Genomic DNA, 57,234 nt, shown 5'->3' on the forward strand with positions numbered 1-57,234 from the left:
GATCCTGGCGGTGGCGTTCATGGCCGAACGTGGACTCGAACGGGTCGTCACACCGTCGACACGTCGAGCGTCGCCGACGGGTCGAAGTTCCTCGATACGAGCACGATTCAGTGACGGACCGGGTGCGGCCGCGCAGACGACCCTCGACGGTGCCAACGCCGACATGTTCACCCCGTCGGGGGCGAGCGAACCCAACTCCGACGACGAGTTCGACGCCACCCGCGCGGGCGGGGTCACCACCGAGGTGTTCCCGCTGACCCTGCTCGCGGTCGGCGGAATGATGCTCTTCGTCGCCTGCGGTGACCTGCTGACCATGTTCATCGCGCTCGAGGTGTTCTCCCTGCCGCTGTATCTGCTGTGTGCGCTGGCGCGCCGACGGCGACTGCTCTCGCAGGAGGCGTCCCTCAAGTACTTTCTGCTGGGGGCGTTCTCGTCGGCGTTCTTCCTGTTCGGCGCGGCCTTCGTCTACGGCGGCACCGGCTCCCTGCACCTTGATGCCATCGGGTTGGCTGTCACCGACGCCGCGAACAACGACGCCGTCGGCCTACCACTGATCGGTCTCGCACTGCTCTCGGTGGGATTGCTGTTCAAGGTGGGGGCCATGCCATTTCACTCCTGGGTGCCCGACGTCTATCAGGGTGCGCCCACGCCGGTGACCGCATTTATGGCCGCGGCCACCAAGATCGCCGCATTCGGTGCGCTGCTGCGCGTGTTCTATGTCGGCTTCGGCGGGGTTGCCGACGATTGGAGGCCGGTGCTGTGGGTGATCGCCATCCTCACCATGCTCGGCGGCGCGGTGATGGCGGTGACACAGTCCGATATCAAACGGCTGCTGGCATATTCGGCGGTGACGCACACCGGTTTCATCCTGCTGGGTCTGATCGCCTACGACGAGGCAGGTCTGAGTGCGACATTGTTCTACCTTGCGGCCTATGCATTCTCGACGTTCGGAGCCTTCGCCACGGTGGCGGTGGTGCGCGAACCCACCACCTTCGCCGAGTCACGCACCGGGCCATCCGGCCCACACCTGTCCGGCCGGGAGGCCACCGGACTGGATCAGTGGGCGGGCCTGGGACGCCGCTATCCGCTTGTCGGAGCGATGTTCTCGATGTTCCTGCTGGCGTTCGCCGGTATACCGCTGACGAGTGGTTTCATCGCCAAGTTCGATGTGTTCGCCGCGGTCGCCGGCAGTGGCGGCGCGGTCCTGGTGGTGATCGGCGTGATCAGCAGCGCCATCGCCGCGTACTTCTACATCCGCATCATCGTCGCCATGTTCTTCGCCGACGTCCCCGTCGACGCGCCACATGTGGTGCGGCCCAGTCCCTTGACGACGGTGCCGATCGCGTTGTGCACGGCCGTCACTATCGTGCTGGGATTCTTCCCGCAGCCCCTGCTGGATCTGGTCGGGGCGGCGGGCAACTTCCTCTAGGCGAACAGCGGCACAGTGGTGCCGAGTTCGGCGCCGTAACGATCGACCACCTTGTTCAGCTCACCCTGCATGTACCAGGTGTGCAGTCCGAAAGCGAACATCAGCAGCCAGCACAGCAGCGGATTGCACGTCTCGGCGAGGCCGGCGCTGCGTTGCGCGTCGCGAATCCGCTTGCCCGCGTTGTTGAAGCTGATGATCGGTGCGATGACGGTCCAGCCGAGGAACAGGATGACCAGCATCGGACCGGCCACCGGGATCTCCTTGCGGCGGTCGAAGGCGGCCATCTCCTTGTGGATCTTGTAGTACCAGACGAATGTGTAGATACCGAGGGTGATGATCGGCAATACGAGCCACACCGCAATGGTGTTGCGCCGCTTCATCTGTTGACCGTCGGCCACCGGTACCGAACCGGGCTGCGCGAGCGCTGACGACCCCGTCATCGCCGGCAACGGAGCCGACTGTGATTGCGCGGCAGCAGGATTGGCCTGCCCCGGTGGCGGACCGAACGGCGCCGGGGCATCCGGGACCGCGCTCGACGGCGCACCGGGCGGAGCGAACGGGGCGGCCTGGGGTGGCGGCGGTCCGTAACCGACGGGCACCTGCCCGGCCTGTTGCCCCACCGTCGGCGCCTGCCCCGGTCCGCCGGCATCGGGTGCCTGATGACGGGGCGGCGCCAGGGGGATCGACTGGACGGGCGGCGGCGCCTGACGCGAACGCTGCCCCGGCGGCGGATAGCCGGCCTGCCCGGGGGCCTGCGGTGGCGGTCCGGACGGTGGTGATGTGCGGGTGTGCACCTTGGTCGGTGCCGCGGTCGGTGACGGCGTCGGCGGACGCAGGTACTGGGTGGTCTGCGCGGACGGTCCGGGCGTCGGCGGTGGGGGCGTCGGCGATGGGGGCGACGTCGGAGCGGTGCTCGGTGGTGCGCCGGGCGGGGTCGGCACCCGGTACTGCGTGGTGGGGCCATCGAGCGGGCCCGAGGTCGGCGCGTCGTCCGGGTTCTGTGGAGAGCTCACCTCTACGATGATCAGCCATCACCGGTGGTCGGTCCACCGGGTTCGCTCAATTGGTGGACACCCCGTCGCGCGGGCTGCTGAAAATGGGGGAAGACAGTTCGTCCGCGGGGAATCGCTTCGTCCCGTGGAAATTCCTCGCCGACGACGCGGCTTCTGGGGGAGGAACGTTCTTCCCCCACATTTCGCCGACGAAACTCTCCCGCATTCGCGCCGAAAACCAAAATGGCCTCCCACCTGTACAGATGGGAGGCCATTTCTGGCGGTGGCGGAGGGATTTGAACCCTCGGTACGGGGTTACCGTACACAGCATTTCGAGTGCTGCACCTTCGGCCGCTCGGACACGCCACCGCCGAAGACTGTACCGCAGGAGCCCGTCCAGCCTTAAATCTGCTGGTCAGGCCCGTAAAGGCGCTGTCAGTGGCCGGTCAGCTTGTCCTTGAGGTCGTCCACCTTGCCCTTGACGGCATCGGCGACGTCGCTGATCTTCTGTTTGCCCTCGGCGACGGCCTGATCGCCCTGACCTTCGGCTTTGAGGTCATCGTCGCCGGTCAGACTCCCGGCTGCTTCCTTGCCACGACCCTTGAGGTCTTCGGCCTTGTTCTTCGCGTCATCGGAAAGTGCCATGTGGTGCCTCCTGTACCTGGGCGTCACGCGCGAATGCGTTCCGCCTCGGCGGGAAGATGCAGGTGGGCCGCGTCTCGACCCCCGCATCGATGGCGCGTACGTCACGCGTGGTGCGTACGCGGGGGATGTTCCCGTCTCCACCGTACCGACGGTCGGCCGACGACGTCGGGCGCCGATACTCAGCTGCCGAACTTGCCCTTCAACTCGTCGAACTTCCCCTTGGCCGAACCGATCGCACCCTGAACCTTCTCGCTGCCGGCGAACTCGGTGATCTTGTCCTTCGCGGTACCGACGGCGTCCTGCACCTACTCGTTCTCGACGACCTCGGTGAGTTTCTCCTTGGCCGAACCGATCGCACCCTGGACCTTCTCGCTGCCGGCCACCTCGGTGATCTTGTCCTTCGCGGTGCCGATGACCTCGTTGACCTTGTCTGCTGCGTCTGACATGACGTTCTCCTGCTCGGTGGGTGACGGTGAGTGGTGCTGCTGTTCGTCCAATGTGCCACAGCACGAGCCGGGCCGAGCGGTATCACCCCGGCCTGCACGGATGTCCGCCGACAACCGCACCGACGCGTCAGGAGTCGCGTCGCGATGCAAAGAAACCCACCATCAGATCGCGACACTCGTCCTCGAGAATCCCGCCGCGGACCTGCGGCCGATGCGTCAACCGTGGGTCCCGGACGACATCCCACAGTGAGCCCACCGCACCGGTTTTCGGTTCCCAGGCCCCGAACACGAGGGCACCGATCCGGGACAGGGTGATGGCGCCGGCGCACATGGTGCAGGGTTCGACGGTGACGGCGATGGTGCACCCGGATAGCCGCCAACCGTCACCGAAGGCGGCGGCCGCAGCGCGCAGCGCCAGGATCTCGGCGTGGGCCGTCGGATCGGCGTCGACCTCTCGCCGGTTGGCGGCGCGGGCGAGTTCCACCCCGTCAGGGTCGAAGACGACGGCGCCGATCGGGATGTCGTCGGCACCGGACTCGCCGGCCGCCGACAGCGCGGACCGCATCATCGCCTCCCACGCGGCGAGTTGCGCTGCGCCCGAGACGGTCAATGCCCCAGCGAGTCCAGGACGTGCGAGAGTTCGTCGGCGAACCCGAGGCGGGCGGCGATCATGCCGATCTGTTCGTCGGCGTAGAGATCGGTGTCACCGACGATGACACCCATCACCGCGTCGGGGAGCCCGAGGTCGGCGAGGATTCCGAGATCGCCTTCCTCCCACGGATCCACGTCGTCGAGGTCGTCGGGGTCGATGTCGGGGACATCGATGTTCAGCGCGTCGAGGACGTCGGCGGCGATGTCGTAGTCGACGCCGGCGGTCGCATCGGAGAGCAGCAATCGGGCCCCACCGGGAGCCGGGCGGATCACGATGAAGAACTCCTCGTCGATGTCGAGCAGACCGAACACCGCACCCGCCACCCGCAGATCACGCAGCTGACGTTCGGCGGACTCGATGTCGGTCAGGGCCGTCGACTTGAGTGGTGTCACGCGCCATGCGGCGTCCTCGCGTACGACTGCGACCGCGAAGCCCTCGACTCCGTCGACGGCATCCTTGCTGTTGGAACCCGATACGTCCGCTCCGGCACCTGCCATGCAGGTCACGGTAGCCCGAAGGTGCCGCCCTCCCCAAGTCCCGAATGACCCACATCGAGGATTCCCCGCCCCGCCGACGATCTCGGTGTCCGATCTCCGTGTCCCCGCCCACCGGCGATGTGGAAATCTGGAGTCGTGACGGAGCGCGGCAATCGACCGGTGTGCATTCTCGGACTCGGACTGATCGGCGGATCGATGATGCAGGCGCTGGCCGCGTCGGGCCGCGCGACGTTCGGCTACAACCGATCCGCCGCCGGCGCCGCCACCGCGTCCGGACATGACGCGACGGTCGACCTTGCCGCCACCCTGCGCCGCGCCGCCACCGAGGACGCGGTGATCGTGCTGGCCACACCGGTGACGACGATCGAACCGATCGTCACCGCGATCGCCGAGCATGCGCCTGCGTGTCTGCTGACCGACGTCATCAGCGTCAAACAGCCCGTCGCCGAGATCCTGCGCCGGGCGTTTCCGCAGGCCCGATATGTTGGCGGGCACCCGATGGCCGGGACGAGCCGGTCCGGCTGGGAGGCGGCCGACCCGGACCTGTTCGGTGACGCAATGTGGATGGTGACCACCGAGGACGACACCGACGCCGCCGACTGGACCGTGGTCGCCGACCTTGCCCTGTCGCTCGGTGCCGCGGTGGTCCCGGCGGCCGCCGACGCTCACGATCGCGCGGTCGCCGCCATCTCACATCTGCCCCACCTCACCGCCGCGGCCACGGCGGCCGTGGGTGCCGGCGAAAGCGACCTCGCGCTGCGCCTGGCGGCCGGGAGTTTCCGTGACGGAACACGAGTCGCCGGGTCGGCCCCGGAATTGCAGCGGGCGATGATCGAGGCGAACTCGGTGGCCGTGCTCAACGTGCTCAGCGAGACCATCGACCGGCTCATCGCCGCCCGCGACGAACTGCGCGACCACGGCACGACCGCCGTCCTCATCGACGACGGGCATCGCGCACGGATGGCGTATGAGGCGATGAACGATCGACCGCGCGTCGCCATCACCGGTGTCGAGGTGGGTGCGCCGGGCTGGCAGAAGACGATGCGTGGCGCGGCCCACCGTGGTCACGTCTGGTTGGGCTGACCATCTCGGCGGGAACGCGTCGGCACACCGCGGGGCGACCGATCAGGCTCGGGCCGGTGATGTTCGGCCCCGGTGTGGTGTCCACTGCCGGCGGCCACCACGGCGTTCGCCGCACTGGTGTGTGGACCCACGACCCGATCGACAATGCCGAACGCCCGGGTGGTGCACCTCGGTGGTGGCCGTCGCGGCTACCGTTGGGCCGCTGAGCAGGACTGGCGCACTGAGCAGGACTGACGCACTGCGCGAACCCGCCTCAGACCCGGGTCGCCAGACCCGGATAGTCGATGACGAAACCGTTGTCGTCGACGCCGAGCGTCGACTGGGCGACAGGGGACACCACGGCGATGCCGTCCGAGGTGGCCGAGTATTGCAGGGTCGCGGCTTCCACCACACCGGTCGGCAGGTACACGTACACCACCGGCACATCGACCACACCCGTGGTCTGAGCCAGACCCAAGCGGCGGATCGGCAGGGCGTTGAACATCGGTGACAGGGCCAGATCGACATCCTGGGCGCCATTGAAGTCACCGCGGACGGTGTCGCCGTCGGAGTGGATCAGCCACTTGTTCTCCTCGTCGCGGGAGATACCGATCTGGGTTTCGCCACCCACCTGGACGAGGTGGATCGACAGGCGTTTGGTGACACCCGCATCGTTGGTGACCAGCTCGTACGACGCGGAGAACGCGTCGTACTCGTCGGTCGCTGCGGCAATGATCCTGCCGTAGGCCTTGATGCGCGAACCGTGGACGTTGACGCGGACCTGCTCCAGACGATTCGTGTCGACACCGCGCCACGTGATCATCGTCTTGAACTCGGCGACCTCGGTGTCCGAGGGTGCCTGGCCAGGGGCTGCTTGCGAAGAACTCACAGGACTACGGTAGCGACCCCCGGTCGCGCCCACACGTCGAGTACCGGAAACTGACCCGCCGGTCAGGCGAGACAGGACGCTGTTCGTCTCGTCGACTGGGCGTCGACGCTATCGGTCACCACCTGCTCACCGTCGACGGTGATCGAGCATTGTGCCGACGACCCACGCCCGGCCACCACCAGTAGCCGCAGCGGATTACGGCCCGCCTCGAAGCTCACGGTCCACGTCGGCGGCGGCGCGAACTCGGTCCGCACACCGACGTCGTCGACGTAGAGAATCGTTCCCGAGCCGTCGATGGTCACGGTGTAGGTGACCGCAGCACCGACGGGCACGGTCCCGCCACCCCGCGGAACGCTCGGCTCGGCGGTCCCCGGAAGCGACGGCTCGGTGGGCAGGGTGGGGATGGTCTGGTCGTCGGTGATGGTCGCCGGCGGGAGCGTGACCGTGGGTGTGGGCTGACGCAACGATCCGATACCCACGATGACCAGGCCGATGAGCACGACGCCGACCACCACCACGGCACCGACGGTGATGCCCACGCCGGGTTCCATTCCCAGGAATCGTCGGGGCCTGCCCGGCGTGCCACCCGCCGGGCGTGACGACGTGGCGTCGGGCGCCCCAACCGCGGCCCGACCGCCGTAACCGGCCGCCGGCGTGCCCGTCGCCGCGGTGGTCGACAATGCGGCCGGCGGGGCCGTGGCCAGTCCGACACCGCCGATGCCGGATCGACGGCCATCGGCCGCGGTGGGGTGCAGGTCGGCGGGGGTGTAGCGGGGCATCCCGTTCGCCGAATATCCCAGCGGCGGGTAATTGCCGGGCAACAAGGGCGTGCGGTAGTCGTCACGGGGTCCATTGGGGCGGGGCCCCTCGGGGACCGCGGCGTCACCGTCGGCTCGTGGTCCGCCCGGTGATCCCATGGCTCCTCCGCCCGATGTGTCCGCCCGATGTGTGTCGTCGCGCCCGGCGTCGCTGCGCCGTGACCTATGCCCTCGACCTTACGGCGCCCCACGGACACGTCGCCGACGGTGCCGTCACCCTCCGCGTCAGAGGCGACTCTCCAGACGTGCGGTGAGCCCCGCCTCCTGCAGGTCTAGGCGCTCGAGCATGGCGCGCACCGCCTCGTCTTCCACCAGACCGCGATCGCGGTCGGCGACCAGGGCATCGCGTTGGGCGGCCAGCACCGTGCGGTAGAGCGCGGCGAAGGCGTCGGTGCGCGCGGTGTGGGCCTCGGGGTCGGGCATCTCCTCGGCGTCGCGGGACTGGCGGGCGACGGTCTCCTCGATGAAGGCCACCGTCGCGGCGTCGAGGCCGGGCGGCGGATTGGTGACGAAGTCCGCGATGACCCCGTCGGCGGCGGCGTGCACGATCGCCTCGGCGCGTGCGGTCTGCTCGATGTCGTAGCGTTCCTCGTCGTCGTTGTGCAGGTGCAGACGATTGATCAGCCATGGCAGCGTCGGCCCCTGGATGAGGATGGTGCCGACCGCGACGACGAAAGCGATCGCCTGGATCGCCGAGCGCTCCGGGAACTCCCCACCGTCGGCGATGGTCAGCGGGATACCGGAGGCCGCCGCCAGGGTGACCACCCCGCGCATCCCGGTCCAGGCCACCACCGTCGACTCCTGCCAGGTGAGCGGTCGGTTGTCGATGCGGCGGCAGAATCGTTGCAAAGCGGAGTCGTTGTCCCGCTTGACTTTTCCCGCAGCCGCACGACGCGGATTGGACGGCACCTGGACGTCGGCCGCGCTCTCGAGTCTCCGCGAGACGACACCGCGACCGAACATGGCGAACACGCACAGCGGGCGGATCACCAGGACGACAGCCAGCACCAGGATCGAGGCGATGGCGATCTGCAGCAGCGATTCCCGCGCCTCCCGCAGGTCTTCGACGATCCAGCGCATCTGCAGACCGATGTAGGCGAAGACGAACGCCTCGAGGAGCACGTCTACCGAGTTCCACACGTAGCGTTCCTGCAGCCGTGTCTGGTAGCCGGCATGCACCGACCCGGAGCCCACCACGAATCCGGCGATCACCACGGCGAGAACACCGGAGGCGTGCAGGTGTTCGGCGGCCAGGAAGGCGGCGAACGGCACCACGAACCCCTGCACGGTCTCCAGTGCCGGGTTGCGCAGATGCCGGCGAATCCAGAGCGTCACATATCCGAGGACGGCGCCGACGATGGGGCCGAGGATCGCGTTGTACCCGAAGAGCAGCAACGGATTCTCGATGAATGCGTGGGTGCTCGCGATCTGGGAGATGGCGATCGCGAAGAGCGACAGCGCGGCCGCGTCGTTGACGAGGCTCTCACCCGTCAGGATCGCCATCAGCCGTTTGGGCAGTCCGAGCTTGCGGCCGATGGCCACCGCGGTCACCGCGTCCGGAGGGGCGACTATGGCACCGAGCAGCAGCGCGAGGATGAACGTGAACTCGGGAATGAGCAGGGAGGCAATGGCTCCCACCGCAAAGGCGGTGACGACGACCATCGCGACGCCGAGGCCGAGGATCGGCTTGATGTTGCGGACGAAGCTGGGCACCGAGAAGCCCAGCGCCGCGGAGTACAGCAGCGGCGGCAGCACGACGGTGAGTAGGACCTCGGATTCGAGTTCGACGTGCGGCATGCCCGGGATGAACGACACGGCCAGCGCGACCACGACGATGATCAGGGCCGGCTGCATACCTCGACGGTCGGCGACCGCGGTGATGATGACGGCACCGACGAGCACCAAGATCAGCAGTTCCATGGGCAGAGATTCTGCCGGTAGATGTCCGAATCCGCCGGTTGTGGTGATGCGATGACCGGCCGCCCGGACCACGCGGGGTCCGGGCGGCCGGTCGGTTCAGAAACGCAGGAGTCAGGCCGCAGCGGTCTCGTCGGCAGGAGACGACGATCCGTACTTGAACTTTCCGTCTTCGAAGAGCAGCGGATAGATCAGGCCGCCGATCGCTCCACCGATCAGTGGCGCCAGCCAGAACACCCACAGCTGGCCCGGGGCTCCGTCGCCGTTGAAGAAGGCGACTCCGGTCGAGCGCGCCGGATTGACCGAGGTGTTACTGATCGGGATCGAGATCAGGTGGATCAGGATCAGAGTGAAACCGATGGCCAGGGGTCCGAACCCGCCGGGTGCACGGCCATCGGTGGCACCGAGCACCACGATGAGGAAGAAGGCCGTCAGCAGGATCTCGGCGATGATGACCGAGGCGAGGGTGCAATGGCCGGGACTGTGGTCACCGTACCCGTTCGCCGCCATGCTGCCCGTCGCCGTCCATCCCGGTTGGCCCGAGGCGATGACGAACAGCATGAGTCCGGCGAGCAGGCCACCGGCGACCTGCGCGATCCAGTAGCCCGGCAGGTCCTTCAAGGCCAACCGTCCGCTGACCGCCGCGCCGAGGGAGATGGCCGGGTTGAAGTGCGCTCCGGAAATATGGGCGAGCGCGTACGCCATGGTCACGACCGTCAACCCGAAGGCTGTGGCGACACCGAGGTAGCCGACGCCGACCTGGATGAGCGTGCCCTTGTCGTCGCCCTCGGCGACCTGTTTGGCGGCGTAGATCGCGGTGCCGCAACCGCCGAAGACGAGCCAGAAGGTGCCGAATAGTTCGGCGAGGTATTTGGTGATGGGAGCGGGAATCATGGGCGACCTCCCAGAGCAGACGGACGAGAATGATCATGGTCACATCAGTAACATCAGCACCACAAGTGGACAGCAATCACCGAGTAGGGTCTACCTTTGCGGCCGAACGGTGACCGTCACGAGACCCGGCGGAGACCGGCCGGCGAGAATCACGCCGTGGGTCGCACATCGTCGGCCGGAGCAAGAAAAACCCGCCCCCGGTATGAACCGAGGGCGGGATGTGGTGCGCCCGTAGGGATTCGAACCCCAAACCTTCTGATCCGTAGTCAGATGCTCTATCCGTTGAGCTACGGGCGCGTAGCTATTCAGTTGTCACAGTCTACGAGAGACTGTCACCGCGGTCGGCGCGACTGCGGTCGGCGGAGGCGAGAGGATTTGAACCTCCGGTCCCGTTTTAGCGAGACAACTCATTAGCAGTGAGTCCCATTCGGCCGCTCTGGCACGCCTCCTGACGGAGTCCTTTCGAACTGCCGGATCGAAAGATTACACACCGGTTGCCCACAGAAGCAAACCGCGCGGTCAGCGGGCTGCGGGCACCGTTTCCGGCCCGACGGGCCGGGACGCCCCGAACGTGGTCACGCACCGTCGGACACCTACAGTGGAGCGGTGAGCCTGCGCATCCGAGAAGACCTCGACGACCTGCCGGTCTACGTTCCCGGCAAGACGTTTCCGGACGCGGTCAAACTTGCCAGCAACGAGGTCACCCAGGGACCGCTCCCGTCGGTCCTCGCCGCGATCACAACGGCCGCGTCGAATGCGAACCGCTATCCCGACAACGCGATGGTCGATCTCACCGAGGCCCTGTCGAAGAATCTCGACGTGAGTCCCGAGGAGATCCAGGTCGGCTGCGGGTCGGTCATCCTGTGCCAGAACCTCATCCTGGTGACGTGCCGGCCGGGTGACGAGGTGGTGTTCGGGTGGCGGTCCTTCGAGACGTATCCGCTGGCCACCCGTCTCGTCGGCGCCACACCGGTGCAGGTGCCGCTGACCGGCGACGACGTCTACGACCTGGCCGCGATGGCGCGGGCGATCACCGACCGCACCCGGCTGATCTTCGTGTGCAATCCCAACAACCCGACGGGCACCGTCGTGACCGCCGACGACCTGCGTACGTTCCTGCGCTCGGTGCCCGACGACGTGATCGTCGCCCTCGACGAGGCGTACTTCGAATACATGCGCCTGGACGTCGAGCACCGGTACGACGCCCTTGAGTTGCATCGCGAGTTCACCAATCTGGTTGTGTTGCGTACCTTTTCGAAGGCTTACGGACTGGCCGGCCTGCGCGTCGGCTACGCCGTAGCCGATCCCGCGGTGATCACCGCGCTGGGCAAGGCCCATGTCCCGTTCTCGGTGAACAGCGTCGCTCAGGCAGCCGCCATCGCGTGTCTACAGGCCGGTGACGAACTGCTCGCCCGCACCGACGACGTCGTCGCCGAACGGACCCGGGTGACCGACCGGCTTCGCGTCGCGGGCTATCGGGTGCCCGATTCGCAGGCGAATTTCGTCTGGCTCGACCTCGGCGAACGCGCCATCGACTTCGCCACCGCCGCCGTGGGTGGCGGCGTGGTCGTGCGCCCCTTCGCCGGCGACGGAGTGCGGGTGACGGTCACCCACGCCGAGGAGAACGACCGTTTCCTGACCTTCGCCGAGGGCTGGATCCGCAAGGGCCGCTGACGACATCGGGAGGCGTCGACGTCGTCGGCATCAGGCCGGACGCGCGATCGCGGCCGAGGTGCCCTGCCCGACCAGCGCCGGTATCGTGCGCCTCACCTCGGTCGCACCGCCGATGCGAATTCGATTGTCCCTGAGCATGGTTGCCCAATTCGCATCTCCGCGCCACAACTCGGTGAGGGTTCGCAGATCGGTGCGGATCGAGGCATCCACGTCGAAGCCCGGATCGAAGTCGCACACCTCGACGTCGTCGTCGACCACCAGCCACCACGACGACGCCTTACCGACGAGGTCCCTGAAGCTGATGACGACCGTGGTCCGTCGACGTGGCCACCGCTCCGGTGAGATCGTGCGACGCATGTCCCACAGCAGCAGATGCGGATCGAGATCGGCGTCGCCGAGTTCGCCGATCCAGCGGATTCCCCACGCGCTCAGCGCATTCACAACCCCGGAGAGTTCTTCGTCCATCTCGGTGAGCGTGTAGACACTGCGGCCACCGACCTCGGCTCGATGCACCACCCCGACCCGCTCGAGTCCCCGAAGCCGTTTGGTCAGCAATGCCGGCGACATCTTCGGCACGCCCCGTCTCAACTCATTGAAATGTCTGCTGCCCAAGAGGAGTTCGCGGATGACGAGTATCGTCCATCGCTCGTCGAGCAACCGGCGAGCGCGTCATCGACGTCGCCGCGGGCGCCGGGAATGTCGCGATCCCGGCAGCGACGACAGGTGCGCGAGTCGTCGCCACCGATCTGACGCCGGAACTGCTCACGGTCGGCGAGGCACTCGCCACCGGAGACGACATCGTCTGGCGCACCGCCGACGCCGAGGACCTCCCCTTCGCCGACGACGCCTTTGATGTCGCGGCGTCCTGCGTGGGTGTGATGTTCGCCCCGCACCACCAGCGCTGCGCCGACGAACTCGTCCGGGTCACCCGGCCCGGCGGCCGCATCGGGCTCATCAACTGGACCCCGTCCGGATTCATCGGGCAACTGTTCGCACAACTGAAGCCCTACGCGCCGACGCCACCGCCCGGCACCCAACCGGGTATCCGCTGGGGCGACGCCGACCACGTGCGCGCACTGTTCGGCACATCCGTCGCCGACCTCGAGACGCACACCGCGTCCGTCGACATCACGCAGTTCACCGACGGTGCGACGTTCCGTGACTTCTTCAAGGCCCGCTACGGCCCGACCATCGCGGCGTACCGGACGGTCGCCGACGACGCCACCCGGACCGCGGAACTCGACGATGCACTCGCGGCACTGGCCGACAGGTCCATCACCGGCCGTCCATGAGCTGGGAGTATCTGCTGGTGACGGCAACCGTCGCGTGAGAGCCGGACCGGCCGCCGGGCTCAGCAGTGGAACGGGTCAGTAGTACAGCCCGCGCGACACCGTGTTCCAGGCGGCCGGCAGGTCCCGCTCCCAGTAGGCCCAGGTGTGGGTGCCGATGAGCCGGAAGCCGTCGGTGTAGGCGACGCCGTGGGTACGCATATCCAGGGCGAACTCGAGTGAACAGCGGTAGGCGCCGACCTCGAGCGCCGACGACGACGCGGTCACCGCCTCGGGCGGGCCCTCGTCGGGTTCGATCCGGCGCTGCAGGTCGAGCGGCCCGATCGCTCCGGACCCGGCGGAGATGAAGATGTTCTTGCCGCGCAGGGCATCGAGATGCAGCGACGGGTCGTGGGCCTGCCACCCCGCCGAGCCGAACGGCCCCCACATGTTGGTGGCGTCCCCGCCGTCGCGGCCGACGGTGGTGCGGACGTAGGCCTCATTCGCCGCCCCCGACACCGGCGGGCAACCGCTGAGCGAGGCCAGCCCGGAGTAGAGGTCGGGATGACGGATGGCGAGCGCGAAGGCGGCCTGACCACCCATCGACAGACCGATCACGGCGTTGCGGCCGCTGCCGTTGAAGGTCGAATCGATCAGCGGGGGCAATTCCTTGGTGAGGAAGGTCTCCCACATCGGCTTGCCGAGTTTCGGGTCGGTCCGCTGCCAGTCGGTGTAGAAGGTTCCGGCTCCACCGACGGGAAGCACGACGTTGACGTTCTTGTCGGCGAAGAATCGTCCGGCATGACCCTTGGTGATCCAGTCGCTGACGCCACCCTCGGCACCGGCGCCGTCGAGCATGTACACGGTGGGACGCGGACCCGACGCCCCCTCGGGGGTCAGCACCGACACCTTCACGCGCTCGTTCATCGACGGCGAGTCGACCCAGATGTCGGTGCGCAGGACGCTCACCGGGGTGGTGGTGACGATGCGGGCCACCTGTCGAGGGGCCGCGTCGGCGACGGGCGCGGCAACACCCATGCCGAGGGCGACGACGCCGAACACCGACGCCGCCAGCACAGCCATACGCCTTGCCATCATCACCATTCCGCTCCACTTGATCCGGCGAATTCCGGACGATGAACCACCGACGCGGGGTGTTGACGTCTCCCCCAGACTCATCACCAACAGTCTCAGCCTGAAAGGATACGCACGGGTGACCATCACGTGAACCCTCGACGAGTACTTCACAGATTGCATTCAGGAGCACACCACGCGTGAGTACCACAAAGCCCACCCGCAGGGCAGCAAACACCGCAGGTGAGAGCGGCAACACGGACCCTGCCGGCGCCGCTCCCGGCGGCCGCCTCACCGCAAGCGAATTCGCATTTCTGGCAACGATTCCGGTGCGCTGGTCGGATATGGATGCCTTCGGTCACATCAACCACGCGCGGATGGTCACCCTCATGGAGGAGGCCCGCATCCAGTGGTTGCTGTCCGCGGGTGAGGAGTACACCCCGCTGATCAAGAGCGCGATGATCGTGCACGTCGAGATCCGCTATCAGAGCCAACTCCGCCACGACGATTCGCCGCTGGCAATCGGGATGTGGATCAAGGGTTTTCGCTCCGTCGACTTCACCATCGGCTACGAGATCCGGGGCGCCGACGCCGATCCGGCGTCGAAACCGGCCTGCGTCGCGAGCACCCAGATGGCCGTGGTGGACATCGAGAAGCACAGCCTGCGCCGACTCACCACCACCGAAAAGGGGTACCTCACGGCCTGGTCACGCTGAGGCACCCGAGGCGACTACGGTTCGTACCGCGCCGGCAGTTCCTGACCCACCGACAGCCGAGCAATGTTGCCCGCCAACACGTCTCGGTAGATGCGCAGTTGTTCCTCGCCGCTGCGTACCTGTTCGGAGAGCCGTTTGGCATTGTCCATCGAGATCTCCCGATCACCCGAGCGGGCAACGAGTTCATCGATCCGGTCGTCGAGGGTGGCGGCCCGGTCGTACTCGGCGAGGATACGCAGTTCGACGGCGGCCGACTCCACGACGTGGGCCACCTCGGACAATGCCTGCACGCGGCCGATCAATTCGGTCCACACCGGGCGCAGCGTCGTCTCCCGACGATCGAGTTGCTCGGCGAACGCCGCATCGAATCCGCCACTGCGTTTGGCCCGATCGAGCTCGACCCGGACGGCGCGCAGCGCGATGATGTCGGCGGCGATCTCGACGAGCTCGGCGTGCAGATTCACCTGGGTGCGTTGCACCGCAAAGTGATCCGAGCGCCACGCCGGATTCATCATGATGCGGTCGTAGTAGTGCCCGGCAATGAACAGCAGCGCCTCGTATCCGTCGACGAAGTTCGACGACCCGGGTGCGGCCGGCACCTGATTCTGTGCCCCGGGTGCCGTTCGGGGCATCGACGCGGTGACCTGATCGGCCCACTGCTCCACCTGCCGCTTACCCGAGCGGGCCGCGACCTGTCCGACGACACCGGCAATGAGGTCGACCGCGGCCGTCCCGGCCCGCCGCACCGCCCGCAGTGTCCCCACGTTGGGGGTCGGCGTACACAACAACCCGGCGAACAGGCGCTCCCGCTCCTCGATCTCGAGGTAGATGTTCTCTCGGCGTTCCCGGCGGATCGCCCGGGTGCTCCCCGCGAACACACCCTTGCCGGTGACGATGGCCTTGTGGGCCTCATCGCGGCGACGCACCAGCCCCGACAATCGGTTGCGGAACACCGCGGCCACCACACTGGGCATCATCGCCCCGGACAACTGCTGCTCGGTCTGCACGATCGTGCGTTGCAACCGGCGCAGCTCCCCGAAACCGCCGGGCAGCGTGGGCATCGGCAGACCCGTGGAGACACGGCGGATGACGATCGCGCGACCGGCGGGGGTGAGGTATCCGGACGCGACGAGGACCGCGGCCACGTCGGAGAGCTCCGGTCGGTCCCCGGGCATGGCCGCGCGATCGCACCACTCGCGGATCTCGGCGCCGGTCGGTCCGTTGAGGTGGCGGGCACCGGGGCGTTGAGCAGGTCGATGGGCGTCGTCGATCATCGTTCCCGGCTCCTTTCCTGACGTGGTCGAATGCGCCGGCGGAAACGGCGGCGACCGTACGCATCCATGCTACCGGCGGGTTGCGACACGACCGGGCGTTCGCGCTCGCCACAGCGGCCGGGTCACCCGATGCAACACCCACGCGAGCAGCGTGCTGACCGCCACGGTGATCAGCAGTGCGATCACCAGATTCCCGGTGAACACCCGATACCCCAGCACCGCCATCACCACCTCGAGCACGATGACGTGCACGCAGAACAGTTCGTAGGAGATCTCGCCGAGGAACACCATCGGGCTGCTCGCACACACCCGCGCCCACCAGGACCGCTGATCGACACAGGTCAACGGCGCGATCAGGCCGACCGCGACGATCAGATACAGCACGTGTTTGACGATCGTCGCCGACGCGGTGGTCGGCGTGATGGTCGGCTCCCCGGCGATCTCACCCCACGACGCCACGAAGGCCACCACCGCCGCGAGCACCCAGCCGGTGGCGTGGGACCGCCGGATCATCGGCGCGCACACCGCCAGGATCATCCCCGCCACGAACCATCCGAAGAACGACGGCGCCCACAGCCGGGCCGTCGGACTCAGCCCAGTACTGCCTGCGACGATGACGATCCAGACCGGACTGACCAGCAGCAACGCCGACAGCCCGGCCAGCAGCAGATCGGGCCGCCACCGGCCCGGCGCCCCGGTCAGCCATCCGACGCCGACCACCAGCACCCAGCCGATCAGCGGCAGCACCAGGTAGTAGACGACCTCGGCGGCCAGACTCCACATTTGGGTGAGCCCCGAATGCAGGTGCCCGAGACCGTAGACCTGCGTCAGCGTCATGTTGCGCAGGAACCCCGACCAGCCGGTGCCGGTCTGCGACGGCTCACCGGCCGGCGGCGCGACGGCGTAGAGCACGTACACGCCGATGACGGTGATCCAGTACGCGGGCAGGATGCGTCGTGCCCGATGCCAGAAGTACCGTCCGAGCGCCGGTGTCTCCGTCGATGAGCGGGCCGCGCGCACCCACGGGGAGAACAGCAGGAATCCGGACAGCACGAAGAAGATCGCCACCCCGACCTCGAAGCGGGCGAACAGCCGTCCCACCACGTCGTCGGTGTAGTGACCGGTCCAGAACGCCGCGTGGGTCACCAGGACCGAGAGCGCGGCCACGGTGCGCACACCGGTGAGCGAGGGGACACGCGAGGCCATGGGCCCGATCCTGCCAGGGCGAAACGTTCGGCCGCATCGCTGTGGGGCCGGCACCGGGAGATGGCACGATGTCACCATGTCGGCCACGCCGGGCTCCGGCCATCACGAGGTGATCCGCGGTCAGATCTGGCGCGACGGGCACAAGGTCGACGGCTTCGACCTCGCGAGTATTTCCGAGCACCTCCGCTGCGCGAACACCCTCATCTGGGCCGACCTGGACTGTCCCGCACACGAGACGCTGACCGCACTCGCCGACGAACTCGATCTCAACAAGTTCGCCATCGAGGACACCATCGCCGCCGCGGAACGCGTCAAGACCGTCAACTACCGCAACTACACCTTCATGACCGTCTACGCGATCTCCGAACGCGAGCCGGGCACCACACCTCCGCCGCGCGACGCGGTCGCCGGCTCCCCCGACCACCACTCACCCTTCGCGTGGCGCGCCAAAACGTTCACCCTGCAACGGATTTCAATCTTTCTCAAGGAGAATGCGCTGATCACCGTCCGGCTCTCACCGGGCTTCGACATGGGCCAGGTGGCCACCCGGTGGGAGGAGGTCGGCGGTGAGCAATACGGGATCGGCGCGTTGCTGCACGGCCTGCTCGACGTCGTCGTCGACGGCCATTTCGACGCGGTGCAGCGACTCGACTCCGACATCGAAGACCTCGAGGAGACCCTGTTCGACGACACGATGCGTTCCCACGATCTGCAACGACGGACCTTCGATCTGCGCAAGGATCTCGTCCTGCTGCGGCGCGTGGTGGTGCCGATGCGTGAGGTGATCGCCGGCATCCAACGTCGACGATTCGAGAATCAGGCCCCACCGGAACTCGATCCGCACTTCTCCGACCTCTATGACCACGCCCTGCGCGCGGCGGAGTGGACCGAGTCGTTGCGTGACATGGTGACCACCATCTTCGAGACCAATCTGTCGCTGGCCGACGCGCGTCTGAACACGGTGATGAAGAAGCTCACCGCGTGGGCCGGGATCGTGGCGGTGCCGACGGCCATCACCGGGTATTACGGCCAGAATCTGGATTTCCCGTTGTTCCAGACATTCACCGGATTCCTGGTGAGCACGCTGGTGATCCTCGTCGTGGTCGTCGCGCTCTACGTGGGTTTCCGGCGACGCGACTGGCTGTAGCGCTCCGGCCACATCCGCGGTCGACGACCCCGGCCCCGGTTGGCACCACAGTCCCTCGGGCCGGCCCGGGGATACGAGGTGACTTGGGTAAAGTTGAATGCGGATTGGAGGCCGCGCAATGTCGCTTTTTTCCGTTCCGATCAAGGCGGTTCAGATCGCTGTCGGTGCCGCCCTCGTCGGCGGTGAGTCGGCGGTGCGAGCCGGACGCTGGGCCGAGGACACCACCCGGGCAACGCTGTCCGCGATCGCGGCCGACGTCACCTCGATGGCGCAGACCACGGCGTCCGCATCCGCGGGGATGATCGCCGAGGCCTTCGGGGGCACCCCCGCACGCCGGATCACCAGCAACGGTGACGTGCATTGGATCGAGGTCCGCGGCCTCGACACCGATTTCGACACCCTCGCCGAGGCCGTCGCCATCGCACTCGACGCCACCCCCGGCGTCACCGACGTCCACGTCAACGGGCCGCTGTCACGGGTGATGGTCACCGTCGCCGCCGGCGGGCCGTCGGCGGCGGACCTGGCGGCGGTGATCGCCGACGCCGAACGCCGGGCCCCACGCGACACCACGCCCCCCGCCTTGGCACCGCTGCCGGGCGACGACAATGTCATCGCGGCCGATCTGATCGGGTTGGGTGTCGCGGGCACCGCGCTCGTCTCGGCGGCCGTGTACCGCTTCCTGCCACTGCCGGTGGTCTCCGATGTCGCCGCCGTCCCGGCAACCCTGCTCAACAATCACCCCCGCCTGCGCGGCATGGTCGAGGACCGCCTCGGCGCCGAGGGCGCGGACCTGCTCCTCTCGTCATTCCAATCGGTGACCGGCATCGTCACCGCGGCCCCGATGTCCGTCCTGGTCACCACGACCGCCCGCGCGGTGCAGAGTGCCGAGGCATTCAACGCGCGCCGCGCCTGGCAACAACATGCCGCCGTTCTCGCCGGACAGGCACGCAAGGTCGATGCGGTGGCACCGCTGCGGGCGGACCCGGCGGGTCGGCGCACACGCCACGGGTCACGGTTCGACGAGATCTCGATGAATGTCGGCCTGGGCGGCTCCGGGATCCTCGCCATCGCCGACGGCCTGCGCACCGCCGCCGACGCCACCCTGGTCTCCGCCCCGAAAGCCGCTCGGGCCGTGCGCGAGTCGTTCGCCGCTGCCCTGTCGCGGGGGCTGCACCTTCGCCACGGCGCACTGGTGATGAATCCGCGCGTCCTGCGTCGCCTCGAGGACATCGACACCCTCGTGGTCGATCCGCGGGTGCTGTTCACCGACGAACTCGCCGTCACGCAGATCACCGGGGTCAATCACGACGACCGTTCCCGCGTCTGGAAGGCCGCCACCAAGGCCTTCGACGAGGGCCTACTCGAGCCCGGCTGGAATCCGTTGGCGCCCCACGTCGACGGCGCCTCCGATGCGTCGGCGCTCGTCAGCCCGATCCGCCAGCCGATGGCCTCGGCGCTGCTGATGGAGGCCCGCCGGGCCGAAGTGCGCGTGATCACCTTCGCCAATGACGGATTGCATTCGCTGCGACAGGGATTCGATGAACTCCTGCCCGACGGCAAGGACCCCGATCAGGATCTGTTCGACGCGGTCGTGCGGCTACGCACCGACGGCGCCCGTATCGCCGTGATCTGTCGGGGTGCCGACGACGCGGCGCATGCCGCCCACCTCTCGGTCGGTCTGATGGACCGGGTGGACGCACCGAGTTGGTCGGCCGACATCCTGGTCCCCGACCTCGGCGCGGCCTGGCGCGTGCTGCACGCCCTGCCCGCGGCCCGTGCGGCCGCGCAGCAGGGAAAGGCGTTGTCGACGGGCGCATCGCTGCTCGGCACGCTCATGCTGATCCCCAGCGTTCCCGGATACGGGCCCGATTCGGTCAACGTCTCGGCGATGTACGCGTTCTGGTCCGGATTCTCGGTGGGGCGGGAGGTCTTCGACGAGCAACTGCCGCAACCGGATTCGGGACATGACTGGCATGCGATGCCCGTCGACGAGGTGCGTCGGCTACTGCCGATGCCGGCTCCCGAACCCGTGGACACTTCCGTGGCGCACCGGGTCGCATCATCCCCACCCCTCCGGATTCCCCGGACCGCGATCAGCGGGGCGTGGCGACAGGTCCGCGACTTCAGCGACACGATGCAGGACGATCTCGCCGATCCGATCACCCCGATCCTGACCACCGGTGCGGCCGCCAGCGCGCTGCTCGGCTCTCCGCTGGACGCGGCGATGGTCACGGGGGTGTTGCTGCTGAACACCGCGATCTCGGCGCAACAATCGCTGCACGCCGAGCGGCTGCTGCGGTCGATGCTGGCGGTCCAGGAGCCCCTCGCCCGACGCCTGACGTCGGCCGAGCATGCCGGCGTCCTCGTCGCCACCGATTACGACGAGGTGCGCGCCGGACGGCTGCGGCCCGGTGATCTGATCGAGGTCCGGTCCGGTGAGGTGGTCCCGGCCGACGCCCGCATCATCGACGCCGACGCCGTCGAGGTCGACGAGTCGGCGCTGACCGGCGAGTCGTTGCCGGTGGCCAAGAACACCGCCGACACCCCGGGAGCACCGCTGGCCGAGCGGACCGGAATGCTGTTCGCCGGCACCACCATGGTGGCCGGCAAGGCCCACGCGGTGGTGACCGCCGCCGACGGGGCGACGCAGGTCGACCGCGCGTTGGCGCTCTCGCCCGCGCAGTCCAAGTCCGTCGGACTGGCCGCCCAACTCGGCGAAATCACCAAACGCGCCCTGCCGTGGAGTCTGGCCGGCGGCGCCCTCGTCGGCGCCCTCAGTCTGTTGCGTGGCACCCCCGTCCACGAGGCCGCCTCCGGCACCGTGTCGGTGGGTGTGGCCGCAGTGCCCGAAGGCCTCCCGCTCGTCGTCACCCTGGCCCAATCGGCATCGGCGCGACGGCTCACCGGGTCGTCGGTGCTCGTGCGCAACCCGCGCGCCATCGAGGCGTTCGCCCGCCTGGACGTGGTCTGCTTCGACAAGACCGGCACGCTGAGCGAGAACCGTCTGCGGGTGACGTCGGTGCGGGCCCTCGACGGCGCCACCGAACGTGATGTCCTCGAGGTGGCCGGGGCCACCATGCTGGTCAACCGCGCAGGCAAGGTGGAGCACGCCACCGACGCGGCGATCCACCGCGCGGCCACCGAGGCCGGGATCGGGTTGGCGACCCTCGACGGATTCCTGCCCTTCCAATCCGACCGACCACTGGCGGCCGCCGTGATCGGCCGCCGCCTGATGGTCAAGGGCGCACCCGAGGCGCTGGTGAGCGCACTCGATCCGGCCGACCGCGACATCCTGCACGACACCGTCGCCGACATGGCACTGCAGGGTTTACGCGTGCTCACCGTCGCCGAACGCACCCTGACCGCAGCGCAGGCCAGCGCGGCCGCCGATCCCGCCGTCCTGGCCGAGTTGTGCTCGTCGGAGCTGCGGTTGATCGGCACGATCGGTCTCAGTGACACACCCCGAGCGGGCGCCCGCGAACTGCTCACCGACCTGCAGGCCCGGGACATCGGAGTCCGGCTGATCACCGGTGATCATCCGGTGACCGCGCGGGTCGTCGCCGGCGAACTCGGTCTCGACGTCGACGACGGCCACGTGATGACCGGGGCGGACTGGGATGTGCTCGACGCCACCGCACGCGTCGAGGCCGCCCGCACCCACCAGGTCTTCGCGCGGATGTCACCCGAACACAAAGTGCAGGTGGTCGCGGCACTGGAATCGGCCGGCCTGATCACCGGCATGGTCGGCGACGGGGCCAACGACGCCGCCGCCATCCGCGCCGCGTCGGTCGGTATCGGGGTGGCGTCGAAGGGCAGCGACCCGGCCCGGATGGCCGCCGACGTGATGCTCCTCGACGGCGACATCGGCGCCATCATCGACGCCCTCGACGAGGGTGAGCAGCTGTGGCGGCGTGTGCAGTCGGCGGTGTCGGTCCTACTCGGGCACAACGTCGGTGAGGTCAGCTTCGGTCTCATCACGACAGTGCTGACCGGATCGCCTGCTCTCAACGCCCGTCAGATGCTGCTGGTGAACATGCTCACCGACGCGTTGCCGGCGGCAGCGCTGGCGATGAGCCCGCAGAACGAACCCGATGTGGTCGGGCGCCACGACGAGGCCACCATCTGGCGTGCGGTGGCGGTCCGTGGTGTCTTCACCACCACCGGCGCGACGCTCGCCTGGACGCTGGGGCGTCTCACGGGCACACCCGAACGGGCGGCCACCATCGGATTGGTGGGATTGGTGCTAACCCAGATGATGGAGACATTGGGCGACTCGCACGGGCCGCTGGTGGTGGCGACGAACGTCGGCACCTTCGCGGTGATGGCGGGGATCATCAGCATTCCGGGCGTCAGTCAGATATTCGGCTGTACTCCGGTGGGACCCATCGGGTGGGGCGAGGCATTCGCTGCGGCCTTCGCGGCTGCTGCCATTGCCAAGACAATGCCGGGCGTCATGGACCGGCTGGCAGAGGAACTGCCTAAACTACTCGTCAATGCTCAGCACGCCGACACGGACGAGGACGGCGTAGACGTGCTCGAGAGCAGGGGTGAGCAGACGAACGCCGGAGTCGACCAGGGCATCGTGCCCGAGAGAGCGAGTGATCTCCGTCATGACAGGTGAGCCTACCCCAAGTCGCGCCGAAACGGATAGGGGCAAACCGGAAGAAGGGACTTCGGTCCTCGACGATGTTCGGCACTTCGTCGCGTCCCACAACGACGTCTCCAAAATGGTGCGTGACGCACGTCGCTTCTCGATCAATCTGCCACTGGTCGGCAAGGTCGCGGTGCCGCAACCCAAGCAGCTGGCGTTCTACGGGGTGCTCGGTGCGCTGGCCGCGACCGGGGCCATCGAGTGGCCGGTTGCCGTGGCCCTCGGCCTCGGGGTTGCGGTGACCGCCAAGGCCGTCAGCGCCTCACCCGCCGCGCCGCAACCCGCGCTCGTCGCGGCCCAGCCGGTCATCGTCGAGCAGATGATCGTCGAGCGGGTGACCACCGAGCCGGTGGCCGACGAGGTGGCCGACGAGGTGGCCGACGTCCTCGGGACCGAGCCCGCGACACCGGCTGCGACCCGCACGACCGCCGCCACGAAGGCTGCGGCGACAACGGCACCGGCCAAGAAGGCACCTGCCGAAAAGTCCACGGCGCGGAAAGCTCCCGCGAAGAAGACCACCGCGGCAAAGGCACCGGCCAAGAAAACCCCGGCGCGAAAGACTGCGGCAAAGAAGACTGCCGCCAAGAAGACTGCAGCGACGAAGACCACCGCGGCGAAGACTGCCGCCAAGAAGTCCACCGCAAAGAAGTCGGCCGCAAAGAAGTCCGCGCCGCCCGCTCCCGCGCCTGTCACCGAGTCCACCGACTGAGGTTCATCGGTCCGGGAAGATGACCTCGAGGTAGTGGGCGTAGGCGTCGGCGACCTCGTCGTCGGTGAGGCCGAACTCCGCGAGGGAGTACCGGTGCACGCCGTGGGAGTGCTGACGGTGTGACTCGCGGTGCCGCGTCATCTCGGTCCGGGTGCCGGCACCGAGGTCGATGCCCGCTGCGGCGTAGATGCGTTCGACCTGCCTCAGCGGATCGTCGATGAGGTCGTCGTAGTAGACGTCGATGAATCGGTCCGGGTGGCGTTCCCGCACGGCGAGGGACCGTTCGGCCATGTCGACGTTGCGTCGTAGCCAGTGCCGCGCAACCGCTTGTGCGTCAACGTGATCGGAGAACATCGAATGTCCGTGGGCGAGCATGCTGGAGAACGACGCGGTCGTGCGGACCGGATCCCGATGGGTGCCGACGATGACCGCATCGGGAAAGACGTCGAGCAGCGTGTCGAGATGTTCGAGGTGAGCCGGCGTCTTGAGGACCCAGTGCGGTCGCCGATCCTGCTGGGCCAGTACCTGCAGCAACAACTTGAGGTAGTCGTAGGACGGCCGCGGATCCTGATCGGCCAGCCAGCGAGCATACGACGGCACGTTCAGCATCGCCTCGGGCACCTGCGACATCAGTGAATACTCCTGCAGCAGAACATCTTCCTCGGGACCCTCGGCCTCCACCGCGTGAATCGCGAAGAACTGCGGATTGAGGTAGCGCAGCGACCACTCGGCCGCCTTGGTCTGTGTGATCCGCATCCACGGACGCCGGCCCGGGCGTTCGGACCGGTGCGGCAAGAGGTGCACCACCTCCCACGACTGCACCGCACGCATCCGGGAGTCCGATCCGATCAGCCTGTGCAGCATGGTTGTTCCGCTGCGTTGGAGTCCGGCGATGACGATCGGCGGGGTGATCGGTTCGTCGGCGATCTCCGGACGGCTCGTGATCAGTTCCGCCACCCGCAGTCGGGTGGCGAGCAAACCGGTCAGACGCGCCCGGATCACCAGGGCACCAAAGGACGAAAGGTCGGCCTCGTCGACAATCGATCGGGTCAGCACCTCGAGGGCTTCCTCGGTGAGAGGATCGGCCCGCCACGGCAGTCCGGTGGCCCGGGATGCCCGCGCGCGCAACGTATCCGCCGTCAGGTCGGGGCCGTGGCCGCGGTCGGCCAGACGTCGTCCGATCGCGTTGAGTGCGGTGATCGGCCGGCGTTGAACGGGAACGAAACCGTCGGTCACGGAAGAGCTCTCACCTGCGAGACCGGAACGACGCGGGTGCGCGGCTGGGGATGATCGGTCGCCCGAATCCATCGGAACGTCATGCCGCCACTCGAATGTCCGGTGGTGTGAATCCAATTGGCCACGCCCGGATCGGTGTGGGCGACGACGACGCGCACGCTGCCGTCCGGACGGTAGGTGGCGGTGTGCTTGTTGACGTGGATCGTGGAGTACCGGTAGTCCAACGACTCCAGCCAGTGGTTGTCGAGTTGGAAGTTCCACGCCTCGCAGTCGGGGATCTCGGCGTCGATGACCAGCGCCTCGTCGGGCCCCAGGCGCCAATAGCTGTGGTAGTAGATGATGTTCGGATCACCACCGGCCTTGGTGGAACGATCCGGGTCGAACATCGGGAGTTCGTTGGTGTGCTTTGCGAAGTCGTGTGCCCACTTGGCGAACAGCATCGACGCACCGGCCACCAGCAGACTCGCCTTGCCCAGCCCGGCGTCGAGGTGCGCGGCCGTCAGCGGTGCCGGTGCCGGCGGACTCGCGTCGGTGCTGTCGGCGGCGTCATCGATCAGGTCGATGCGTAGGTCCGCGGGCGTTTCGGTACTACGGTCGGCGAAGGTCTGCCGCACGATCAGCAGCCCGGAAGCGGCCGTCATCGGCAACCAATTACCCTCGTGCTCAACGGCACTCACGATCAGCTCGAACCGACCGTCGGCGCCGATGGCCAGGTCCGAGGCCTCCACGTATCCGGTGGTCGGCATCTGGCCGCCCTGCCCGTAGTTGCCCTCCTGGGTGCCGAAGCCGAGGTAGTCGACGGTGCCGCGGGTGCCGGAGATCCGGTAGGTGAGCGTGCCGTCGATGGTGGCGTTCTGGTAGTGGTTGTCGGGATTGTCCGAGCCCATCTTGGCTGTCTCGTGAATCATCCGGCGCAGCACCGGGGCTCGCGGATCGGCGTACTCGACGAAGGCCTCGAGTCCGGCGCGGGTGAGCCGCGACAGGTATCGGTAGCCCTCCGCCTGGGTCAGCGGATCGGTCGGCGTGCCCGGATACATGATCGACGCCCCCGCCGATTTCAGCGTGTCGCAGAACTCCTCCCACGCCTGCCCGGACGCGACCCGCGCCTCGGCGACGTCGTCGGGCGTCGTGCCACGAAATCGGAGCCACGCGATGCGGGCGCGGCGGAATCCATCGAGGGCGGAGGTTGCCAGGGTGCGGCCGTTCATGGGCCCACCCTACGGCGAGGCCGGTCGGCTCAGAACGACTTTCGGGCTGTCTTCGGGTCCCCGTAGGTGATCGCGCGTTCGCGTCGGGTGTCGGTGAGCAGGGTGGCCGCCCACGTCACGACGGTTCCGGTGCGGTTGCGCACACCCGCGAGGAAGGCGATGTGGATCGCACCCCATGCCAACCAGCCGAGGCTCCCGGACAGCTTCAGCGGCCCGGTCTGCAGGATCGCATTCTTGCGGGAAATGTATGCGGCGGTGCCGAAGTCGCGGTACTTGAAGGGTGGCCGGTCGGTGTCGCCGGCCACCACTCCGGCGATCACCGCACCCGCGTGCCGCCCGCCCTGCATGGCGACCTCGGCGACCCCGGGCAACTTCTGGTATGAACTCATGTCGCCGACGACGAAGACCTCCGGATGCCCCGGCACCGACAGGTCGTCGCCCACCGGGATGGTGCCGCCCCGGTCGGTGGTGACGCCGAGTGCGCCGGCCAGAGCCCCGGCAAATGGCACGGCCTCCACGCCGGTGGTCCACAGTGTGGTGCGCGCGTCGTATCGGCACACCTTCTTCGTGGCCTTCTCGGTGATCTCGACGGAATCGGCATCCACATCGGTGACGTGCACGCCGAGGTGTGTCTCGACGCCGAGGCGGTCAAGGGTGCGCTGCGCCTTCGCCGACAGAGTCTGACTGAACGAGGGCAGGACCCGATCACCACCGTGGAAGAGCATCACCCGGGCCTCGTCGGGGTCGATGCTGCGGAACTCGCTTTCGAGTGCGACATGCGCCAATTCCCGTATCTGCCCGGCCAATTCGACACCGGTCGGCCCGCCTCCGGCGACGGCGAAACTCAGCCACGGACGACGCTGCTCGGCGTCGGGCAGGGATTCGGCCATCTCGAAGGCGGCCATGATGCGTCGGCGGATGGCCAGGGCGTCGTCAAGCGTCTTCATCCCGATGGCGTGCTCGATGAGATCCTCGTTGCCGTGATACGACGTCCGCATCCCGGCCGCCACCACCAGGTAGTCGTAGGTGATCTCGGTGACCGTCGAATCCATCCGGGTGACGGTGACGGTGCGCGCCGCCGGGTCCACCGCGGTCGCCTCGGCGCAGAACACCTCGGCGTTGCGTTGCCGGCGCAGCAGATGCCGGATCGGGCTGCTGATGGAGCCCTCCGACAGTAGTCCGGTCGCGCATTGATAGAGCAGCGGCTGGAACAGATGGCTGGTGCCGCGATCGATCACCGTGACCCAGACGTCAGCTCGGCGCAGACGCCGGGCAGCGTTCATGCCGCCGAAACCCGCTCCGATGATGACCACATGCGGCCGGCCGCGTCGGCCGGAGTCCGATACACCCACCCCGCCGATTGTGGCAGAAACCCGGCGAGGCGGTGGCTGTCTGCGGTCGGACTCAGTGGGAGGTGGGGACCGCGCTGGTCACTGCAAGGGCGGCCGCGCTGGTCGCGGCGGTCACCGCGAACACCGACGGCCAGGCACCGAACTTCTTGGCCAGCGGGTGCGACGCCCCGAACGCCGCGAGGTAGGTGCCGAGCAGTCCGGCGGCGACCGCCGGCCCGCGGGAGCGCCATTCGTTGGTGCAGTACGCGCCGACGGCCGCGAGCACCACGCCGCCCAATTCGCGGCGGCCGGTGTAGCGGGCGGCGGCGTACCCGCCGACGAGGCCGACAGCGACAGCGGGAACCGTGGGATCGAGAGCCATGGCCGAAAGCCTACGCAAGGGCGGGCGACACCGGCCGGCAGGACTCATCCGGTGATCAGATAGTCCTGCTGCATCCGCTTCCAGAGCGTGAGGTGCGGATCGGTGGTGGGATCGCGCCGATCGATGAGGGTAGGTGGTGGCCGCTCCCCTCATGCTGGCGAACAGGATCGGATAGAGCTCCGGATAGCGTGGCGCCGAGGTCAGGGTGGGGCCGAGGAAGTCGGCGACGACGGCGGCCACGGTCCGGCCGATCTCCCGCTCGGCCGGCAGCAGGACCGTGCGCAGCGACTCGTTGGTGCGTGCGGCCACCCACAACTCCATCGACGCCACGAAGTACGGCTGCCTTTCGCGTCAACTCCGGGCATGGCGAGGCCCCCCGACCTCGGAACAGTCAATCCTGACTCTTTTGATGTAATTTGTAACCACTGCCCAGAGGCCTGTGGGACGGAATCGGCGAAGTATCTCGCACCGGATGGGTCGGCCCGGGCGATGTCACACTAGACCCATGGCAGATTCGTACCTGCACCCCATCCGCGGCGCAGCCCGGTGACCGGCCCGGCTGCTCCCGACCCCGCGTCCCATCCCGATCCGGCCACCGGTGACACCGAACCGATCCCCGGCACCGCGGCACCAGCCGACGCCGCAACCCCCACGATCCTGCTGGTGTCGGGCACCCACGCCGACGCCCTCGCCGACGAGTTCGGCCGATACCGCCGCGACTACCACGTGCGTTGCGTGGCGTCGGCGATCGAGGCGATCGTGGCACTTGGTCAGCTGGCCGGCCGTGGTGATCCAGTGGCTCTCATCGTCGCCGATTCCGAGTTGCCCGACATGCCACTCATGGAGGCGCTGCACACCTTTCGCTCCATTACACCGACCGCACGCCGCGTCGTCGCCATCGCCTGGGAGACCTTCGCGGTGACCTCGGCGGCACTGCGTCCGGCGCTACGCAAGGGCAAGTTCGACACCTTCCTGCTGATGCCGCGCGGCGCCCGCGACGAGGAGTTCCACTACGCGATCACCGAGATGCTGTCCGACTGGGGCTCGACCATCGCCGCCCCGGTCGTCGAGGCCGTCCGGATCATCACCGACGAGCCAACCGCACTGACCCTCGAGATCCGGGACATGCTCGACCGGTCGGGCATGCCGCATCGCACCTATCCCCCCGACAGTCCGGCCGGGCGTGAGGCCCTCGCCGCGTACGTGCCCGACCCCGACGATCCCGACGCCGCACCGTCGTTTCCGCTGCTCCAGTCGATGGTCAGTCTCAACCACGGGATGGTGATCGCACCGTCGTCGGCCCGCGAGGTGTCGGCCATGCTCTACGGGCGGCCCTCGGATGTGGACGAGGAGGCGGTGGTGGACCTGGCCATCGTGGGCGCCGGCCCGGCCGGTCTGGCGGCCGCGGTCTACGCGGCCAGCGAAGGACTCTCGACGGTGGTGATCGAATCGTCGGTGATCGGCGGGCAGGCCGGCACGAGTTCGATGATCCGCAACTACCTCGGTTTCCCGCGCGGGATCTCCGGGATGCGGCTGGCCCAGCGGGCCCGGGTGCAGGCGGTGCGATTCGGTGCGCGGTTCTACTCCGGGTGGCCGGTCCACCGACTCGAACTCGGCGGTCTCGAGCCCGGCAGCCTCGAATCCGGCGCCGGCCACACCACCCCACACCGCCTCGTCACCGACGGCGGCGACGTCCGCTCGCATGCCGTCCTGATCAGCAGCGGCGTCGACTACCGACGGGTAGGCGTCGACTCACTGGAGTCGCTGGTCGGCGTCGGCGTCTTCTATGGCGCGGCGATGTCGGCGGCCCGCGAGATGGAGGGCCGCGACGTGATCGTCGTCGGCGGTGGCAACTCGGCCGGGCAGGCGGCCATCCATCTGGCCCGATTCGCGCGGTCGGTGACAATCGTAGTCCGCCGCGATGATCTGTCGGCCACCATGTCGCAGTACCTGATCGGCGAGATCACCTTCCATCCCCGCATCAACGTGTGCGGCCGATGCGAGGTCGTCGACGGCGGCGGCGACGGTGCGCTGGACTGGGTGACGCTGCGTCACCGCGACACCGGCGAGGACGAGCGACGCGCCGTCGGCGGGCTGTTCCTGCTGATCGGTGCCGAGCCGCACTGCGAATGGGTCTCCGGGGAGATCGCGCGCGACGATCACGGCTTTGTCCTCACCGGCCGCGACGTCCCCAAGAACCGATGGGCCGACGGTCTGCCCCCGGCGAACCTCGCGACCAGCGCCGCCGGGGTGTTCGCCGCCGGCGACATCCGTGCCGGTTCGATGAAGCGGGTCGCCTCGGCATCGGGTGAAGGCGCCAGCGTGGTGCCCCTCGTCCACGAGTGGGTGGAGACCTGCGTGCGGGCATGACCGACGACGCTGCGGTCACCGGTGAACAGGCGTATCTCACCGACCTCGGGTGGGAGCCGCTGCTCGGCCAGTGCCGGCAGCCGGCTTCCCAGACCCTGTCTCTGGACATCAGGAGCGACGACGAGCCGGCCGAGTTCGGCGATCTTCGTCGCGGGATCGACGGTCACCCGGACGGCGCCGACGAGACGCCCGCCGGCGTCCCGAAGCCCCAGCGCCTGGAGACCGGGCGCGATCGACTCAGTCGAGCGAGGCGAGGAATTCCCGGACCCGGGGCCAGGTCTCGCGGGTCGCGGCATCGCCGGCGATGAGACCGAGGTGACTGGTCTCCACGGTCGCGAAATGAACCTGCTCGGAGTCGGCAAACAGGTCGACTCCGTGCCGGGCGGCCGCCCAGCTGACAATCGCGTCGCGGTGGCTGCCGAACAGCTGGATGGGGACGGTGATCGACGTCAGGTCGACGAGCCTGCCGTCGAAATTGACGACACCGGACGCAAGTTCGTCGCGGTAGATGAAGTTCTCCCACATCTGCAGCGATACCTTGCCCGCATACCCCGGCATCGTCGTCTGGAAACGGTCGATCACCTGCATCCGCGCCAGCGCGTCGGTGTCGTGGGCGTTGCGCATGATGTAGGCGGGTTTCTTCAGTTCCCGTTCCCACGCCGTCGCCCGGTAGGCGAGCCGCACCAGCGGTGCCGGGATGCCGCCGAGTGCCCGCAGCGCGCCGGAGATCAGGGTGCCGCCGGTTGGCTTCATCAGCGTCTTGACCAGCGGATACGGCGGAACCTTCGCGTAGTCGAGCGGCGTGCCGATGGCGGTGATCGACCGGATCGGAAGCTCCGGATGCGCGGCCGCGGTAAGGAAGGTGATCGTCCCGCCGATACTCCACGCCATGAGATCGACGAGGTCGCCCGTCGACGACGCGGAGGCTTCGTCGCCGCCGTGATAATCGGCGAGTACCCGGCCGACGGCCTGGGGCACGATGTCGTCGAAGTAGTCGGAAAAGCCCATGCCCCGATCGGCGCGCCCGACGTCACCGAAGTCGACGACGTAGGGCACCCGTCCGGCCTCGAGCAGTTCCGCCACCACCGACTGCCCCGGACCGAGGTCGTAGCAGCGGGCCGACACCGCCAGCGGGGGTATCAGCAGCACGGGCGGACGCCCGGCGGCGCGCGCCGCGACACGATCGGCGTCACTGCCGTATCTGCGCAGTTCCCGATGCTCACCGGTGTGCAGGACGGTGTGCTCGGTCTGCACGTCGGGGGCGACCTGGTGCCCCGCCAGCATCCGGAGGACGAGGAGCGCACCTTCGGCGGTGGACGGCACCTGGTTTCCGCTCGGCGCGATTGCGGGGCTCAACATCCTGGCGAATCTACGCGACGTGCCCATCGACGAGGCGGCAGCCCGCCCTCTAGGACGCGTGCTCGCGGGACTCGTCGTCGTCCCAGAAGTTGACGGCGTCGAGACTGCGGATCAGCCGATCGCGGGCGTCGGCAAACCGGGCGTGGATCTCAGTCCGGATCGAGGCCTCGTCGCCGTCGTGCAGAAATCCGATGAGTCGGCGGTGGCTGGCGACGGCTTGGCGGCCCCACTCCGGGTCGTGCGCATAGAGCTGATGCGGTGAGTACTTGTTGGCCTCGAACAAGAACCAGGCGAGTTTCTTGCTGTGCGCCATCAGATTCACGTGACGGTGAAAGGCGAACTCGCGATCCAGGACCCGATCGGCATTGCCGGCGGCGACGGCCGCCTCGAGTTCGTCGACGATGGTCGCTAACCCCGTGAGGCTGCGCGCCAACTCCGGATCGGCGATGGCGTGGGTCGCCAGCCGCGCCGACAACTCGGCCTGCATCCAGAAGAGGTCGACGATGTCGCCACGTTCGAGATTCTCGACGATGAACCCGCGATGTGGAGAAGACCGGACCAGACCTTCACCCCGCAGCGTGACCAACGCCTCGCGGACCGGCGTGACGCTGCATCCGAGCGCGGATGCTGTCTCGTCGAGCCGGATGAACTGACCGGGACGGATGTCTCCGGTCATGATCCGGGTACGCAAGTGATCGGCGACCTCATCGGTGAGCTGCTTACGACCGAGCCGCACAGCTGCCATCGCCTTGTCTCCTCTCGTCATCCCCGACCGCACTTCCCCTACCGAACCTTATTGTCTCGTGCCCGAATTCGTCGATGCGTTCCCCGTTCGGGATAACCGACCGGGGATTGCGCGTCACACGATCGCCCTGTCGTGACGGAGTCGTGTGCCGGCCGATGGCGTACCGCCTGCGCCGCGGGATCGCGATGCGCGTCTGCGCGTTGGTGAGGACCGCGGTCGCCTCGTCGAGATCGGGCAGGTAGGTGGTGGCCATGGACGTCTTCTTTCTCGCGAGGCCGGACCACGAGCGCGTCCGCCCGGGTGACCGACCGAGTCGCCGGGTGCCCGCCAAGCGGGTGCCGTGGACGACGGCGACTCCTGTGCCGTAGTGGTGCTCCGACGATCATCCCGCAGAGGAGTGTCCGCTTGTGACTGATATCTCAGGTTCTGCCGGTCAGGCTAACATACTTAAAATATTAAATGTAGAGTCGCGCTCAGCGGCCGGTTCTGGCGACCGGGCATACTCATCGTCGATGACCACTCACGACCCGAGCGCAGCGCCATCCGAGGACACCGGCGCCGTCGCCGTGGTGGGCACCCTCAATCTCGACCAGGTGGTCCGCGTGGATCGACTTCCGGCCGACTCCGAAACCGTCCTCGGCCTGACGCAGACCGAACGGCCCGGCGGCAAGGGCGCCAACCAGGCCCTCGCCGCCGCCGGACGCGCCCGGGTGGCGTTGGTCGGCGCCGTCGGCGACGACGCCGCGGCCGAGACGATGCTGACTCACCAGCGATCCGCCGGCGTCGACGTCGACCACATCCACCGCGCCGAGGGCATCAGCGGACGGGCCGTCATCGAGGTCGACGCGCACGGCACCAACCGCATCATCGTCCTGTCCGGCGCCAACGCCGACCTGCCCATCGATCACACGCTCACCGCGCTGGATGGACTCGATCCCGACGTCGTCCTGACCCAACTCGAGTGCCCCATGGCGATCACCGAGGCGGTGGCCGACTGGTGCCGCGGCCACCGGCGACGATTCATTCTCAATCCCAGTCCGGTTGCGCCGCTGAATGATTCCATTCTCGCCATCGCGGATCCGGTGATCGTCAACGAGGTCGAGGACGCCTACTACGGCGGTCCGGAGAAGCTGGGCTCGACGTGTCGCAGCGTGGTGATCACCCGCGGCGGCGACGGGGTCGTCGTGATCGACGACGCGGGTGAACATCACATCGAGGTCCGCGCCGTGACGGCCACCGACACCACCGGTGCCGGCGACGTCTTCGCCGGAGTCCTGGCCGCCCATCTCGCCGGTGGCCTCGACCTCCTGGCCGCTGCCCGGCACGCGGCAAGCGCGGCAACCGAATTCGTCGAGCGCGGTCCGACGGCACACTGAGCCAACCCGACCGCCTCGTTCATACACGCACCCGTTGACAGCGCTCACCTCAACGCTGACAGCGCCCTCTCCAACGCTGACAGCGCCCAGGTTCGAGGAAGACGGGACACAAGAGCCACCTGACGAACATGCGTCCACAGCCAATCCCTCGTAACCTCGGCCCCATGACGTCCGACCACACCCGCCACCTGATTCGGTACGGCGGGACCTTCTCACCCGAGCTGATAGCCCGCGCGGAGGGCAGCTTCGTCTACACCGCCGACGGCCGACGCATCCTCGACTTCACCTCGGGGCAGATGTCGGCGATCCTCGGGCATGCGCACCCGGAGATCGTCGCGACCATCTCCCGGCAGGCCGCCACCCTCGATCATCTCTTCAGCGGCATGCTGTCCGAGCCTGTGCTGGAACTGGCTGCACGTCTGTCGGATTCGTTGCCCGATCCGCTTGACAAGGTGCTGCTGCTGACCACTGGTGCCGAATCCAACGAGGCCGCGATCCGCCTGGCGAAACTCGTCACCGGCAAGCACGAGATCGTCTCGTTCGCCCGCTCCTGGCACGGCATGACGCACGCGGCGGCCGCCGCCACCTACAGCGCGGGACGCGGCGGCTACGGTCCGGTCGCCGCCGGCAATTATGCTCTGCCGACACCGGATTCGTTCCGTCCCGACTTCACCCACGCCGACGGCACCCTCGACTGGGAACGGCAACTCGACTTCGGATTCGGTCTCATCGACGCGCAGTCGGTGGGTTCGCTGGCCGCCTGCATCGTCGAACCCATCCTGTCCTCCGGCGGGGTCATCGACCTTCCGCCGGGTTATCTGGCTGCGCTGCAACGCAAATGCCGGGAACGGGACATGCTGCTGATCCTCGACGAGGCGCAGACCGGGCTGTGCCGGACCGGCACCTGGTACGCCTTCGAACGTGACGGTGTCGTCCCCGACATCATCACCCTCTCCAAGACCCTGGGCGCCGGCCTGCCCCTCGCGGCCACCATCACCAGCACCGAGATCGAACAGGCCGCCCACGACCGCGGCTTCCTGTTCTTCACCACCCATGTCTCCGACCCGCTCGTCGCCGCCGTCGGCAACACCGTGCTCGACGTCCTCGAACGCGATCACCTCGATACCCGTGCGACACACGCCGGAAAACTGTTGCGCGACGGCCTGCTTCGTATCCAAGACCGCCACAGTGTGGTGGGTGACGTCCGCGGCCGCGGGCTGCTGCAGGGACTCGAGCTCGTCGATTCTGACGCCGACCGCCTCGGCGCCCAGGTCACCCGCCGCTGTTACGACCTCGGATTGCACATGAACGTCGTCCAGTTACCCGGCATGGGCGGCACCTTCCGAATCGCGCCGCCGCTGACCGCCTCCGACGACGAGCTGGAACTGGGTCTGTCGATCCTGGAGCAGGCCATCGCCGAACTCGACGCGTGACCCGGCAGGTCAGCCGTCCTTCGCGTCGAGAGCCGCGGCCACCTCGGCGGGGAATCCGCCGGTGGCCACCGGTCCCCACGACGTCGGGGTGATGCGGATGACCGATTTGTTCTGCACCCGCATCGCCTCGCGGTACTCGTCCCAGTCCGGGTGCTCACCGGAGATGCACCGGAAGTAGTCGACCAGCGCGTCCTCGGCCTCGGGCATGTCGAGGACCTCGGCGGTGCCGTCGACCTGCACCCACGGGCCATTCCATTCATCGGAGATCACGCACACGCTGACCTGCGGTCGCCGTGCGGCATTGACCGTCTTGGCACGAGCGGGATAGGTCGCGATGACGATGCGGCCCTGCGCGTCCACACCACCGCTGACCGGCGAGAGTTGCGGCGCGCCGGCCACGGGTGGTGAGCAGGAGCATCTTGTGGCGAGGCGTGACGAAGTCGATGAGTTCGGCCTTCTCGACGTCGGTGGCGGTGGCGATGGTTCTGGGCATACCGCCACCCTAACCATGGGCACGGCCCCGATGGACCGGAGAACACCGATGGACCCGAGACCACAGCACAGCGCATTGGCGGCCGTCATCGCCGCGGTATCGAGGACCGTGGCGTTCGGCGACATCCGCACCAACCCGGGCTTATGGTGTGACAAACCCATCTACGAAGGAGAGCCCGCTATGTCTGAATCTCCTGTCGCCACCCCTCCCGCCGCGTCACCGACCCTGCGGGAGTTGACCGTTCGGGGCATCATTCTCGGCGGCCTGATCACCCTCGTGTTCACCGCCGCGAACGTATACCTCGGCCTCAAGGTCGGTCTCACCTTCGCCACAGCCATTCCCGCAGCGGTGATCTCGATGGCCGTTCTGCGGTTCTTTGCCCATCACTCGATCATCGAGAACAACATCGTCCAGACGATCGCCTCGGCCGCGGGCACGCTGTCGGCGATCATCTTCGTCATCCCGGGCCTGGTGATGATCGGCTGGTGGACCGGATTCCCCTACTGGATCACGATGGCGGTCTGCGCCGTCGGCGGCATCCTCGGCGTGATGTACTCGATCCCGCTACGCCGCGCACTCGTCACCGGCTTTGACCTCCCATATCCGGAAGGTGTTGCCGCAGCAGAGGTTCTCAAGGTCGGCGAGACCGAGGCGGGCGCGGAGAGCAACCGCGCCGGCCTCATCGCGATCATCGCCGGATCGCTCGGATCGGCGCTGTTCGCGTTGCTGGCCAAGATGCGGATCGTCACCGACTCGTTGGGTGCATACCTCAAAATCGGTTCCGGTGGAACTATTTTCGGCGCGAGCCTATCGCTGGCCCTGATCGGTGTCGGACACCTCGTCGGCCTGACCGTCGGCATCGCCATGCTCGTGGGTCTGATCATCTCCTACTTCATCCTGATGCCGATCTACTCGTGGGGTGACTTCACCGCATCCACCGGCGCCATCGGCGACGTCCTCGACACCGTCTTCTCCGACGACGTCCGGCTCATCGGTGCGGGCGCCATCGCCGTGGCGGCGGTGTGGACCCTCATCAAGATCCTGCGGCCGATCATCACCGGCATCTCCAACGCCCTGACCTCGTCGCGCTCACGACGCGAGGGGATCACCGTCGACATCACCGAACGCGACATCCCGATCACCTACGTCGGGGCCACCGTCGTGGCGATGCTCATCCCGATCGGATTGTTGCTCTGGGACTTCGTGCACACCCCCGCGTCGGGGCAGTCCACCAACCCGATCGACGGGTCGTCGGGCGGCATCATCTCCGTCACCATCCTGTTCGTGGTGATCATCGGCCTGGTCATCGCCGCCGTGTGCGGCTACATGGCCGGCCTGATCGGTTCGTCCAACAGCCCCATCTCGGGTGTCGGCATCCTCGTCGTCATCATCGCCGCGGTCCTGGTGAAGATCGTCTACGGGACGGCGTCGGGCAGCGAGACCGACGCGCTCATCGCCTACACGCTGTTCGCCGCCGCGATCGTCTTCGGTGTCGCCACCATCTCCAACGACAATCTCCAGGACCTCAAGACCGGCCAACTTGTCGGTGCCACACCGTGGAAGCAGCAGGTCGCGTTGATCATCGGCGTCCTCTTCGGGTCGATCATCATCCCGCCGATCCTGGAACTGATGAACAACTCCTTCGGCTTCGCCGGGATGCCCGGCGCCGGCGACGACGCCCTGTCGGCACCACAGGCCCAGTTGCTGTCCACCCTGGCCACCGGCGTCCTCGGCGGTTCGCTCAACTGGAGCCTCCTCGGGATCGGCGCTCTCATCGGGATCGGCGTCATCATCGTCGACGAGGTGCTCGGCCTCACGACCCGCCGGCTGCGGGTTCCGCCGCTCGCCGTCGGCATGGGGATGTACCTGCCGATGTCGTTGACGTTGGTCATCCCGATCGGCGCGATCCTCGGTGTCTTCTACAACAAGTGGGCCGACCGTTCCGGCGGCGACGCCGAGCAGAAGAAGCGGATCGGCGTGCTGATGGCCACCGGCCTGATCGTCGGTGAAAGCCTCTTCGGTGTCATCTTCGCCGGCATCGTTGCGGCCACCGGCGACGATTCTGCACTCGCCGTCGTCGGCGACGGCTTCGAGAATTACGCGATCTGGCTCGGCGTCGTCTTCTTCGTTCTGCTCGTCGGCGGACTGTACAAGTACGCGCAGCGCCTCGCGAGCGCCGGCGGCACGCCCGGCCCGAAGGCGGACATGACCAAGCGGCTCTGAGCCACTGCGTCCAACCGGTCCACGGTAACTGCACGCTCGACTCCCGTTTGCGCGCAATGCATTCCGCGCAAACGGGAGTTGCGCGCGCAGCTACCCCGACGACGCCGGCGCCAGGATCGCGGCGACCATGCGCTTCATCTGCATCCCCCAGTAGTCGTCGAGCGGCGCCTCGGGCCGCATCAGGGTGTGCAGAATGGCCGCGCCACCGAGCATCTCGATGAGCAGAGTGGCGTCGACGTCCGCACCGATGGCACCGGCGTCGCGCGCGGCCTCGAGCCGCACGCCGACGGCCCCGAAAACCCCGCCGAAGCCTTCGAGGACCTGCCGATGCAGTGCCGGGTCGGCGGCCATGTCGGCGATCAGGCCGGGTAACGCGGCGCGGGTAACCGGGCTGCCGAACACCTCGCGCACCTCGGCGATCATCGAGGCGAGGTCGGCGTCGAGGTCGCCGGTTTGTGACACCAGCGTGGTGAATCGGCGCAGGGTCGCGTCGTGCACGAGATCGGGTTTACCCGTCCACCGACGATAGATGGCCGTCTTGGTGGTCCCGGCGCGTTCGGCCACCGCCGACATCGTCAACCGGGCGTATCCGACATCGACGAGGAGCTCACGGGTCGCGCCGATGACTGCCCCGTCGATCGCCTCATCGCGAGGTCTCCCGGCGGATTTCCGGATTTCGCTGCGCGGGGACACCTGGTCTGCTGTCATAACGCAACCGAGCGTAGCGGAATCGGGGCGAATGGAGCATCATGACCGAATCGGCATCCTCGACGGGCACTCCCACCGTCGACACCCATGTGGATCCTCTCCAGCGCTCGGCGCGCGACACCTCGTCGCTCGCCGACACTCTCGCGGACTGGATCGCCGTCCGGGCACCCGATCGTGGTCGCCCGGACCTGCACATCGACGCCGGCGGCGACGCGAACGGCATGTCGTCGGAGACCATCATGGTCGACGCCCGTTGGCCCGGTGAGCAATCTCCGGAGCGTTGGGTGATGCGGATGGCGCCACGGGCAGAGGACATCCCGGTCTTCGACACCTACCGCCTCGATCATCAATACGAGGCGATGCGCCGCGCGGCCGCGGCCACCGCCGTGCCGATTCCGCAAGTGCACTGGCTCGAACCGACCGGCGACGTGGCCGGCTCTCCGTTCTTCCTGATGGACCGCGTCGACGGTCTGGTACCGCCGGATGTCATGCCATACACCTTCGGCGACAACTGGCTCTTCGACGCGTCGACGGAAGAGCAACGAGTCCTGCAGGATTCGACGGTGCGCCTGATCGCCGAGCTGCATTCGATACCCGACGCAGCCGCCACCTTCGACTTCCTGCGCGATGGTGGACCGCCATCCGACACCGACCTCGGCAGCCGGTTCTCCTGGCTGGTCGAATGGTACGAGTCGTCGGCTGCCGCGATCGGCCGTTCGCCTCTCGTCGACCGCGCGCTCATCTGGCTACGGGAGAACTTTCCCACCGACGCGGCCGCCCGCCCCTCGGTGCTGGTGTGGGGTGACGCCCGCATCGGCAACGTGATCTATCGGGACTTCGCACCGGTGGCCGTACTCGACTGGGAGATGGCCACATTCGGCCCACGGGAACTCGATGTTGCCTGGATCATCTTCGCCCACCGGGTATTCCAGGAGCTGTCCGGCCTGGCGGCCCTGCCCGGCTTGCCGGACTTCATGCGCGAGGACGACGTCCGCGCCACCTACCGCGACGCGACCGGCGTCGAACTCGGTGATCTGCAGTGGTTCTCGGTGTTCGCCGGCGTCATCTGGTGCTGCGTCTTCATGCGTGCCGGCGCGCGACGCGTGCACTTCGGGGAGATCGACCCGCCCGGCGACATCGACGCCGAACTGTTCTATCACCGTATCCTGCTCGAACGTCTCATCACCACACCCGAGGAAGGACACTGATGCTCGGCCCCGCCGACGAGTTCCCGATTCATCAAGTACCCCAACCGATTGCCTGGCCCGCAAGCTCCGATCGCAACTTCTACGACCGCTCCTACTTCAACGCGCACGACCGGAGCGGTGAGATCTTCCTGATCACCGGCATCGGCTACTACCCGAATCTGGGCGTGAAAGATGCGTTCGTACTGATCAATCGAGGTGGTGACGCCCAGACCGCGGTGCACCTGTCCGATGCGATCGACGCCGATCGCCTGCACCAGCACGTCGGCGACTACCGCATCGACGTCACCGATCCCCTGCATTCGCTGCACATCTGCCTCGCCGAGACCGAGGGCATCGAGATCGACCTCACCTTCACCGGGCTGTTCGACGCCCTGCAGGAGATGCCGCACCTGATGCGCACCGGCCCCAAGGTGACCCTCGACGCCCAGCGCTTCGCCCAGGTCGGCACGTGGCGGGGCCGCATCGTCGTCGACGGCGAGGAGATCACCGTCAACCCCGCCACCTGGATCGGCACCCGCGACCGGTCCTGGGGTATCCGGCCGGTCGGCGAACCCGAGCCCGCGGGTCGCCCGGCCGATCCACCCTTCGAGGGCATGTGGTGGAACTACATCCCGATGGCCTTCGACGACTTCCAGCTCGTACTGATCGTGCAGGAATCCCCGGATGGCTTCCGCACGCTCAACGACTGCAGCCGGGTGTGGAAGGACGGCCGCGTCGAGCAATTGGGCTGGCCTCGGATCACCGTCCACTACCGTTCGGGTACCAGGATTCCGGCCGGCGCCACCATCGAGACCACCGCCCCCTCCGGGGCGGCCGTGCACCTCGAGGTCACGTCGCGGCTGGCGGTACCGATCCACGTGGGCGGCGGCTACGGCGGCGATCCCGACTGGACACACGGGGTGTGGAAGGGCGCCGATTTCACCGAGCGTCGCTCGTACTCGTTGTCCGATCCGGCCGTCGCCGGCCGCATCCCGTTCGGGGTCATCGATCACGTCGGACACGCGGTGTGCCGGGAGGCCGACGGCACCACCCGCGAGGGGTGGGGACTCTTCGAGCACGGCGCCCTGGGCCGCCACGATCCGTCGGGTTTCGCGGACTGGTTGTCGGTCGCCCCCTGAGTTCTGCGCCACACCCCTTGCCAGGTACCCCCCGGGGTATATACCCTCGGGGGTATGAGAATTGTTGTCGTCGGCGGTGTCGCCGGAGGTATGAGTGCGGCCGCCCGCGCTCGGCGCCTCGACGAAGATGCCGAGATCATCGTCCTCGAACGCGGTCCGCACCCGTCGTTCGCCAACTGCGGGTTGCCGTATTACGTCGGCGGTGAGATCGCCGACCGCGACGAGCTCCTGCTGCACACGCCGGAGAGTCTGGCCGAGACACTCAACCTCGACGTCCGGGTGAACCACGAGGTGATCGCGGTGGACCCGGACACCCGTCGGGTGCGCGTGGCCACCGCCGGCGGCATCGACGAGATGGCCTACGACCACCTGATCCTGGCGCCCGGAGCGCGCGCCGTCCGCCCGCCGATCCCCGGCCTCGACGCCGAATGCGTCACCACGTTGCGCACCGTCGGCGACGCCGTCGCCCTGCGCGAACGCGTGCTCGACGGCGCACGGCGCGCCGTGGTCCTCGGTGCCGGCTTCATCGGCGTCGAGGCGGCCGAGGCCCTGCGCCTGCGTGGCCTCGAGGTGGCCCTCGTCGAACTCTCCGACCACGTGCTGCCGCCCCTCGAACGCGAGTTGGCCTCCGCCGTGCGCGATGAACTGACCCGCCTGGGCATCGCGGTTCACGACGGTATCGCCGCTACCGAGGTCGAATACCATGGCGCCACAGCCGATTCCGATGACCCGACCGCGACCGTGATCCTGTCGGACGACACCCGGATACCCGCCGATGTGATCGTGCTGTCGGTCGGCGTCACCCCGGATACCGCCCCCTTCGAGGCCGCCGGCGTGGCCTGCGAACGCGGTGCGATCGTCGTCGACGAGCATGGCCGGACCAACCTCGACCGCATCTGGGCCGTCGGGGACGCGACGGTCTCCACCGATGCGGTCACCGGTATGCGACGCCCCGTCGCCCTGGCCGGGCCGGCCAATCGCGCGGGCCGGCAGGTCGCCGACGCCATCCTCCGACCCGAGACCGCCCGGCCGATCCCGGCGCCCTTGGGCACGGCGATCGTCCGCGTCGGCGAGCTCACCGCCGCCCTCACCGGTGCCAATCGGGCAGCCCTGGATGCGTCCGGAATCGATTATCGGACAATGCACTTGCATCCGAACAGTCATGCCGGATACTTCCCGGGGGCAGAACAGATCAGTCTGATGCTGCACGTCCGCGCGGGTGACGGGCTCCTGCTGGGCGCCCAGGCGGTCGGCCTCGATGGCGTCGACAAGCGAATCGACGTGCTCGCCACCGCGATCCGCAATCACATGAGCGCCGCCGATCTGATCGATCTCGACCTCGCCTACGCGCCGCCCTACGGATCCGCCAAGGATCCGGTGAACCTCGCGGGCATGATCGCCGACAACATCGCCACCGGCACCGTGCAACTCTGGCACGCCGCCGACGTCGACACCGTCCTCGTCTCGTCACTGGTGCTCGACGCCCGCTCGGCCGACGAGTACGCCGGCGGACACCTTCCCGGAGCACTCAACATCCCGCACACCGAGATTCGTGAGCGGATCGAGGAGGTCCGGGCGGCCGCCGACGGCCGGCCGGTGCGGGTCTACTGCCACTCGGGCATGCGTTCGTACCTGGCCACCCGCGCCCTGTCCGCGTCCCTGCCCGACGTCGCGAATCTCTCCGGCGGCATGCTGACATTCCTCGGCTGGTTCGGTGCGGCGGCCGCCGACCACATCGTGGCCGACGAACGCACCACCGCCTGACCTCGCACCATCACACCCACCCCATCTCACCGACCCCCCATCTTCACCAACCCCGAGGAGTACCCATGTGCCAACGAACGACCTGCCGGAAATGCGGAAAGGCCAGCTGGCGAGGCTGCGGTAATCACGTCGACCAGGTGATGCGCGGCGTCCCGCAATCGCAACGCTGCCAAGGGCATGCCGGCGAGCCGGGAATGTTCGCTCGGTTGTTCGGCAAGGGCTAGACAGGCCGGGGCCGGACACACACCGGCGCGGCTCGGAACCAACAGTTCTGAGCCGCGCCGTTCAGAACTGCGCCGTTCAGAACTGCGCCGTTCAGAATTGGCCGACCGCGAAGCCGATCAGCAGCACCACCACACCACCGATCTCACCGACGATCAATGCGGTGGTGGATGCACGCAAACTCGTTGAGGCATGCGCGAATTGGTTGTCGGTGTCGCGGCGCCAGCCGTGCAGCATGTAGGTGATGATCGCCCCGACGAAGAACACGATCGGCACGCCGGCGGCGACGAGATTCACCCAGGTCGGCCAGGCACTGAACTCGACAAGCGCGGCGAGCAGCAACGTCGCGAACGCGTAGAGCAGCGCCGCCCGATGGGCGATGTCGACGTACGGGTGGGCGAGATGGGTGGGCGACGACAGCATCTCCCGGTACTTCCACACACCCAGGATCAGCGCCAGCACCAGGATCAGACCGGCCGCGAACACCACGATCGCGGTGTCGATGCCGATATCGGGTGCCATGGCCGTCAGTCTGTCACGATGATTCCGTCAGGTCACCGGGGCAGTCCTCAGATCAGCTGACCCAGCGGGACCTCCGAATCGGCGAGCTTGTTCAGATCGAGCGTTGCTCCCGAGGCCACGAGCGCCTTGATGTCGTCGAGTTGATCCCAGATATTGCACTGCATCCCGGCGAGCAGGTGCGCATCGTCGTCGACCCACAGCGCGACGAACTCCCGCGCCCCGAGGTCGCCACGGATGATCACGCGATCGTCGGCGCCGGCGAGCCCGCTGTACTCCATGCCGAGGTCGTACTGGTCGGTGAAGAAGTACGGCAGGTTTTCGTACTCGGCGTCGCCGCCGAGGATGTTCGTCGCCGCCACCGCCGGCTGATTGAGTGCGTTGGCCCAGTGTTCCGTGCGGACCCGGCGCCCCAGGACCGGATGCATCTGGTTGGCGATGTCACCGACGACGAAGATGTCCGGATCACTGCTGCGCAGGCCGGCGTCGACGAGGACACCCCCACCATCGATCTCCACCCCGGCGCTCTGCGCCGGTCCCAGGTTCGGAACCGCACCCGCCGCGACCAGCACGGCGTCGGCATCGATGGTCGATCCGTCCTTCAGACGCAGCCCGGCAGCGGCACCGCCGTCGGTGAGGATCTCGGCCACCTGCACCTCGGTCCGCAGATCCACCCCGTGGCCGCGGTGCAGGTCGGCAAAGACGCGGGCCACCTCGTCGCCCAGGACTCGTTGCAGTGGTAAGGCCGCGGCCTCGGCGACCGCCACCTCGACACCGCGTCCGCGGGCCGTCGCCGCCACCTCGAGCCCGATCCACCCGCCACCGACGATCGCGAGTCTGCTGATGGAGTCCAGCGCCGAACTCACCGCCTGAGCGTCGTCGAGCGACCGCAGGTGATACACCCCGCTCGCATCCGCTCCGGGCAGGTCCAGGTGCCTCGACGACGACCCTGTCGCCAGCACCAACGAGTCATACGACAGTGTCGATCCGTCGGGCAGGGAGACCGTCTTCGCCGCCGCATCGACGGCGTCGACGGTGGTGCCGGGCCGGAAGTCGACCTTGTGGTCGAGGTACCAGTTGGTGTCGTGGACGGTGAACTCGTCGGGCTTCTGTTTCCCGGCGAGGAACTCCTTGGACAGCGGTGGCCGCTCGTATGGCAGGCGTTCCTCGGCACCCAGCAGCACGATGTCACCGCCGTAATCCTGATCTCGCAACGCCTCGGCGGTCTTTGCTCCCGCGAGGCCTCCTCCGACGATGATGATTCTCGACATGGCGATTCCTCTTCTCGGTGGACTCTCCGATCCACCGTACGCGGGCACGGCACACCGTCCGGGCGACTTGAGTCGACACCCATCCTTCCGCTGCGCAGCTCCGAATCCATCGCAGCACCGAATCCATCACAGTCCAGATCCGCAGCCAACCCGCGTCCCCGAGGAGCCGCACATGCGCACGAGGCCGCTGCCCACGGTCACGTCCGACGCCCCCGGCGATCCACCCGACGACGCCGCCCTCGTCGAGGGCATCGTGCGGGGGACCCTCGACACCCACGCCTCGGTCCTCGGTACCGTCGACCCCGACACCGCAGCGCTCACCGACGCGATCCGGCGTTCCGCGACCGGCGGCAAGCGATTACGCGCGGCGTTCTGCCTGTGGGGATCTCGCGGTGCGGGTGCCGATCTCGCGCCGGGCACCGCCGCTGCCGCAGCCGCCATCGAGTTGTTCCACCTCGCCGCGCTCGTCCACGACGACATCATGGACGACAGCGCCACCCGTCGCGGCCTTCCGACCGTGCACCGCGACTTCGCCGATCGGCATCGTCGAGACCGGTTGCGCGGCAACCCCGCCACCCACGGCACCTCGATGGCGATCCTCGCCGGCGACCTCTGCCTGACCTGGTCCGACGATCTGCTCGCCACCGCCCTCGACGACGCCCACCGCGACATCCGCCGTGCGGCGCGCGCGGTGTGGTCACAGATGCGCGACGAAGCGTTCGCCGGCCAGACCCTGGACATGCTGGCGCAGACCACATCCGGTATCACCCGTGCGCGAGCGCACACGATCCTGCGCTTCAAGAGCGCCAAATACACCATCTCCCAGCCACTTCGGCTCGGCGGAACCCTGGCACGAGCCGATGCCCGCCTGCTCGCCGATTATGACGACATCGGCATCCATGCCGGTGAGGCCTTTCAGCTGCGCGACGACGTCTTGGGAGTCTTCGGTGATCCGGCGGCGACCGGCAAATCCAACGTCGACGACATCCGGGAGGGCAAACGCACCCTGCTCGTGGCGATCACCGAGGAGCGCGCGAACCGGGTCGGCCGCCAACTGCTGTCCCGGGCACTGGGCAATCCGGCTGTGCGCGAACGGGATGTGGCCGCGCTGCGCGAGTTGATGGAGTCCACCGGCGCCCGACGCGGTGTGGAACGACGCATCGACGAGCTGACCGACGCGGCCCTGCGCACCGTCGACGGTCTCGACTCCGATGACCGCACCCGGGTGGCGCTGACCGATCTGATCCACCGGTGCGTGCGGCGGGAGTCATGAGCGACGCAGCATCTGTGCCGCCGGTGGTCGACCTGCACCTGTTCGGGGTCGATTCGGTGTTCGCCGCGCTGCAGCGCGTTGCACGTGCTCGACGATCGCGCAAAGATGTTCCCGGACTGCGCTTTGTCAAGGTCCTCGGTACCGGCTCCGGTGACACGTTCACCATGCGCGATGCCGATCTGTCCCACTGGGCCGTTCTGCTTGTCTGGGACGGGAGCGCCCCGGTGGAACTGTCCTACCTCGATCGGTGGGAGGCGATCAGCCGGGAGCACCTGCGGATCCGGATGCGGCCGCTCTCCGCTCGCGGCCGGTGGTCGCGGCGGGAACCGTTCGGTGTCAATGCCTCTCGCACACCGAGCCGAGAACCGGGTCCGGTCGCGGCGATCACCCGAGCGCGGCTGCGTCCGACCCGGATGGCGTCCTTCTGGCGTTCGGTACCACCGGTCGCAGCGGCCCTCAACGCGTCGTCGGGGGTGCGTCTGGCGGTGGGGATCGGTGAGGCTCCCATCGGCGTGCAGGGTACCTTCTCGCTGTGGGACGACGCGCGCGATCTGTCGGCCTTCGCCTATCGAAACCCCGAACACGTCTCCGCCATTCGGCGTACCACGCCCGAACGGTGGTATGCCGAAGAGCTTTTCGCCCGATTCAGCGTCGAGACCGTCGATGGGACATACCGGGGTGACACCCCGTGAGCGGCGTGTCAGGACGCACGGTCGAGCATGCCGGCGCGCACCTCGTCCCACGTCGCTTCCTGCCGATCGCCGCCTGGACGCTGTTGTGCGCCAACATCCTTCTCCAGATCGCCTTCCCGCTGACCGGCGGCGGCACTGCCGTGATGACCACGGGCAGCGCCCTGCTGTTGTCGGTGGCGATGCTCTGCGCCGCGGGTGCCACTCACGGTCTGCGTGGTGTCCTGACGCTGCTGATCGTCGCCGGTGGTGGCGGACTGCTGGCCGAAACCCTGGGCGTGCACACCGGAGTCCCGTTCGGCGAGTACTCCTACACCGGCGCGCTGCAACCGGAGCTGTTCGGAGTGCCCGTCGCGGTGCCCGCGGCGTGGATCATGATGAGCTGGCCGGCGTTCGTCGTCGCCACCCGACTTGCCGCTGACCGGATGTGGTTGATCATTCCGGTCGGTGCGTACGCACTGGCCGCGTGGGATGTCTTCCTCGATCCGCAGATGGTCGACAACGGCTATTGGCAGTGGGAGTCGACGACACCATCGCTGCCCGGAGTCGACGGCATCCCGCTGTCGAATTTCGCCGGCTGGCTGATGGTCTCGCTGATCATCATGACGGGTCTGAGCGTCGCAGTTGGCACCGGACGAGGCTCCGACGCCCCGGAGGGAGCGGTCCCGCTCGTCGCATACCTCTGGACGTACTTCTCGTCGATGATCGGCCACCTGGTCTTCTTCGGCCGGCCGATGGTCGCGGTGGTCGGCGGGGTGCTGATGGGGGTGATCGCGATTCCCCTCGCGATCTCGCTGGTCCGCGAGGTGCGTCGTGCGCGGCGGTGAGATCTGGCGTGCGCTGGTGGCGTGCGGAACAGCGATGGCCACCGGCTCGGCCGTGCTGACGATGGTGAACGCCGCCACCATCCGGGTGCCGAATGCACTCGCACCCAGTGGTGATGAACCATTGTCGGTGCTGTTGCCCATGCGCGACGAGGCCCGCCATGCCGGCGACTGCCTCCGCGCCGTCGCCGCTGCCGCCGATCGGTGGCGCGGCCCGGTTCGCATCGTCGTGCTCGACGACGACTCCTCCGACGGCACCGCCGACATCCTCGCCGACCTGGCCGAGCAGATCCCCGCACTCGAGATCGTCAGCGGCGCCGGCCCCATCGCCGGGTGGCTCGGCAAGGCGTGGGCGTGTGAACAGTTGTCGTGTCGCGCCGTCGAGCGGGGCGTTCTCGTCTTCGTCGACGCCGACGTGCGGGTGGCGCCAAACGGGTTCACCGCGAGCGTGGCCACGATGCGCACGGCCGGATTGGACATGTTCTGTCCCTACCCGCGTCAGGTCGCCGGCACCCCCGCCGAACGGCTGATACAACCGCTCCTGCAATGGAGTTGGATGTCGACGCTCCCGCTGCGACTTGCCGAACGGTCGGCGCGTCCGAGCCTGTCGGCGGCCAATGGTCAGTTCCTGATCGTCGACGCCACCACCTACCGCCGTGCCGGTGGTCACGGCGCGGTGCGCGACGAGGTGCTGGAGGACATCGCGCTGCTGCGTGCGGTGAAGGCGGTCGGTGGGCGCGGGGTCGTCGGTGACGGCAGCAGGGTGGCGTCGTGCCGAATGTATGTGGGGTGCAGAGAGATACGTGACGGATACCGCAAGTCGCTGTGGTCGGCCTTCGGCTCCCCGGCGGGCGCGGCGGCGGTGTCCGCCCTCCTGATGCTCACCCACGTCGTGCCCGCCGTCGCCGCACTCACCGGCTCACGGGTCGGCCTGTTCGGTTATCTGGCCGGGGTCGCCTCGCGGGTCGTCAGTGCCCGCCGAACCGGTGGACGTGCACTGCCCGACTCGCTGGCACATCCGATCTCGGTCGTCGCCTTCACCGGTATGACAGTCGATTCCGTGATCGCCCATCGTCGGGGACTGCTGCGCTGGAAGGGACGGGAGATCAACGGTGTCTGACATCGTGGTGATCGGCGCCGGTGTCGGCGGGCTCGCCGCCGCGATCCGGTTGCAGGCGGCGGGCCATCGGGTGACCGTTCTCGAGCAATCGGCGGACGTCGGCGGCAAACTCGGCGTCCTGCGCCATGACGGATTCGTCTTCGACACCGGGCCGTCGCTCCTCACCATGCCGCACGTGCTGGCCGAGCTGTTCGCCGACACCGGCGCGCCACTGGGGAATGTGCTGGACTTGCAACGACTTCCGGTCGCCGCGCGGTACCGCTTTCCCGACGGGACACTCCTCGACCTGCCCGGGGAGATGACCGACATCCCCGCCGCACTCGACGCCGCCCTGGGTTCGGGATGCGGCGCCCAGTGGCAGGGTCTGCTGCGGCGCTCCCAGCAGATCTGGGACGTCACGCGTGGACCCTTCCTCGAATCCCCGATCTCGCTGCGGCGCATGGCCTCTCTGGCTCGTTCGGTCTCCGACGTCCGTACCGTCGCCCCGTGGCACAGTCTGCGCGGTCTGGGCCTCCGGTACCTCGACGACGTCCGACTCCGAATGATGCTGGACCGCTACGCCACCTACACGGGTTCCGATCCGCGCCGCGCGCCGGGTGCGCTGTTATCGGTTCCGTGGGCCGAGCAGAGCGGCGGCTCGTGGTATGTGCGTGGCGGTCTCGGCCGCATCGCGATCGCCCTGCGCGAGCGGCTCCTCGAACTCGGTGGGATCTTGTGCACCGACACCGAGGTCGAGGCCATCACCACCTCGGGTGGGCGGGTCACCGGTGTGCGCACCGTCGACGGCCGCGTCGCCGACGCCGATCTCGTGGTGGCCAATGCCGATGCCGAGCAGGTGTATTCGCATCTCATCACCACACCGCCCGCTCGTCGGGCGCGTCGCCGGCTGCATCGATCCACCCCCTCGTTGTCGGGTTTCGTGATGCTGCTCGCCGTCGACAATCCACCGCCGATGACCCATCACACGGTGCTGTTCCCCTCCGACTACGACGCCGAGTTCGACGCGGTCTTCGGACGCCACGGCCGACCCCACCCGGTCGCCGACCCGACCATCTACATCACGGCGCCCGACGACCCGGCGGTGCGACCCGACGCCTCGACCGCGGCGTGGTTCGTCCTCGTGAACGCCCCACGGCACGACCCGGACCGCGGAATGGATTGGGATGCACCCGGTGTGGCGAGCCGGTACGCCGATCTCCTCGTCGACCTGATGTCGATGCGCGGCATCGACATCGCCGGACGCATTCGCCATCGATTCGTCATCTCACCGGCTGACCTGCAGCGGCGGACCCTCACTCCCGGCGGATCGATCTACGGGACGTCGTCGAATGGACCTCGGGCCGCGTTCCTGCGTCCCGCCAACTCTTCCCCGGTCCCTGGCCTGTACCTGGTCGGTGGATCGGCCCACCCCGGCGGCGGCGTGCCCCTGGTCCTGCTGTCCGCGAAAATCGTGGCGGGACTGATCGGCCCGGCCTGACCCCGTCGAGTGGGCGCCCTTTCCCGTCGAGTGGGCGCCGTTTCCCGTCGAGACGGAGACTACGACGCCGACGGTCCCGTCGTCGTGTCGCCACGCAATCTCTTGCGGATGAGTTCGGCACTGATCAGGCACATCGGCAGACCGATACCCGGTCGCGTGCTCCCACCGGCGTAGTACAGCCCCGACACCTTGCGGGACCGGTTGGTCGCCCGCAGAAAGGCGCTCTGCCGCAACGTGTGTGCGGGTCCGAGCGCGCCACCGGACCAGGAGTTCAGGTCGTCGACGAAGTCCGCCGGACCGGTGGTGCGCCGCAGCACGATCCGATCGGCGAGGTCGGGGATGTCGGCCCACTTCGACACCAATTCGACGGCGCGGTCGGCGATCTGCTCGATCAGCGGGTCGCCGAGACCGTCGACGCCCCCGTGCCCCAGACCGGGATCGGCAGGCACCGGGACGAGGAAGAAGAGATTCTCGTCGCCCTCGGGTGCGACCGAATCGTCCGAGGCCGATGGGCGGCACACATACAGTGATGCGGGATCGGGTACGCGAGTGGGTTTTTCGAAGATCGCATCGAAGTTCGAGCCCCAGTCCTCGGTGAAGAACAGCGAGTGATGGGCCAGTTCGGGCAGCCGCCCACGCACTCCCAGGAACACCAGCACCGCACCGGGGCCCGATGTCCGACGATCCCACCACTTCTGGTCGAAGGTCCGCAATCGGGCCGGCAGCAACTCCGTTTCCAGATGATGCAGGTCCGTCGCACCGATCACCACGTCCGCGGCCAGCACCCGTTCGGTACCGTCGGCGTCCCGCACGCGGACGCCACTGACCTCCGCCGACCGCCGATCCCGCAGCGAGCGGCGAGGATTCGGGCGAGTCGTGATCCCCACCACCGGGCTCGACGCGTGCAAGCGCGCACCCGCACCCTGCGCCACCCGGACCAGCGCATCGACGAATGCGGTGAATCCGCCATCGGGATACCGCACGCCGTCGTCGAGGTCGAGCCAGCTCATCAGGTGATACATCGCCGGCGCCCGTTCCGGCGACGCACCGAGAAAGACCGCCGGGTACCCGAGGATCTGGCGGAGCCGCCGATCGGTGAAGTACCGCTTGGTGTATCCGTCGAGGCTTTCGCCGAGCAACCGCAGCAACCGCGGCAACCGCCGCACCAGCTCGGTGCCGGTGAAGGCGTGCGCCGTGTCGAAGCTGGTGTACAGGAACCGCCTCACCGCGACGTCATACGTGTCGCGTGCCGACGCGAGGTACCGGTCCAGCGCGGCACCGGCCCCCGGCTCGATCGACTCGAACATCGCCCGGTTGCGCGCCACGTCACCGGACACATCGAGCGCGTCGGCATGTCCCTCGAAGAACACCCGATACCCCGGTTCCAGCGACGTCAAACTCACCTGCTCCGCCGTCGAGGTCCCCAGCAGGGCGAAGAAATGGTCGAAGACCTCCGGCATCAGCCACCACGACGGTCCGGTGTCGAAGCGGAAGCCATCACGCTCCCAACTCCCGGCGCGACCACCGAACTCGGCACCCTGCTCCACCACGTCGACGTCGTGGCCGTCGGCTGCCAGCAATGCGGCCGTTGCCAGACCGGCCACCCCGCCACCGATGATCACCACCTCTTTCGGCTGCGGCACAGAACTATTCAACACGGGACCACCTTCGACTCACCGATCATGCGGCCACCCGGGGCCGCCCACGACGCGCCATCGCGGTGGCCGCGATCCGGATCTTGCCGGGTGTCGACACCCGGATTCGTCGACGCGCCGCCTCGGCCGCGGGCACCCCGCGCAGACCGACGGCCAACTCCGCGAACAGATCATGGGCCGTACACACCGCGATGCGGCTGCCGATCGGGAGGTCGGGGATGATCGTCGCCGCGGCCGCGAGATCGGCGTCGACGTCGTCGAGCCACCGGTGCCAGGCGTCGTCGCTCGGGATGGCCGGGTCGAGCCCGGTGAGGTACGTCCGTCCCAGATCCCCGCTGTCGACACCGAAATCCCGGAGAAAGTTCACCTTCTGAAAGGCCGCACCGAGCCGACGCGCCCCCGGGGCCATCGCCTCGTACCGCGCGTACCGATCCCGCTCATCGGCCAAGAACGCTCGCAGGCACATCAATCCGACGACCTCGGCCGATCCGTAGATATAGGAGTCCAGCGACGACTCGTCGTGACTCGTGCAGTCCAGATCGGTACGCATCGACGCGAAAAATGGTGCGGTGAGCGATGATTCGATGCCGACCCGGCGGGCTGTGCGGGCGAAGGCGTGGACGACGAGGTTGGCGCTCGTCCCGGCGCTCATCGCCTCCTCGGTGTCGCTCTCGAGCTGGTCGAGGGCCACGCGGCGTTCGTCGATGCCCTGTCCCGGGCGTGGGGCGTCGACGATCTCGTCGGCCACCCGCACCAGCGCGTAGATGTTGTGGACGTCGCGACGCACCGGCCCCCGCAGCAATCGGGATGCCAGACCGAACGACGTCGAATACGACCGGATCACCAGCGACGCGCTCGCCTCGGCCACGGCGTCGTATCGAGCGTACGGTTGCGCCCGGTCGATGTTGGGCCGGCGCAGGCTCATGTTCCGGCCCCGACGATGCGGTACGGATCCGGACCGGTCCCCAGAGCGTGGACCTGGTCGACGAACCATGGGCTGAGCAACCACGGCGTCCGGGTGGCCGCCGCCCAGACGTCGTCGACCTCGGCCCAGGCGACTTCCATCACCTCGTCGGGATTGGCGACGACCGGCCCCCGGGCGTGGGCGAGGAACACCGGGCACACCTCGTTCTCGACCACCCCGCTGGCGTCGACAGCGCGGTAACGGAAATCCGGGATGATCGCCCGCAGGTCATCGACATCGAAACCCAGCTCACGCTGCGCATAGCGGCGAATGGCATCGGTGACGTCCTCCCCGGGCCGGGGATGCCCACAGAACGAGTTCGTCCACACGCCCGGCCACGTCTTCTTGCTCAACGCGCGCCGCGTCATCAACAGTCGGCCGGCATCATCGACGACGTGGCAGGAAAACGCCAGGTGCAGCGGCGTGTGCGCGTCGTGCACCGACCCTCGATCCGCCGTGCCGCGCGGCGTGCCGTCGTCATCGACGAGTACCACCAGGTCCTCGGTCATCGGCGCGGCTCCTCGCTCCACTCGTCGCTGCAGTCGGTTGTGTCACCCCTAATCCACCAGCACTTCGACGCCGAAGCAAATCCGGATGGGCGGGTCCCGCCCATCCGGAGTAGCGGCTCCGATCAGTCGCGATGCAGCAGCGGCAGCAGCGCCTCGGTCTTCTCCGTGGTCCATCCGGGCGGTGAGAGGATGCGCGCCCACGAGTACGGAATCGCGCTCAGATAGTGGTGCCCGTGCCCGTCGGGTACGCCGGTCGACACCGCCATATCGGCGGAGACCTGCAGGAATGTGACCAGCGGGATCCAGCGCATCGCGTTGAGGACGTCACGTCCCCGGTCCTCGCTCAGCCAGTCCGGCTTGGACAGCACCAGCGCCGGCGACCACCACGCGATCGGGTCGGAGGCGTGCTGCAGATACACCACACGTGGCCCGGGCCAGGGCGCATCGGGGCGGTCGAGGTCCGGCGGGTCGGCGATGAATCTCACCTGTTCACCGTTGCCGTAGATCGGCTGCCACTGCGGCGAGCCGGCGTCACGCGCCGTCGTCGCATCGCTCCAGATGGTGTTGTTGAAGGTGGGACCGCTGAACAACGCACCGTCGGTGCGGGCGGCCACGGTCGGGACGGTGCCGAAGGCGGCCTCCGCGCCGAAGCTGCCCAGACTCTCCCCGAAGACCACGAGCTTGGGTCGCTGATCCTCCGGCAGTGCCCGGACCCGGGCGTCCACCGCCTCGAACAGGGCACTGCCCGCCTGCCGCGCGCGTTCCTTGTCCACCAGGAACGAGATCCAACTCGGGAGGTAGGAGTACTGCATCGATACCGTCGCGACGTCGCCGTTGTACATGTACTCCAGCGAGTCGATGGTGGCCTTGTTGAGCCAGCCGGAGCCGGTCGCCGATCCGATGGCGATCACCGCGCGGTCGAGACCACCGGCCCGCACGAGTTCGTCGGCGGCCAGCCGGGCGTTGGCGCGCAGGTCGTCGCCGGACCCGAGCCCGACGAACGCACGGATCGCTTCCATCGCCGGTGCGGCGTTGAACGCCGACAGTTCCTCGACGGACGGACCGCCGTCGACGATGCGGCGACCTTCGCGTCCCAGTGATGCCCAGCTGACCAGCGAACCCGGCCCACCGGACCGGAATCCGCTCGTCGGCGGCGCCGAATCCGGGTCGGTCTCGTTGTTGGCGGCGGCGAAACTCGCATTGAGCCACTGCATCGAATACTTGGCGACGACGCCGTTGAGGATGAACACGGTCAGCAAGACCACGATCACCGCACCTGCGACGGCCGAAACGCGGGGTGGCGCAATCCGGTTGAGCTGCCGAACCAGCCAGACGAGCAGTGACGCCCAGGCCTGACCGATGACCATCAGGATCACGAACACGATCACCGCGATCACGACCACCGTCGGGTACGCCGTCCAGGACAGCCTATCGACGCCCATCAGGTCACGGATATCGTTCTGCCACTTCGCAAACCAGTAGAACATCGACGCGGTACCGATCACGAAGGCCACCGCCAGCGCGATCCAGAACACTCGGCGCGGCGATGACCACCGCCGATCCCGGGACAGCATGAACCGCCCCAACCACGCCAGGAACGCCCCGAAGCAGTACCCGAGTGCGGCGCCCGCGCCACTGACGACCCCCTGGAAGAACGCACCACGCGGCAACAGCGACGGCGTGGCCGACAGCCACAGGAAGACGGTGCCCATCACCAGTCCGGTGAAACTGATGCGATGGGAGTACGCGACGACGCGCCGACGCAGCGCACTCACGCGGGACGCATCGTCGTTCGGTTGGTCACCACCGGCACCCGACGACGCGGTGGCCGATTCCTCTTCGACGACGTCCGCCGGGGTCGGCGGTGCACCGTCGGACGGTGTGGCCGCATGATCGTCGACGGGCTTCGCCATGACTGCTCCTGTCACCGCAACGGATCAATTATCGGGCACAATCACCCGGATACCGCCGAAACCCTATCCGCACATCATCCGCGGCAACCAGCCGTGCCCGGCAGCGAGGAACCACCATGTCACGGTTGCGCTGGTATCCGCCGCTGGTGGTGGCGTTGCTGATCGGTGTGCAGATCGTGGTGTTCACCTCCCCGCTGACCTACGCCGGATGGTTCATCCCGGCGGCTGCCGTCGTCATCACGATCCTCGGCCGTGTCGCCGGGCTGAGCTGGGGTGATCTGGGATTGTCTCCCGGCACGATGCCCACCGGGCTGCGGTATGCCGTCGTGATCGTCGCGATCGTCGCCGTTGTCGCCGCGGGGGCCGTCGCGCTGCCGTGGACGCGCGAGTTATTCCACAACGACAGCTACCCCGATGTCCCGGCGGCGGTCTACGCCGCGCTGGTCCTGATTCCGTTGCGGACGGTCCTGGCCGAGGAGGTGATCTTCCGGGGTGCATTGCTCGGGTCGCTGGCGCGGCTCACCTCAGCGCGCGCCGCCGTGGCCGGTCAGGCCGCACTGTTCGGCTGCTGGCATGTCGCATCGTCGTTGGGGCTCGCCGCGCACAACGACGGCATCGGCGACGTCGTCGGCACCGGACCCCTCGGCGTGGTGGCCGGGGTACTGCTCGCCGTGGTCGTCACGGGCATCGCCGGGCTCATCCTGGGGTGGCTGCGGATGCGCAGCGGCAGCCTCCTCGCTTCGATCGCACTGCACTGGTCGGTCAACGGGATCGGCGCGATCGCCGCGGCGATCGCCTGGCAGCTGAACTGACCGACCGGACGCCGCGCTACCCGGTCGTCGGCGGCGGGGCGTCGAGCATCGGGACCAGGTAGCGCCGGGCGACGTCGACGAGTTGATCGTCGTCGGAGAGGTCGATGATGTGGCTGGGGATGACGACGAACGACACGGATATCCGCGCCAGCATCTCGGCGGTCAGGTCGACGTCGAGGTCACCACGCAGGTTCCCGGCCTGCTGTTCCTCACGCAGTTGCGCGGCAACGAAGATCCGCACCGCGGTGAGCAGCCGACCGTCGTCACCGCCGATCAGGCCGGCCAGCACCGACGGTTCCACCTCGAGTAGCCCGATGATCAGCGGGTTCGTCGTCACCGCGCGATACGCGCTCAGGAACCCGGCCACCAGGCGATCGGCGGCGGTGCGGGCGGGCGCGACGTCGGCGAGGAACTGCACCAGGTACCGGCGGAACTCACGCAGCATCACCTCCTCGACGAGGATGTCCTTGTTGGTGAACTTGCGGTAGAGCGTCACCCGCGATGTTCCCGCGCGGCGCGCCACCTCCTCGAGCGAGGTGCGCTGGATACCCATCCGGCGGAACTGGTCGTAGGCCGCGTCGAGGAGACGAACCCGGATCGGGTCCTCCTCGACGTCAGCCCCACCCCCGACCGCGGTGACATCGTCGAAGGCCCGTTGCAGCAACGATTTTCGCGGCGGCGTTGCTGAGTCCATACTTCTCCCACGGATCTGTTTCAGACGGCATCACCCGACCACGAACGACCCGACCCCCACCATGCTAAACCGAGCATGCCCGATCTCCGGGATTCACCATTCCCCGTTCACGGCGCCCCCCACCTCACTGACAGCGCCATCCATCGACCTCCGATCCGCGTCGCGCACTATGCTCGACGACGTGAATGCGCGCGCAGGAATCGTGGTCACCGGCACCGAGGTCCTGACGGGCCGCATCGCGGATCAGAACGGTCCGTGGGTGGCGCGGCAACTACTCGACATGGGTGTCGATGTCGCACACATCACCGTGTGCGGAGATCGCCCCGACGATCTGATCGCCCAACTACAGTTCCTCGCCGCGCAGGATGTATCGCTGAT

General features: G+C 67.9%; 49 protein-coding genes, 3 tRNA genes and 5 pseudogenes (2 of these 57 only partly in view). 22 read left to right on the forward strand and 35 right to left on the reverse strand.

The window, feature by feature from the left end; genetic code table 11:
• Positions 1-1,429, forward strand: partial view of an NADH-quinone oxidoreductase subunit NuoN gene (gene nuoN, locus ACWETB_RS00285; protein ID WP_452208564.1) — the 3' portion only. It extends 305 nt beyond the left edge of the window; 1,429 of the gene's 1,734 nt are visible here — the last part of the coding sequence; its start codon lies off the left edge, out of view; it ends in the stop codon at positions 1,427-1,429.
• Here nuoN and ACWETB_RS00290 read toward each other — a convergent pair.
• The 7 genes from ACWETB_RS00290 to ACWETB_RS00320 all read right to left on the reverse strand — a co-directional run bounded on the left by ACWETB_RS00290 (position 1,426) and on the right by ACWETB_RS00320 (position 4,661).
• Positions 1,426-2,442 carry a DUF4234 domain-containing protein gene (locus ACWETB_RS00290; protein ID WP_452208565.1) on the reverse strand — a complete coding sequence of 339 codons (1,017 nt, stop codon included), beginning with the start codon at positions 2,440-2,442 and terminating at the stop codon, positions 1,426-1,428. The genes nuoN and ACWETB_RS00290 overlap by 4 nt on opposite strands.
• 257 nt (positions 2,443-2,699) lie before the next feature.
• Positions 2,700-2,790: transfer RNA gene (locus ACWETB_RS00295), tRNA-Ser, on the reverse strand.
• Between the two features lie 66 nt (positions 2,791-2,856).
• Entirely contained in the window at positions 2,857-3,066 is a 210-nt protein-coding gene (locus ACWETB_RS00300) for a CsbD family protein (RefSeq protein ID WP_449744815.1), read from the reverse strand.
• A 179-nt stretch (positions 3,067-3,245) separates the two neighbouring features.
• Positions 3,246-3,371, reverse strand: a complete 126-nt coding sequence (locus ACWETB_RS00305) for a hypothetical protein (protein WP_452208566.1) — start codon at positions 3,369-3,371, stop codon at positions 3,246-3,248.
• Entirely contained in the window at positions 3,372-3,512 is a 141-nt protein-coding gene (locus ACWETB_RS00310; protein WP_452208567.1) for a hypothetical protein, read from the reverse strand.
• A 127-nt stretch (positions 3,513-3,639) separates the two neighbouring features.
• Positions 3,640-4,077: a nucleoside deaminase gene (locus ACWETB_RS00315; RefSeq protein ID WP_449744839.1), complete on the reverse strand. Its 438-nt coding sequence runs from the start codon at positions 4,075-4,077 to the stop codon at positions 3,640-3,642.
• Positions 4,078-4,118: 41 nt separating this feature from the next.
• A complete protein-coding gene (locus tag ACWETB_RS00320; protein WP_449744813.1) occupies positions 4,119-4,661 on the reverse strand; it encodes a tRNA adenosine deaminase-associated protein in 543 nt (180 codons plus the stop codon).
• A gap of 117 nt (positions 4,662-4,778) precedes the next feature.
• Here ACWETB_RS00320 and ACWETB_RS00325 point away from each other — a divergent pair, with 117 nt between their 5' ends.
• Complete coding sequence (locus ACWETB_RS00325) at positions 4,779-5,744, forward strand: prephenate dehydrogenase (RefSeq protein WP_449744812.1); 966 nt, start codon at positions 4,779-4,781, stop codon at positions 5,742-5,744.
• 253 nt (positions 5,745-5,997) lie between these two features.
• On the opposite strand, the gene ACWETB_RS00330 is transcribed toward ACWETB_RS00325, so the two are convergent.
• The 6 genes from ACWETB_RS00330 to ACWETB_RS00355 form a co-directional block, all read right to left on the reverse strand.
• Positions 5,998-6,612 carry a putative glycolipid-binding domain-containing protein gene (locus ACWETB_RS00330; protein ID WP_449744811.1) on the reverse strand — a complete coding sequence of 205 codons (615 nt, stop codon included), beginning with the start codon at positions 6,610-6,612 and terminating at the stop codon, positions 5,998-6,000.
• Positions 6,613-6,674: 62 nt separating this feature from the next.
• On the reverse strand, positions 6,675-7,529 hold the full coding sequence (locus tag ACWETB_RS00335; protein ID WP_449744810.1) for a hypothetical protein: 855 nt from the start codon (positions 7,527-7,529) through the stop codon (positions 6,675-6,677).
• A 126-nt stretch (positions 7,530-7,655) separates the two neighbouring features.
• The gene (locus ACWETB_RS00340) at positions 7,656-9,350 is read right to left on the reverse strand and encodes a cation:proton antiporter (protein WP_452208568.1); all 1,695 of its coding nucleotides are present in this window, start codon (positions 9,348-9,350) and stop codon (positions 7,656-7,658) included.
• A gap of 111 nt (positions 9,351-9,461) precedes the next feature.
• The gene (gene aqpZ / locus ACWETB_RS00345; protein WP_452208569.1) at positions 9,462-10,241 is read right to left on the reverse strand and encodes an aquaporin Z; all 780 of its coding nucleotides are present in this window, start codon (positions 10,239-10,241) and stop codon (positions 9,462-9,464) included.
• Between the two features lie 221 nt (positions 10,242-10,462).
• Positions 10,463-10,538, reverse strand: a tRNA-Arg gene (locus tag ACWETB_RS00350).
• Positions 10,539-10,601: 63 nt separating this feature from the next.
• Positions 10,602-10,690, reverse strand: a tRNA-Ser gene (locus tag ACWETB_RS00355).
• A gap of 157 nt (positions 10,691-10,847) precedes the next feature.
• Here ACWETB_RS00355 and hisC point away from each other — a divergent pair.
• Positions 10,848-11,915 (forward strand): histidinol-phosphate transaminase, encoded by a 1,068-nt coding sequence (gene hisC, locus ACWETB_RS00360; RefSeq protein WP_452208570.1) that lies wholly within the window; start codon positions 10,848-10,850, stop codon positions 11,913-11,915.
• Positions 11,916-11,945: 30 nt separating this feature from the next.
• Here the strand turns inward: hisC and ACWETB_RS00365 are convergent, their stop codons facing one another.
• Positions 11,946-12,572 (reverse strand): winged helix-turn-helix transcriptional regulator, encoded by a 627-nt coding sequence (locus tag ACWETB_RS00365; RefSeq protein WP_449744882.1) that lies wholly within the window; start codon positions 12,570-12,572, stop codon positions 11,946-11,948.
• On the opposite strand from ACWETB_RS00365, the pseudogene ACWETB_RS00370 reads away from it, so the two are divergent.
• Positions 12,572-13,245 (forward strand): annotated as a pseudogene (locus ACWETB_RS00370) (class I SAM-dependent methyltransferase); the annotation flags it as partial. The gene ACWETB_RS00365 and the pseudogene ACWETB_RS00370 overlap by 1 nt on opposite strands.
• A gap of 37 nt (positions 13,246-13,282) precedes the next feature.
• Here the strand turns inward: ACWETB_RS00370 and ACWETB_RS00375 are convergent.
• The gene (locus tag ACWETB_RS00375) at positions 13,283-14,278 is read right to left on the reverse strand and encodes an alpha/beta hydrolase (RefSeq protein ID WP_449744886.1); all 996 of its coding nucleotides are present in this window, start codon (positions 14,276-14,278) and stop codon (positions 13,283-13,285) included.
• Positions 14,279-14,571: 293 nt separating this feature from the next.
• On the opposite strand from ACWETB_RS00375, the gene ACWETB_RS00380 reads away from it, so the two are divergent.
• Positions 14,572-14,973: an acyl-CoA thioesterase gene (locus tag ACWETB_RS00380; RefSeq protein WP_449744885.1), complete on the forward strand. Its 402-nt coding sequence runs from the start codon at positions 14,572-14,574 to the stop codon at positions 14,971-14,973.
• 14 nt (positions 14,974-14,987) lie between these two features.
• Here ACWETB_RS00380 and ACWETB_RS00385 read toward each other — a convergent pair whose 3' ends face one another.
• Both ACWETB_RS00385 and ACWETB_RS00390 read right to left on the reverse strand, forming a co-directional pair.
• Positions 14,988-16,247 carry a hypothetical protein gene (locus ACWETB_RS00385; RefSeq protein ID WP_452208571.1) on the reverse strand — a complete coding sequence of 420 codons (1,260 nt, stop codon included), beginning with the start codon at positions 16,245-16,247 and terminating at the stop codon, positions 14,988-14,990.
• 69 nt (positions 16,248-16,316) lie between these two features.
• Positions 16,317-17,453 carry an acyltransferase family protein gene (locus ACWETB_RS00390; protein WP_452208572.1) on the reverse strand — a complete coding sequence of 379 codons (1,137 nt, stop codon included), beginning with the start codon at positions 17,451-17,453 and terminating at the stop codon, positions 16,317-16,319.
• A 76-nt stretch (positions 17,454-17,529) separates the two neighbouring features.
• On the opposite strand from ACWETB_RS00390, the gene ACWETB_RS00395 reads away from it, so the two are divergent.
• Both ACWETB_RS00395 and ACWETB_RS00400 read left to right on the forward strand, forming a co-directional pair.
• On the forward strand, positions 17,530-18,600 hold the full coding sequence (locus ACWETB_RS00395) for a magnesium transporter CorA family protein (protein ID WP_452208573.1): 1,071 nt from the start codon (positions 17,530-17,532) through the stop codon (positions 18,598-18,600).
• Between the two features lie 2,224 nt (positions 18,601-20,824).
• Positions 20,825-22,972 (forward strand): annotated as a pseudogene (locus ACWETB_RS00400) (cation-translocating P-type ATPase); the annotation flags it as partial.
• Positions 22,973-23,083: 111 nt separating this feature from the next.
• Here ACWETB_RS00400 and ACWETB_RS00405 read toward each other — a convergent pair.
• Complete coding sequence (locus ACWETB_RS00405) at positions 23,084-23,212, reverse strand: Rv1535 domain-containing protein (RefSeq protein ID WP_452208832.1); 129 nt, start codon at positions 23,210-23,212, stop codon at positions 23,084-23,086.
• Between the two features lie 115 nt (positions 23,213-23,327).
• Here ACWETB_RS00405 and ACWETB_RS00410 point away from each other — a divergent pair, with 115 nt between their 5' ends.
• On the forward strand, positions 23,328-23,960 hold the full coding sequence (locus ACWETB_RS00410; RefSeq protein WP_452208574.1) for a hypothetical protein: 633 nt from the start codon (positions 23,328-23,330) through the stop codon (positions 23,958-23,960).
• Positions 23,961-23,963: 3 nt separating this feature from the next.
• Here ACWETB_RS00410 and ACWETB_RS00415 read toward each other — a convergent pair whose 3' ends face one another.
• From ACWETB_RS00415 to ACWETB_RS00435, 5 genes and pseudogenes are all read right to left on the reverse strand, one after another.
• Positions 23,964-25,196 (reverse strand): sulfotransferase family protein, encoded by a 1,233-nt coding sequence (locus ACWETB_RS00415; protein WP_452208575.1) that lies wholly within the window; start codon positions 25,194-25,196, stop codon positions 23,964-23,966.
• Entirely contained in the window at positions 25,193-26,404 is a 1,212-nt protein-coding gene (locus ACWETB_RS00420; protein WP_452208576.1) for a DUF1214 domain-containing protein, read from the reverse strand. The genes ACWETB_RS00415 and ACWETB_RS00420 overlap by 4 nt, the downstream gene beginning before the upstream one ends.
• A 29-nt stretch (positions 26,405-26,433) precedes the next feature.
• Positions 26,434-27,687 carry an NAD(P)/FAD-dependent oxidoreductase gene (locus tag ACWETB_RS00425; protein WP_452208834.1) on the reverse strand — a complete coding sequence of 418 codons (1,254 nt, stop codon included), beginning with the start codon at positions 27,685-27,687 and terminating at the stop codon, positions 26,434-26,436.
• Positions 27,688-27,808: 121 nt separating this feature from the next.
• A complete protein-coding gene (locus ACWETB_RS00430; RefSeq protein ID WP_452208577.1) occupies positions 27,809-28,117 on the reverse strand; it encodes a hypothetical protein in 309 nt (102 codons plus the stop codon).
• 44 nt (positions 28,118-28,161) lie between these two features.
• Positions 28,162-28,459: pseudogene (locus ACWETB_RS00435) on the reverse strand (TetR/AcrR family transcriptional regulator); the annotation flags it as partial.
• A 270-nt stretch (positions 28,460-28,729) separates the two neighbouring features.
• On the opposite strand from ACWETB_RS00435, the gene ACWETB_RS00440 reads away from it, so the two are divergent.
• The gene (locus tag ACWETB_RS00440; protein ID WP_452208836.1) at positions 28,730-30,487 is read left to right on the forward strand and encodes an FAD-dependent oxidoreductase; all 1,758 of its coding nucleotides are present in this window, start codon (positions 28,730-28,732) and stop codon (positions 30,485-30,487) included.
• A 50-nt stretch (positions 30,488-30,537) separates the two neighbouring features.
• On the opposite strand, the pseudogene ACWETB_RS00445 reads toward ACWETB_RS00440, so the two are convergent.
• The 3 genes and pseudogenes from ACWETB_RS00445 to ACWETB_RS00455 form a co-directional block, all read right to left on the reverse strand.
• Positions 30,538-30,783, reverse strand: a pseudogene (locus ACWETB_RS00445) (GNAT family N-acetyltransferase); the annotation flags it as partial.
• Complete coding sequence (locus ACWETB_RS00450; protein WP_452208578.1) at positions 30,725-31,846, reverse strand: alpha/beta hydrolase; 1,122 nt, start codon at positions 31,844-31,846, stop codon at positions 30,725-30,727. The pseudogene ACWETB_RS00445 and the gene ACWETB_RS00450, both read right to left, overlap by 59 nt.
• 49 nt (positions 31,847-31,895) lie before the next feature.
• Positions 31,896-32,591, reverse strand: coding sequence for a GntR family transcriptional regulator (locus ACWETB_RS00455; RefSeq protein WP_452208580.1), 696 nt, complete (start codon positions 32,589-32,591; stop codon positions 31,896-31,898).
• A gap of 512 nt (positions 32,592-33,103) precedes the next feature.
• Here ACWETB_RS00455 and ACWETB_RS00460 point away from each other — a divergent pair.
• Both ACWETB_RS00460 and ACWETB_RS00465 read left to right on the forward strand, forming a co-directional pair.
• The gene (locus ACWETB_RS00460; RefSeq protein WP_449744875.1) at positions 33,104-33,967 is read left to right on the forward strand and encodes a ribokinase; all 864 of its coding nucleotides are present in this window, start codon (positions 33,104-33,106) and stop codon (positions 33,965-33,967) included.
• Positions 33,968-34,131: 164 nt separating this feature from the next.
• The gene (locus ACWETB_RS00465) at positions 34,132-35,400 is read left to right on the forward strand and encodes an aspartate aminotransferase family protein (protein ID WP_449744874.1); all 1,269 of its coding nucleotides are present in this window, start codon (positions 34,132-34,134) and stop codon (positions 35,398-35,400) included.
• A 9-nt stretch (positions 35,401-35,409) separates the two neighbouring features.
• Here ACWETB_RS00465 and ACWETB_RS00470 read toward each other — a convergent pair.
• A pseudogene (locus tag ACWETB_RS00470) lies at positions 35,410-35,893 on the reverse strand (PPOX class F420-dependent oxidoreductase).
• A 180-nt stretch (positions 35,894-36,073) separates the two neighbouring features.
• Between ACWETB_RS00470 and ACWETB_RS00475 the strand changes: the two are divergent.
• Positions 36,074-38,116 (forward strand): OPT family oligopeptide transporter, encoded by a 2,043-nt coding sequence (locus tag ACWETB_RS00475; protein WP_452208582.1) that lies wholly within the window; start codon positions 36,074-36,076, stop codon positions 38,114-38,116.
• 90 nt (positions 38,117-38,206) lie between these two features.
• Here the strand turns inward: ACWETB_RS00475 and ACWETB_RS00480 are convergent, their stop codons facing one another.
• Positions 38,207-38,824, reverse strand: a complete 618-nt coding sequence (locus ACWETB_RS00480; RefSeq protein WP_449744871.1) for a TetR/AcrR family transcriptional regulator — start codon at positions 38,822-38,824, stop codon at positions 38,207-38,209.
• A 41-nt stretch (positions 38,825-38,865) separates the two neighbouring features.
• Between ACWETB_RS00480 and ACWETB_RS00485 the strand changes: the two genes are divergently transcribed.
• From ACWETB_RS00485 to ACWETB_RS00495, 3 genes are read left to right on the forward strand one after another with little or no spacing between them, the layout of a single operon-like run.
• On the forward strand, positions 38,866-40,032 hold the full coding sequence (locus tag ACWETB_RS00485) for a phosphotransferase family protein (protein WP_449744870.1): 1,167 nt from the start codon (positions 38,866-38,868) through the stop codon (positions 40,030-40,032).
• Entirely contained in the window at positions 40,032-41,150 is a 1,119-nt protein-coding gene (locus ACWETB_RS00490; protein WP_452208585.1) for a hypothetical protein, read from the forward strand. Before ACWETB_RS00485 ends, ACWETB_RS00490 begins: the two co-directional genes overlap by 1 nt.
• 54 nt (positions 41,151-41,204) lie before the next feature.
• A complete protein-coding gene (locus ACWETB_RS00495) occupies positions 41,205-42,914 on the forward strand; it encodes an FAD-dependent oxidoreductase (RefSeq protein WP_452208587.1) in 1,710 nt (569 codons plus the stop codon).
• Positions 42,915-43,229: 315 nt separating this feature from the next.
• Here ACWETB_RS00495 and ACWETB_RS00500 read toward each other — a convergent pair whose 3' ends face one another.
• Together ACWETB_RS00500 and ACWETB_RS00505 are read right to left on the reverse strand one after the other, a co-directional pair.
• A complete protein-coding gene (locus ACWETB_RS00500; protein WP_348806241.1) occupies positions 43,230-43,658 on the reverse strand; it encodes a hypothetical protein in 429 nt (142 codons plus the stop codon).
• Positions 43,659-43,705: 47 nt separating this feature from the next.
• Positions 43,706-44,926, reverse strand: a complete 1,221-nt coding sequence (locus ACWETB_RS00505; protein ID WP_348806240.1) for an NAD(P)/FAD-dependent oxidoreductase — start codon at positions 44,924-44,926, stop codon at positions 43,706-43,708.
• 172 nt (positions 44,927-45,098) lie between these two features.
• Here ACWETB_RS00505 and ACWETB_RS00510 point away from each other — a divergent pair, with 172 nt between their 5' ends.
• Genes ACWETB_RS00510 through ACWETB_RS00530 form a run of 5 tightly spaced genes read left to right on the forward strand, consistent with a single transcriptional unit; the run spans position 45,099 to position 50,309 of the window.
• Positions 45,099-46,199 carry a polyprenyl synthetase family protein gene (locus ACWETB_RS00510; protein ID WP_449744443.1) on the forward strand — a complete coding sequence of 367 codons (1,101 nt, stop codon included), beginning with the start codon at positions 45,099-45,101 and terminating at the stop codon, positions 46,197-46,199.
• A complete protein-coding gene (locus tag ACWETB_RS00515; RefSeq protein ID WP_449744444.1) occupies positions 46,196-46,891 on the forward strand; it encodes a monooxygenase in 696 nt (231 codons plus the stop codon). The genes ACWETB_RS00510 and ACWETB_RS00515 overlap by 4 nt, the downstream gene beginning before the upstream one ends.
• Positions 46,888-47,715, forward strand: coding sequence for a carotenoid biosynthesis protein (locus ACWETB_RS00520; RefSeq protein WP_449744445.1), 828 nt, complete (start codon positions 46,888-46,890; stop codon positions 47,713-47,715). Before ACWETB_RS00515 ends, ACWETB_RS00520 begins: the two co-directional genes overlap by 4 nt.
• Positions 47,702-48,832, forward strand: a complete 1,131-nt coding sequence (locus ACWETB_RS00525) for a glycosyltransferase (protein ID WP_449744446.1) — start codon at positions 47,702-47,704, stop codon at positions 48,830-48,832. The genes ACWETB_RS00520 and ACWETB_RS00525 overlap by 14 nt, the downstream gene beginning before the upstream one ends.
• On the forward strand, positions 48,825-50,309 hold the full coding sequence (locus ACWETB_RS00530) for a phytoene desaturase family protein (RefSeq protein WP_449744447.1): 1,485 nt from the start codon (positions 48,825-48,827) through the stop codon (positions 50,307-50,309). The genes ACWETB_RS00525 and ACWETB_RS00530 overlap by 8 nt, the downstream gene beginning before the upstream one ends.
• 59 nt (positions 50,310-50,368) lie before the next feature.
• Here ACWETB_RS00530 and crtI read toward each other — a convergent pair whose 3' ends face one another.
• The 4 genes from crtI to ACWETB_RS00550 form a co-directional block, all read right to left on the reverse strand.
• Positions 50,369-51,952 (reverse strand): phytoene desaturase family protein, encoded by a 1,584-nt coding sequence (gene crtI, locus ACWETB_RS00535; RefSeq protein WP_452208837.1) that lies wholly within the window; start codon positions 51,950-51,952, stop codon positions 50,369-50,371.
• A 37-nt stretch (positions 51,953-51,989) separates the two neighbouring features.
• Positions 51,990-52,889, reverse strand: a complete 900-nt coding sequence (locus ACWETB_RS00540; RefSeq protein ID WP_452208591.1) for a phytoene/squalene synthase family protein — start codon at positions 52,887-52,889, stop codon at positions 51,990-51,992.
• Entirely contained in the window at positions 52,886-53,437 is a 552-nt protein-coding gene (gene idi, locus ACWETB_RS00545) for an isopentenyl-diphosphate Delta-isomerase (RefSeq protein ID WP_452208593.1), read from the reverse strand. Before idi ends, ACWETB_RS00540 begins: the two co-directional genes overlap by 4 nt.
• Positions 53,438-53,559: 122 nt before the next feature.
• Complete coding sequence (locus ACWETB_RS00550; protein ID WP_449744451.1) at positions 53,560-55,350, reverse strand: alpha/beta hydrolase; 1,791 nt, start codon at positions 55,348-55,350, stop codon at positions 53,560-53,562.
• A gap of 116 nt (positions 55,351-55,466) precedes the next feature.
• Here ACWETB_RS00550 and ACWETB_RS00555 point away from each other — a divergent pair, with 116 nt between their 5' ends.
• Positions 55,467-56,162 (forward strand): CPBP family intramembrane glutamic endopeptidase, encoded by a 696-nt coding sequence (locus ACWETB_RS00555; protein ID WP_449744452.1) that lies wholly within the window; start codon positions 55,467-55,469, stop codon positions 56,160-56,162.
• 16 nt (positions 56,163-56,178) lie between these two features.
• Here the strand turns inward: ACWETB_RS00555 and ACWETB_RS00560 are convergent, their stop codons facing one another.
• On the reverse strand, positions 56,179-56,856 hold the full coding sequence (locus tag ACWETB_RS00560) for a TetR/AcrR family transcriptional regulator (protein ID WP_449744453.1): 678 nt from the start codon (positions 56,854-56,856) through the stop codon (positions 56,179-56,181).
• A gap of 181 nt (positions 56,857-57,037) precedes the next feature.
• On the opposite strand from ACWETB_RS00560, the gene ACWETB_RS00565 reads away from it, so the two are divergent.
• On the forward strand, positions 57,038-57,234 hold the beginning of the coding sequence (locus ACWETB_RS00565) for a competence/damage-inducible protein A (protein ID WP_449744454.1). It continues 1,075 nt past the right edge of the window; the window shows 197 of its 1,272 coding nt (coding positions 1-197); it begins with the start codon at positions 57,038-57,040; its stop codon lies off the right edge, out of view.

Source organism: Gordonia sp. NPDC003950 (assembly GCF_053605205.1).

What these genes read in the sequence shown, in the direction of transcription:
- ACWETB_RS00300 (WP_449744815.1), bottom strand. Translation starts at nt 3,066, where the DNA reads ATGGCACTTTCCGATGACGCGAAGAACAAGGCCGAAGACCTCAAGGGT.
- ACWETB_RS00310 (WP_452208567.1), bottom strand. Translation starts at nt 3,512, where the DNA reads ATGTCAGACGCAGCAGACAAGGTCAACGAGGTCATCGGCACCGCGAAG.
- ACWETB_RS00315 (WP_449744839.1), bottom strand. Translation starts at nt 4,077, where the DNA reads ATGCGGTCCGCGCTGTCGGCGGCCGGCGAGTCCGGTGCCGACGACATC.
- ACWETB_RS00320 (WP_449744813.1), bottom strand. Translation starts at nt 4,661, where the DNA reads ATGGCAGGTGCCGGAGCGGACGTATCGGGTTCCAACAGCAAGGATGCC.
- ACWETB_RS00325 (WP_449744812.1), top strand. Translation starts at nt 4,779, where the DNA reads ATGTGGAAATCTGGAGTCGTGACGGAGCGCGGCAATCGACCGGTGTGC.
- ACWETB_RS00335 (WP_449744810.1), bottom strand. Translation starts at nt 7,529, where the DNA reads ATGGGATCACCGGGCGGACCACGAGCCGACGGTGACGCCGCGGTCCCC.
- ACWETB_RS00340 (WP_452208568.1), bottom strand. Translation starts at nt 9,350, where the DNA reads ATGGAACTGCTGATCTTGGTGCTCGTCGGTGCCGTCATCATCACCGCG.
- aqpZ (WP_452208569.1), bottom strand. Translation starts at nt 10,241, where the DNA reads ATGATTCCCGCTCCCATCACCAAATACCTCGCCGAACTATTCGGCACC.
- ACWETB_RS00375 (WP_449744886.1), bottom strand. Translation starts at nt 14,278, where the DNA reads ATGGCAAGGCGTATGGCTGTGCTGGCGGCGTCGGTGTTCGGCGTCGTC.
- ACWETB_RS00385 (WP_452208571.1), bottom strand. Translation starts at nt 16,247, where the DNA reads ATGATCGACGACGCCCATCGACCTGCTCAACGCCCCGGTGCCCGCCAC.
- ACWETB_RS00390 (WP_452208572.1), bottom strand. Translation starts at nt 17,453, where the DNA reads ATGGCCTCGCGTGTCCCCTCGCTCACCGGTGTGCGCACCGTGGCCGCG.
- ACWETB_RS00395 (WP_452208573.1), top strand. Translation starts at nt 17,530, where the DNA reads ATGTCGGCCACGCCGGGCTCCGGCCATCACGAGGTGATCCGCGGTCAG.
- ACWETB_RS00405 (WP_452208832.1), bottom strand. Translation starts at nt 23,212, where the DNA reads ATGACGGAGATCACTCGCTCTCTCGGGCACGATGCCCTGGTCGACTCC.
- ACWETB_RS00410 (WP_452208574.1), top strand. Translation starts at nt 23,328, where the DNA reads ATGGTGCGTGACGCACGTCGCTTCTCGATCAATCTGCCACTGGTCGGC.
- ACWETB_RS00420 (WP_452208576.1), bottom strand. Translation starts at nt 26,404, where the DNA reads ATGAACGGCCGCACCCTGGCAACCTCCGCCCTCGATGGATTCCGCCGC.
- ACWETB_RS00425 (WP_452208834.1), bottom strand. Translation starts at nt 27,687, where the DNA reads ATGAACGCTGCCCGGCGTCTGCGCCGAGCTGACGTCTGGGTCACGGTG.
- ACWETB_RS00430 (WP_452208577.1), bottom strand. Translation starts at nt 28,117, where the DNA reads ATGGCTCTCGATCCCACGGTTCCCGCTGTCGCTGTCGGCCTCGTCGGC.
- ACWETB_RS00450 (WP_452208578.1), bottom strand. Translation starts at nt 31,846, where the DNA reads ATGTTGAGCCCCGCAATCGCGCCGAGCGGAAACCAGGTGCCGTCCACC.
- ACWETB_RS00455 (WP_452208580.1), bottom strand. Translation starts at nt 32,591, where the DNA reads ATGGCAGCTGTGCGGCTCGGTCGTAAGCAGCTCACCGATGAGGTCGCC.
- ACWETB_RS00460 (WP_449744875.1), top strand. Translation starts at nt 33,104, where the DNA reads ATGACCACTCACGACCCGAGCGCAGCGCCATCCGAGGACACCGGCGCC.
- ACWETB_RS00465 (WP_449744874.1), top strand. Translation starts at nt 34,132, where the DNA reads ATGACGTCCGACCACACCCGCCACCTGATTCGGTACGGCGGGACCTTC.
- ACWETB_RS00475 (WP_452208582.1), top strand. Translation starts at nt 36,074, where the DNA reads ATGTCTGAATCTCCTGTCGCCACCCCTCCCGCCGCGTCACCGACCCTG.
- ACWETB_RS00480 (WP_449744871.1), bottom strand. Translation starts at nt 38,824, where the DNA reads ATGACAGCAGACCAGGTGTCCCCGCGCAGCGAAATCCGGAAATCCGCC.
- ACWETB_RS00485 (WP_449744870.1), top strand. Translation starts at nt 38,866, where the DNA reads ATGACCGAATCGGCATCCTCGACGGGCACTCCCACCGTCGACACCCAT.
- ACWETB_RS00490 (WP_452208585.1), top strand. Translation starts at nt 40,032, where the DNA reads ATGCTCGGCCCCGCCGACGAGTTCCCGATTCATCAAGTACCCCAACCG.
- ACWETB_RS00495 (WP_452208587.1), top strand. Translation starts at nt 41,205, where the DNA reads ATGAGAATTGTTGTCGTCGGCGGTGTCGCCGGAGGTATGAGTGCGGCC.
- ACWETB_RS00500 (WP_348806241.1), bottom strand. Translation starts at nt 43,658, where the DNA reads ATGGCACCCGATATCGGCATCGACACCGCGATCGTGGTGTTCGCGGCC.
- ACWETB_RS00505 (WP_348806240.1), bottom strand. Translation starts at nt 44,926, where the DNA reads ATGTCGAGAATCATCATCGTCGGAGGAGGCCTCGCGGGAGCAAAGACC.
- ACWETB_RS00510 (WP_449744443.1), top strand. Translation starts at nt 45,099, where the DNA reads ATGCGCACGAGGCCGCTGCCCACGGTCACGTCCGACGCCCCCGGCGAT.
- ACWETB_RS00515 (WP_449744444.1), top strand. Translation starts at nt 46,196, where the DNA reads ATGAGCGACGCAGCATCTGTGCCGCCGGTGGTCGACCTGCACCTGTTC.
- ACWETB_RS00540 (WP_452208591.1), bottom strand. Translation starts at nt 52,889, where the DNA reads ATGAGCCTGCGCCGGCCCAACATCGACCGGGCGCAACCGTACGCTCGA.
- idi (WP_452208593.1), bottom strand. Translation starts at nt 53,437, where the DNA reads ATGACCGAGGACCTGGTGGTACTCGTCGATGACGACGGCACGCCGCGC.
- ACWETB_RS00550 (WP_449744451.1), bottom strand. Translation starts at nt 55,350, where the DNA reads ATGGCGAAGCCCGTCGACGATCATGCGGCCACACCGTCCGACGGTGCA.
- ACWETB_RS00555 (WP_449744452.1), top strand. Translation starts at nt 55,467, where the DNA reads ATGTCACGGTTGCGCTGGTATCCGCCGCTGGTGGTGGCGTTGCTGATC.
- ACWETB_RS00560 (WP_449744453.1), bottom strand. Translation starts at nt 56,856, where the DNA reads ATGGACTCAGCAACGCCGCCGCGAAAATCGTTGCTGCAACGGGCCTTC.